We start from the raw sequence: 57,671 nt of genomic DNA, 5'->3' as shown, positions 1-57,671 counted from the left end.
TCCTCATCCGCACCAGAAGCGGTGGTGCTTTCAGACCGCATCGTTCATAGAAATCCAGGTCGTTGGCGGCGTCTCCCTGTATCGCGGCCATCAGATCCTTCAGCAGGCCTGTGCGTCCGTCGAGCCATTTGCTGTCCAGGCCCGACACGGGCAACTGGCGGGGGTAGAGACCGGAGTTCGGGTGGCTTGCGATCCAGGCCAGCATGTCCGCCATGCGCCGAAAATCGGCGTCGCCGTAGTCGGCGAGAACATCGAAGTATTTCCGCAACGGCCGAGCCAGCAGCGGCCAACGTGCAATGAGTGTCTGATAACGCGATTGAGCCTGCTCCCAGCGAGTGCCTTCACCGATCCACTGAGCCACCTCATCGGGGCCGTTCAGTATCAGCGTGTCGGGCACTCGTTGAACGCCAAGCGTCTTCCAACGCCGCTCGCACCAGGACAGCGCGCCCGGTCCATGCCAGTGATGCCATGCGCTCACCCAGACGCGAACGCCTTCGACTTGCCGCAGAGCAGCCTGCTCCGTGGGTACACCGAGCGCGATTTTCAGTGGCCATTGGTTTTCGCCGGCCTCACCGGCCAGCCACGAGCGGTGTTTGCTCTGAAAGCGGCGGGCGAGAAGCTGCCGGACATCTTCAGGAAGCTTCAACGTCGGCCTCCTCTTGGGCGTGCTCAGGCAGTCTCAACCGCTGACGATCATTGTCGTATTCAATCATCAGGACACCCGATACGCGCCGGTCGCTGATATCGATGAAGCACGCGCCGCCGATGAACGGTTCCAGAGTCATGACGGACTTCAGCGGCGTGGCGACGATCATCTGAAATCCGAAATTGGCAAAGATATGCATCGCCAAGGCGGTGAATTCGTTGTCTGCCTTGTCGAACGCCTCGTCGAGCACGACCGGTGCGTACATCGGCACGCCATGATCGTTTCCGCCCAATTGGTAACGCAGGGCGGCGGCCAGACAGGTGGTGGCCAGCTTCTGGCGCTGGCCTCCCGATTTGCCCGCACCGCTGCGGTAGATCTCGACCTCGACGCCGCACTCATCGATTTCCCGCCCGATGAACTCGACATGCTGCCGGACGTCCAGCACGGACTCGCGCCAGCGTCTGTGCTCGGGCTCCTGACTGGCGAGCTGTTCGACAAGTTGGCGCAAGACCGAGAACCGTGCCTCGGCAAACTCGCGGTCCTCACTCCAGGCGTGGCTGAGTGCCCGCTGAATGTTCTGCTGGAATTCCTTGACGTCGGCAAGTTGCCGGTCGCTGGTGTCGATGTGGAGATAGGTGCGTTGGTTGGCGCTCTGATTGAACGGCACTTGGCTGAGACTGTCGTTCACCAGGTCCATTCGTTCAAGGATGGCCTTTCGCTCATCGCGCAAGTAGGAGGCGAGTGCGGCCAGATTCTGGTGGCTCTGGTTCTGCAGCAACTCGAAGAAGCGGTGTTCATGCGCCGGCAGACCATCCGTCTCCAGCCGAACCAGCCGGGCAAAAAAGTCCGGCGCGCTGGAGAGACTCGTATCCATGTCGCCGGCATCCATGGGCCACTGCCGTTTGAAATCGGTAAAGCGCGCTTCGATGATCTTCTCGCAATCGCGGATCGCGTGGTCGATGTCCGTGATCTCTGTGTTGAGCGCTCGCTCGACAGTGGTCGCTACCTTGCCGAGGTTGTTCAGGCTGAGTACATCCGCCTGTTTGTCGAAGCGTTCGTCGAGTCCGGTAATCTGATGCGGAGTCAGTGGAACCCTGGAGGCGTCCTGGAGGAGAGACTCCAGCTCTTGAGTGCTTTCCCGAATTTTTTTCAGAACCGACTCGTGCGTCACCCTGGCGTCTTGGAGGCCTTGTTCGGCTTCCGCAACCCGCTTCTGTTGCTGCTCAATCCGCTCACTAAGGTGCAGCAGGGCTGTATTGCCTTCACGCGCTTCGCGGATCTGCCGCTCGATGGCGGCAATACGGTCCAGCAACGGAACGACGTCGATTTCCTGCCACTGGAGACTCACCAGAGTCTGGCACTGCATGGCTCGGTCCGCACGGTCCTTGTCCTGGGAGGCCAGGGCGTCGATCTCTCTTGCGAGGCGGCTGATCGTGGCTGCCAGTTCCTGAGCCTGTGCCTGAAAGAGCGCGAGCTTCTCGCGGTTGTCGAACCCGAGCACCCAGCTTCGTCGATCACCGACATTTCGACGGTCGTCTTTCTCATGTCGGGTCTTGCTATGCTTGACCTGACCCTCCCGCGTGATGGCCCGATCAGCGGTCCTGAAAGACGTCATTCCGTCGACGCACACATAATCGAAACGCTGTCGCAGCTCAGCCTGTAACCAATCGGAATAGGCCCCTTCCTTGACGTTCAGTTTGAGGACCAGCGAGTTGGGCCCGATGGGTCTGACCTGCCAGGTCTCAGGGCGGCCGGTTCGGTAGTACACCAGGCGCTGCCCAAGATGGGTGTCGTTGATGTGATTGGCCAGCGCGGAATAATGACGCTCGTCCACTAGAAGAGAGAGTGCAAATCCATGCAATACGCGCTCGATGGCGCCGCGCCACTCGGCCTCATCGGCCTTCACCTCGATGAGTTCGCCGACGAAGGGCAGGGCCGACTCGGAGATCCCAATAGCAGCCGCAATGTCGCGGCGCATTTCGAGCATATCGGCAGGCACATTCGACGGCTGGCGCTGGAGTGCCTGCACCTCTTTCACCGCTTGCGAAAATGCCGTCTCGGCGTCCTTCTTCCGACCGGCGAGACGAAATTGTTCTTCGCGATTTTCGTTGCTGAACTGCTCCCGATTTTCGATCTCCTGCCGCGCGTTACCCAATGATTCGGCAAAGGCTTGGGGCGAGTCGGGGAGGCTCCAGCCAAGCTTTTTGCAAGCCCCTTCTGCCTGACTGCGTTTGCGAAGGCGGTCCGCACGTTGGGTTTCCAAGCCCGATTTCTCGGACTCCCACTGCTCGATCCGGTCGCCACCAGCCTCGCGGTGCTGCCTCTCCAGGTCTCGCAACGTCGTTTTATGGTTGTCTAGTGTACTTTTGCACTGGCTGATCTCACCCTCTGTGCCGCCGGCTTGCACCTCCAGAGATGCCACCTGCTGCTTCAGTAGTTCAATGCGGCGGGTTTCCCGGTAGCCATCCACCCCCAGCCGAAGTTCCTCCAGTCCATTGCGCCGTGATAACAACGACTCGCGATGTTGATCCTGCTCTCGCGCAGGCAGCAGGGTTTCCACCTGCTCGCGCGCCGTCACGACCGCTTGGTGCGCCGCGTTGAGTTCGTCGAATTCGCTGACTAAGCGATTCGCCACCTCAAAGGTTTCGGGCTTGTCGAGCATGAAGTCGCGCAGGAAGGTATTGAGGTCGCCCAGATTCTTGGCCGACTGGGTCTTGTGCAGCAAGCGCAGCGCCATCTCGCTCTCGATGCCGAGCAAGCGACTGAATCGCTCGCAATACGGGCGGAACTCGTCGCGGACGAAGGCATTCGGGAACGATTGCTTGAGCTTGCGAACGTCAAAGTTGGATTGTCCGAAGTCCTCCAGTTCGCGCAGATCGAAAGGCCGCTCCAGGATGAGGTAGTGGCGTTTGACATCGGCACTGCCATTGGCGCTGCCTCGCAGCCAGAACACCCGGACCAGCACCACTGTCTGACCCAATGTGTTCTGGTATGTCAGCGCCAAGGCTGACCATGTGGTCCCAGGGCGCAGATAACGGGTGGCGATTTCACCCGATTCGCCATCCTTCTGCTCGGCCCATGCGCCACGCACGTAGGTGACGAGATTCCGATCGCGGCCGCTGCGATCGGCCTCGCGAGCGGCGGCATTGAAGTCGATCCACTGAGGCGGCACCAGCAGGGCCGAAATGGCATCGAGCAGAGTCGATTTACCCGCTCCGGATCGGCCTACGAACAGAAAGCCGCGCTCGCTGATCGCAATGTCATGCAGGCCGGAGAATGTTCCCCAGTTGTAAACCTGCAAGCGAGCCATCCGGAATTGTTCCCGGGCGAACAAGGAGGCGGTTTGTGGTTCCAGGATCATGGGTCGGCCTCTTCATCATCAGATTCGGTCCGAGTCACAGGCGCTGGCGGCTCACCGGCGGCCATGCGTTGATACAAGTGCGTCAGGGCTTGTATTTCCTCGGCCGAGAAGAGGAGCTTCAGTGTCGGCGAGATCTCGAATCGATCCTCACTGGAACGAATTTTCTGGAGGATGCTGTGCTTCTTGATCTTCTCGATGGAGGCATGGATCCGTTTCACGAACCCGGCGCGGTCGGTGTTGGACGCTCGCTCATAGAGGTTGAGGAACTCCATGATCTCATCCGTCGACACCACGGCGCGGTCGCCCCGCGAATCTGCCTGGGTCAAGCGTTGGCGAAGATGGAGCAGCAGAATAGAGTCGATGAAGGTCAACTGGGCGCGACGCAGCAGGGTCGGAACCTCCAGTTCACCGGTATCCGCCTGACGGGTGAAGGCGACTTGCATGTCCCGGTCGATGACCAACTCCAGGAACAGTTCGGCGAGGCGGCGACGTATCGGCACTTCGTCTCTGATCAGGATCGGCCAGAGTTTGGGGTGTCGGTGTCCATCGAGTGACGGCCCCGCCAGGAGCTGTACCAGGGCGCGCCGGGTGTCCAGGGGCAATTCGCCGCTATCGCCTATGAACAGCGTGTTGGCGGAGGCCGGCACTGCATCCGGCGCTCGTTCTTCGTCCGGCAACGCCGCTTCGTCAATCTCAGACCAGCTCATTGGCCCGCTCCCTCAAAAACAAGATCTTTGGAATTCGGGCGCTACGACTCTGGTCGTCGCCTCCAATCCAGCCCACGGTTTCGCTGTGATCGGACCGGAAACCATGCCGACTGCCTAACGCCAGAAGGCCGACCACGCTGCCGAGTCCCTGTGCGGCGGGGAACCGCTCCAGAACGTCGGCAATGGAAGCCTGGGATCGGTGTTCCAGGACGGCCAGCACGTTGGCCTTCAGCGTGCGGAAATCGATCTCGGATTGAGCGATCAGTTCGCCGACAGACTCCAGGTCGATGGGCAGCGCGTCCCCTTCGGCCATCTGACCAGGCAAGGCTTGTAGGGAGGGATCGTACAGCACCCACTGGGATAGGGAGCGCAAACGGCTGCTTGAGAGTTCGAGCGTGTACTGGAGGGTTTCCGTGGCCCTGACCTCATCCTTCAGGGCGAGGGCGGCACGCTGGGCATCCTTCAAAAGGTGATTGAGTCGGCGCTGCTCAAGGTACTCACGACTCTGAACGAAATGCTTCAGGCTGCGAGCGAAAGTCTGGAGCACCTCATGAACCATTCCGCCTTGCTCAAGAAGGGTTCGCGTCAGCCGGAGAAGGAAGCGTCGCTCCTTGGCGTCGAGTTGAGTCACGAATTCCCGCGACAGCACGTTATCAAGGGCCTGGTCGAGGGTGGCCGCCTGTTCCGGGTCCGTTAGCAAGCGCCAGAAAGCGGAAAAGGTGCGCCCCGCTTCGCTCTCTGAAATCAGGTCGATTCCGGCAAACAGCGAATCCAGCACCTCGCCCCGATTGCCATCATTGTCCATGAGGCGCTCACGGAGATCTCGATTCAGTTGCTCGAACTGATTACGCACGCGCCGGAAGTCGCCCGCAAGATCGTCGGCCAGCGTGATGATCTCCCGCGTGCGTTCCAGCGCCGCTGCATGAGGAAGCACGCGCATCTGCCCCTTCTGGATGGCGTCTATCTCCTTGTCGATACGCGCCTGCTCGGCCATGAGCCGATCGATGCGGCGGAACTTGTCGGTGTCGGTGTCCTCGGCAAGCCGGGTCAGCGCTTCGATGACGAGTGTCAGACGGCTCTCGGTCGCAGCGGAGTGGGGCTGCGTCAGCCCAGAGACAAAGCGAATAGCCTCGATGGCTGCCGTGGAGAGTTCATATTCCTCCTCGGAAGCGCCGGCCGGAAAGCGGCGCTCCAGATAGCCATCGGCGAGCCAGTTGGCGACATAGGCTTGGGCGGTTTGGGGGAAATCCTCACCTTGAGCGCGAAGCACTTCCAAACTCCTCCCGATCCGCTCATGAAAAGTGGAGGCGGGAAGGCTTTGCTCGCTCTCATAGAGATGGATTTGAAGCAGGCCAATGACAGTGGGGCCGTTGTCCGAGGCCAGCAGACGCCACAGGGGCTGAGTCCGCATGCGTCGGTAGGTCGCGATAGCCTTGTCTGCTTTCATCGTGCCTCGATCCCCAAAAACTCACTTTCCATGGTCTGTGCTGGGGCACGGGGTAACTCCATGTAGTAGCGGATCGCTTGCCGCCAATGTCGCCCCAGTTTGGATGATGTCAATGGACGGACATGCCTGCATGAGGAGCGTACAGGCATGAAAAACCCGCACTTAAGCGGGTTTGTGAGCGTCCGTGGACGAGTATTTGGTGGAGGCGGCGGGAATCGAACCCGCGTCCGCAAGCCCTCTGCCATTGGTCCTACATGCTTAGCCCGCTTTATTGTTTTTAGCCTTCCGCCGCCCAAGGGGCAGGGCGATCAGTCGGCGATTCCGTTAGGTTTTAGCGGATCAGGTCCGGACGCCCGTCACCGCGATCCTATGTGTTTTTACCCCAGGAATCCGCCGTCCATAGGCAGGCAGCGGTCTGAGGCCCGCTGGGATTAAGCAGCGAGAGCGTAGTTGTCGTCGTTGGCAACTATTGGTTTGCGGATGGTTTTACGAGGTTTCCCGCACCTCGGCATGCACCTCAGGTTTTGCGACCCACGTCGAAGCCATGTCGCCCCCAAGTGAGAGGTTGGTCAATATAGGGAAGCTTTGGTTCCAGGGCAACCGAAAAAGTCGCCGCCTGACCTCAGCCGGTCTTGAAGATGCGCTCCTTTTCGCGCTGCCAGTCGCGGTCGCGCTCGGTGGCGCGCTTGTCGTGCTGCTTCTTGCCCTTGGCCAGACCGATCTCGAGCTTGGCGCGTCCGCGCTTCCAGTACATCGCCGTCGGGATCAGGGTATAACCGGCACGTTCGGTGAGACCGATCAGCCGGTTGAGCTCCGAGCGCTTGAGCAGCAGCTTGCGGCTACGGGTCGGATCTGGATGGATATGGGTCGAGGCGGTCGCCAGCGCCGAGATGTGCGCACCGATGAGGAACGCCTCGGCATGGAGGATCTTGACATAGCTCTCCTTGAGCTGAACGCGCCCGGCGCGCAGGCTCTTGACTTCCCAGCCTTCGAGCACGAGTCCGCACTCGAGACGCTGCTCGATGAAATAGTCGTGCCCGGCCTTCTTGTTGAGGGCGATGGTCGAGCTGCCGTCGGATGTTTTTTTGTTACCTTTTGCCATGCTCGCGAGTGTAGCCGAAAGCGCGTTCCGGATTAAGCATCGTAATTTCGCGTTCACAAGGGGCTTGCGGAACGCGCGAAAGTGTCTATAATCGCCGGCTCGCTTCGAGTGCTAGCCCGAGTCTCTGAGCAACGAAACATGGAGCCGTATCGCCATGCGCCAGCCCCTGATCGCCGGTAACTGGAAGATGAATGGCACCCGCGCCAGCGCCGAGTCGCTGATTCAAGGTGTCCTCGCGGGTTCGAGCGGAATGAGCAAGGCCGAGATTGCGGTCTGCGTGCCCTTCGTGTTTCTGGAGGCTGGTCAGCGCCTGCTGGCTGGCAGCGCGGTCCGGATCGGAGCGCAGAATGTCAGCGTCGAAGCGAGTGGCGCCTACACGGGCGAAATCTCGGCTGGGATGCTGAACGAGTTCGGATGCCGCTATGTGATCTGCGGGCACTCCGAGCGTCGTGAATACTATGGCGAGACCGACGCTATCGTGGCCAAAAAGCTGGCGATGGTCGTGTCCGCCGGCATGACGCCCATCCTCTGCGTTGGCGAGACGCTCGAACAGCGCGAGCAAGGCTTTATGGAGCCCGTGATTGCGGGGCAGATCGACGCGATCATCGAAGCCAATGGCATCGAATCCTTCGGTCGGATCGAAATTGCGTATGAGCCGGTCTGGGCGATCGGAACCGGCAAAACAGCTACGCCCGAGCAGGCGCAAGAAGTCCATGCCTTCATTCGTCGTCGTATCGCCGCACATGATGCCGCGATCGCCGAGAAGGTCCGGATTCTCTACGGCGGCAGCATGAAGCCGTCGAACGCCGCCGAGCTGCTGGCAATGAGCGATATCGATGGCGGTCTAATCGGCGGTGCTTCGCTGGTGGTCGAGGATTTTCTGGCGATCTGCCAGGCTGGAGAGACGGCGGCTTGAGACGCCCATTGTTGAGTAACGCATGCAAACGATTCTGACAGTCTTCCAAGTCTTTCTGTCGCTGGGTCTGATCGGTCTGGTGCTGATCCAGCACGGAAAGGGTGCGGATGCGGGTGCGGCCTTCGGTAGCGGCGCCTCGGCGACCGTCTTCGGTGCCCAAGGGTCGGGTTCGTTTCTGACGCGGCTCACGGCGATCCTGGCGGCGCTGTTTTTCCTGACGAGCATGGCGCTGGCTTATTATGCGACTCAGGCTAGCGGACCGGCTGGATTGATGGATAAAATGGGCGACACGGTCGTCGTCCCGAATGCCCCGATCGAATCCGCGCCGAGTCCGGAAAATTCGGATGTACCCGCGATTCCAGGTGCAACCGTGATGACCAATGAATCAGCCGCTTCCGATGTGCCGGTTGCTCCAGCCGCGCAGGGGGCGTCTGAACCAGAAACCTCGTCCGGCGGCGAGCAAGCTGCCGATGAGCAATGAGTACAGTTTTAGCCGACGTGGTGAAATTGGTAGACACGCTATCTTGAGGGGGTAGTGGCGCAAGCCGTGCCAGTTCGAGTCTGGCCGTCGGCACCAACAATAAACGGCATATCGCCCACGCGGTATGCCGTTTTTCTTTGTGTCATTGATAATTATCTAATGCCTTGAAAAATCAAATAATTTGGATTGATGGCAGGGTTGACAGCGCGCCAACCCCTGCACTAGACTCCCGGTTCCGCCGCGAATATTAGAAAAATGTCAGAGAGGGGACAGAGTGCTCGACAACTATCTGCCGATCCTGATCTTCATCCTGGTCGGGATTCTGGTTGGCGTGGGTCCGCTGGTCATGGGCTATCTGCTTGGCCCCCGGCGTCCCGATAGCGAAAAGGATTCCCCTTACGAATGCGGCTTCGAGGCGTTCGAGAGCGCCCGCATGAAATTCGACGTCCGGTACTATCTGGTCGCCATCCTGTTCATCATCTTCGATCTGGAGATCGCGTTCCTCTTCCCCTGGGCCGTTGCGCTCGGTGAGCTGGGCCTCTTCGCCTTCTGGGCCATGGTCGTGTTTCTCGGGATCCTGGTCGTTGGCTTCATCTATGAGTGGAAGAAGGGGGCCCTGGAATGGGAATAGAAGGCTTGCTTGAGGAGGGCGTCGTCACCACGACCGCCGACAAGCTGATCAACTGGGCACGTACCGGCTCGCTCTGGCCCATGACCTTCGGGCTGGCCTGCTGCGCCATCGAGATGATGCATGCCGGCGCCGCGCGCTATGACCTCGACCGCTTCGGCATCATCTTCCGCCCGAGTCCGCGTCAGTCCGATGTGATGATCGTGGCTGGCACATTGGTCAACAAAATGGCGCCGGCGCTGCGCAAGGTGTATGACCAGATGGCCGAACCGCGCTGGGTCATCTCCATGGGTTCCTGCGCCAATGGCGGCGGCTACTATCACTATTCCTATTCGGTGGTGCGCGGCTGTGACCGCATCGTGCCGGTCGATGTCTATGTCCCCGGCTGTCCACCAACGGCGGAAGCGCTGCTCTACGGCATCCTGCAATTGCAGGAGAAGATCCGCCGCACCAATACCATCGCCCGCTGAGTTCCTTCAGAGATCATGGTGACACACATCCTGACCCGCACCGCCAGGGTGGACGCGCTTGCTGCGGCCATTCGCGCGCATTTCGCTGAGTCGGACTTCGAGCTGATCGACGCATTCGACGAGCTGACTCTGGACGTGCCCGCTGAACGGCTGCTCGACGTGGCCCGGACCCTGCGCGATCACGACGACTTCCGCTTCGAGCAGTTGATCGATCTCTGCGGCGTCGACTATGCCGCCTATGGTCGTTCGGAGTGGGAAACCGATGAGGCGTCAGCGACGGGCTTCGGGCGCGGTGTCGACCGCGACCTTCGGATCGAAGCCGATGATCCCAGACGTTTCGGCGTAGTGGTCCATCTGCTCTCGCTTGCCCACAATCATCGGTTGCGGCTGCGCGTGCATGTCGGTGCGGCTGCGCCCATCGTCGATTCGCTGATCCCGGTCTGGGACTCGGCCAACTGGTTCGAGCGTGAAGCCTTCGATCTCTACGGCATTCTCTTCCGGGGGCATCCGGATCTGCGCCGCATCCTCACCGACTATGGTTTCGTCGGCCATCCGTTCCGCAAGGACTTCCCGCTCAGCGGTCAGGTCGAGATGCGTTACGACCCCGAGCTCAAGCGCGTCGTCTACGAGCCGGTCTCCATCGAACCGCGCGTGCTGGTGCCCCGCGTGATCCGCGAGGACAGCCGTTACGTCGGTCCCGGCGAGGAAGCCCGTCATGCCTGAGATCCGCAATTACACCCTGAACTTCGGCCCCCAGCATCCGTCCGCGCACGGCGTGCTGCGTCTGGTGCTGGAGATGGACGGCGAGGTCATCGAACGCGCCGATCCGCATATCGGGTTGCTGCATCGCGGCACCGAAAAGCTGGCCGAATACAAGCCGTACAATCAGTCCATCGGCTACATGGACCGTCTGGACTATGTGTCCATGATGTGCAACGAGCACGGCTATGTGCGCGCCATCGAGAAGCTGCTCGGCGTCGAGGCGCCGGAGCGCGCGCAGTACATCCGCACGCTGTTCGACGAGATCACGCGCATCCTGAACCACTTGATGTGGCTCGCCGCCCATGCGATCGACATCGGCGCCATGAGCGTCTTCCTCTACTGCTTCCGCGAGCGCGAGGATCTGCTCGACTGCTATGAGGCGGTCTCGGGCGCGCGTATGCACGCGACCTATTATCGTCCGGGCGGTGTGCATCGCGATCTGCCCGACACCATGCCGCGTTACGAGGGCAAGTCCAAGTGGCACAGCGCGCGCGAGATCGCCCAGCGCAACAGTGCCCGCGACGGCTCGCTGCTCGATTTCATCCAGGACTTTGCCGACCGCTTCCCCGGTCATGTCGATGAGTACGAGACCCTGCTCACCGACAACCGGATCTGGAAGCAGCGCACCGTGGGCATCGGTGTGGTCTCGCCGGAGCGGGCATTGCAACTCGGCTTCACCGGTCCCATGTTGCGCGGCTCCGGCATCGAATGGGATCTGCGCAAGAAGCAGCCCTATGCGGCCTATCATCAGGTCGATTTCGATATTCCGGTCGGCGTGAATGGCGACTGCTACGATCGCTATCTGGTGCGCATGGAGGAGATGCGCCAGTCCAACCGCATCATCCGCCAGTGCGTCGACTGGCTGCGCGCCAATCCGGGGCCGGTCGCCATCGACGATCACAAGGTGGTGCCGCCCAAGCGCGCCGAGGTCAAGGAGAACATGGAAGCCTTGATCCATCACTTCAAACTCTTCACCGAGGGCTATTGTCCGCCGCCCGGCGAGGTCTATGCCGCCGTCGAGGCGCCCAAGGGCGAGTTCGGCTGCTACATCGTCTCGGATGGCGCCAACAAACCCTATCGGTTGAAGGTGCGCGCGCCCGGTTTTCCGCATCTGGCCGCGCTGGATGAGATGTCCAGGGGCCACATGCTGGCCGACGTGGTGGCCATCATCGGCACACTGGATATCGTGTTCGGGGAGATCGACCGCTGATGAGCTTTCGCAACGCACCCTTGGCCGTCGAACATGACGTCGACAAATCCGAGCTGTTCAAGCCCGAGATCCGCGAGGCCATCGACGCGCACATCGCCAAGTATCCGCCCGAGTGGAAACAGTCGGCGGTGATGCCGGCGCTGTCCATCGTCCAGGACGCCAACGGCGGCTGGCTGACGACCGAGCTGATGGACGACGTGGCGGCCTATCTCGATATGCCGGCGGTCTCGGTCTATGAGGTCGCGACCTTCTATGGCATGTACGATCTGGAGCCGCAGGGGCGGCACAAGGTCTGTGTCTGCAACAGCATCTCGTGCATGCTCAATGGGTCGGAGGAACTCATCGAACACGTCGAGCACAAGTACGGCGTCAAGGTGGGCGAGACCACGGCCGATGGGCGCTTCACGCTCAAGGAAGTCGAGTGTCTGGGGGCCTGTCGCGATGCGCCGGCGGTGCTGCTCGACAAGGTCTATCACGAGAAGCTGACGCCTGAAGCGCTCGATAAGCTGATTGATGGGTTGGAGTAAGGGCATGGTCGAACGTCAGAACACCGTTTGCTTCCGCAATCAGCATCTCGATCTCGCTATTCGGCACACGCTGGCAGCGTATCGCGATCTCGGCGGCTATGCGCAGTGGGAGCGCATTCTGCGTGAGCGTCCCGATCCGGCCGATCTGATCGAGGAGGTCAAGCGCTCGGCCCTGCGCGGGCGCGGCGGTGCGGGCTTTCCGACCGGGTTGAAGTGGGGCTTCATGCCGCGCACGGCGCCGGGGCAGAAATATATCGTCTGCAACTCCGACGAGGGTGAGCCGGGCACCTGCAAGGATCGCGACATTCTGCGCTACAACCCGCATCAGTTGATCGAAGGCATGGCGATCGCCGGGTACTGCATCGGCGCGACCGTGGGTTACAACTATATTCGCGGTGAGTTCTACGAGCCGATCGCGCGGTTCGAGGAAGCCGTGCGCGAAGCCTATGCCGCCGGGCTGCTCGGGCGCGATATTCAGGGGTCGGGGGTGAACTTCGATCTCTATGCGCACCTGGGCGCGGGCGCCTATATCTGCGGCGAGGAGACGGCGCTGCTCGAATCCATCGAGGGCAAGAAGGGCCAGCCGCGTTACAAGCCGCCGTTTCCGGCTCAGGCCGGTCTCTATGGGCGGCCGACGACGATCAACAATACCGAGTCGCTGGCGTCGATTCCGGTGATCCTGGAGAAAGGCGGGCAGTGGTTCCTGGAGCAGGGGCGGCCGAACAATGGCGGGCCGAAGCTGTTCTCGGTGTCGGGGCACGTCAATGATCCGAACAATTTCGAGGTGCCGCTGGGGACGCCGTTCCGGGCGTTGCTGGAGATGGCGGGAGGCGTCAAGGACGGGCGCAAGCTCAAAGCCGTGATTCCGGGTGGTTCCTCGGTGCCCGTGGTGCCGGGCGAGATCATGATGGATGTTGATATGGATTATGACTCCATCGCTAAGGCCGGGTCGATGCTCGGCTCGGGCGCGGTCATCGTGATCGCCGAGGGAACCTGCATGGTCAAGGTGCTCTACAACCTGTCGCACTTTTACATGCATGAGTCCTGCGGTCAGTGCACGCCCTGCCGCGAGGGCACCGGCTGGCTGGCGCGGGTCATCAAGCGCATCCTCGACGGCCAGGGCCGTCCCGAGGACTTGGAGTTGCTCGATAGCGTCGCCGGACGCATCGGCGGCAAGACCATCTGCGCGCTGGGTGATGCAGCGGCGATGCCGGTGCAGAGTTTCCTCAAGCACTACCGGCACGAATTTGCGTACATGATCGAGCACGGGCGCCGTCTCGCGGCCTGAAACCGGCTCGACAGTCGATCCAATGTGGACGCCTGCTGGTCTGGCGTCCGCCGACTTGGTTTGTAATCCGATAGTTCGCCACGGCTGACACCGGGCGTGCGTTCTGCGCGTCTGTCCGAAGAAAGCCGATCGAGAGACCTACATGACGGACAAGATCAACATCGAGATCGATGGCCGCGTCTGCGAGGCGGCGCCGGGCGAGATGATCATCGCGGTCGCCGATCGCGAGGGCATTTCGATCCCCCGGTTCTGCTATCACAAAAAGCTGTCCATCGCGGCGAACTGCCGGATGTGCCTGGTCGAGGCCGAGCAGGGGGGGCGTCCCTTCCCCAAGCCGGTGCCGGCCTGCGCGACCCCGGTCGGGGAGGGCCTGAAGGTCTGGACCCGCTCGCCCAAGGCGATCGAGGCCCAGCGCGCCACCATGGAGTTCCTGCTCATCAACCATCCGCTCGACTGCCCGATCTGCGATCAGGGCGGCGAGTGCGAGTTGCAGGACGTGGCCATGGGCTATGGCGGTGATGTCTCGCGCTTCAGCGAGCGCAAGCGCGTGGTGCTGGACGAGGATCTCGGGCCGCTGATCGCCACCGACATGACACGCTGCATCCATTGCACCCGCTGCGTGCGTTTCTGTGCCGAGATCGCCGGTGTGCGTGAGCTGGGCGCGACCGGACGCGGCGAGGACATGCGCATCGGCACCTATATCGCCCACGCGGTCACGCACGAGCTGGCGGGCAACGTCATCGACCTCTGTCCGGTCGGGGCGCTGACCTCCAAGCCCTATCGCTTCACCGCGCGGCCCTGGGAGCTGACCGGACGCGACAGCATCGCGCCGCACGACGGACTCGGCTCCAACCTGCGGCTGCATGTGCGGCGCGGTCAGGTGATGCGCGTGCATCCCAACGACAACGAGGCCGTCAACGAGACTTGGATCTCGGATCGCGACCGCTTCAGCTATGCCGGTCTCAATGGCGCGGATCGTCTGAAGGCGCCGATGGTCAAGCGCGACGGTGAGTGGCATCAGGTCGAGTGGACCGAAGCCCTGACTTATGTCGCCGAGCGGCTCAAGGCGGCGGACAGCGCCGATATGGGCTGGCTGATGGCGCCCAATGCGACGCTGGAAGAACTCTATCTGGCGGCACGGATCGCGCGCGGTCTGGGTTGCGACAACATCGACCATCGTCTGCGTCAACAGGATTTCCGCGCCGATGCCGCCGATCCGCTGTTCCCCTGGCTGGGGCGGCCGGTCGCCGAACTGCCGCGACAGAAGGCGATCCTGCTGATCGGCTCGCACATCCGCCAGGAACAGCCGCTACTCGCGCACCGTATCCGTCAGGCCGCGCTGGACGGGGCTGAGGTGCTGTGCGTCAATCCGCTGGAGCTGGAGCTCAATCATCGCTCGACCCAGATCCTCAGCGCTCCGGCGCGGATGGTTTCAGATCTCGCCGCCATCGCCAAGGCGCTCGAAGCGCGCGGTTCGGGCGTGATGGCTGACCTGATCGGCGCAAGCGAGCCGACCGCCGAGCATGAAGCCTTCGCCCAAGCGCTGAAACAGGCGGACGGGCAGGGCGTGGTGCTGCTCGGTGCGCTGGCCGAAGCCCATCCCGATTACAGTCTGTTCAAAGCACTGGCGGGCGTGATCGCTGAGGCGGCTGGTATTCATCTCGGCTATCTGCCGGCCGCCGCCAACAGCGTCGGCGCGCATCTGGCCGGCGCCCATCCGGCGATCCTGCCCGGCGCACATCCAGCCGAGACGCCCGGACTGGCCGTCGCCGCCATGCTCGACAAGCCGCTCAGTACCCTGGTGCTCTGGGGCTTGGAGCCGGATCGCGACCTGATCGATTCGACTCGCGCCATGTCCGCTTGCGAACAGGCCAAGTTCGTCGTCGCCAGCTCGGCCTTCGATTCGCCGTCACTGCGCGCGTCGGCTGACGTGCTGCTGCCGATCGGCGCCTTCGCCGAGACATCCGGCACCTTCGTCAACGCGAGCGGCACCTGGCAGTCGTTCCAGGGCGCGGTGGCCCCGCCGGGCGAGGCGCGTCCGGGCTGGAAGGTGCTGCGTGTGCTGGGCAACCTGCTGGATCTGTCAGGCTTCGAGTACCGCGACACCGCCGAGGTGCGCGAGGAACTGGCCGCGCTCTGCGCCGAGGCCGCGCCCGACAATACGCCGCGCGCAACCCAGGCCGTCGTCGGTCCGACGCTCACCGCCGAGTCCGGCTTGACGCGCGTCGGCGCCGTGCCCTGTTACTCGCTCGACCCGCTGGTGCGTCGCGCCCCGGCACTCGCCCGGATGCCCGGCGCCGAGTTCGCCGTCCGGCTGCATCCGGATCAGGCCGCCGAACTGGGTCTGGCCGATGGCGACTGTGTGCGCCTCATTCAGGGCGAAGCCCAGGCCGAGACCCATCTGTTCCTGGATGCCCGAGTCGCGGTCGGCGCGGCGCTCATCCCCGCCGCCGTCCCCGGCAGCGAAGGGCTGGGAGCCATGATGGGTCCGGTTGGACTCGAACGTCTCAGCGGCCGCTCGGCCCACGGCGAGAGAGGATGAGGCAGTCATGATCGAAGTGTGGAACAGCCTGCCGGTCTTGATCCAGATCCTGCTCAAGATCGCCGCCATCGTCCTGCCGCTGCTCGGACTGGTGGCCTACTACACCTATGCCGAGCGCAAGGTCATCGGCTACATGCAGGTGCGCATCGGACCCAACCGGGTCGGCTGGCGGGGACTCCTCCAGCCGATCGCCGACGCGGTCAAGCTGCTGATGAAGGAGATCGTCATTCCCACCAAGGCGGACAAGACGCTCTTCCTGCTCGCGCCCATGATCGCCATCGCCCCGGCGCTCGCGGTCTGGGCGGTCTTCCCCTTCGACGAGGGGCTGGTGCTGGCCGACATCAACGCCGGACTGCTCTACATCCTGGCGCTCAGCTCGCTCGGGGTCTACGGCATCATCATCGCCGGCTGGGCCTCGAACTCGAAATATGCCCTGCTCGGCGCCATGCGCTCAGCAGCGCAGATGGTCGCCTATGAAATCGCGATGGGCTTCGCGCTGGTCGGGGTGCTGGTCGCCGCCGGAAGTCTCAATCTGGGTGACATCGTTGCGGCTCAAAAGGGGAGCCTCTTCACCTGGTTCTGGCTGCCGTTGCTGCCGCTGTTCGGGGTCTATCTGATCTCGGGCGTGGCCGAGACCAACCGCGCCCCCTTCGACGTCGCCGAGGGCGAGTCCGAGATCGTTGCCGGTTTCCATGTCGAGTATTCGGGCATGGCGTTCGCGGTCTTCTTCCTCGCCGAATACGCCAACATGGTGCTGATCTCGGCCCTGACCGCGCTCATGTTCCTGGGCGGCTGGCTCTCGCCGCTGCCGGCGGACTGGACGGCGGGCAACTGGCTCCTGGGCGACGGCTTCCACTGGCTGCTCGCCAAGACCTTCGTCTTCATGTTCCTGTTCCTGTGGCTGCGGGCGACCTTCCCGCGCTACCGCTACGACCAGATCATGCGCCTGGGCTGGAAGGTCTTCATTCCGATCACGATCGTCTGGATCCTGGTCGTGGCGCTCGCGGTGGTCTATCGGCTGCCGCCCTGGTGGTCGGCATGATCTGGAGGCCCGAGATGTTGAAAGCCGCGCGCGACTATTTGCATAGCCTGACCCTGTCCGAGCTCTTCAAGGGGCTGTCGGTGACGGGCCGGTACTTCTTCAAGCGCAAGTTCACTGTCCAGTATCCGGAAGAAAAGGCACCGATCTCGCCGCGCTTCCGCGGACTCCATGCCCTGCGCCGCTACCCAAACGGCGAGGAACGCTGCATCGCCTGCAAGCTGTGCGAGGCGGTCTGTCCGGCGCTGGCCATCACCATCGAATGCGAACCGCGCGAAGACGGCTCGCGCCGCACCACGCGCTACGAGATCGATCTGTTCAAGTGCATCTACTGCGGCTTCTGCGAGGAGTCCTGTCCGGTCGATTCGATCGTGGAGACCGGCATCTATGAATACCACTTCGAGACGCGCGGCGAGCACATCCTGACCAAGGACAAGCTGCTCGAGATCGGCGACAAGTACGAAGCCGAGATCGCCGCTGCACGCGCGGCCGACGCGCCCTATCGCTGAGCGGGATGACACCTCATGGCTGAAAAATTCCTCTTCTATGTCTTCGCGCTCATCACGGTCTGGGCGGCGGTGATGGTCATCACGCGCAAGAATCCGGTGCACTCGGTGCTGTTCCTGGTGCTGGCCTTCGTCAGCAGTGCGGCGCTCTGGGTGCTGCTGGAAGCCGAATTCCTCGGCATCGTGCTGATCCTGGTCTATGTCGGCGCGGTGATGGTGCTGTTCCTGTTCGTCGTCATGATGCTCGACATCGATCTGGCGACCATCCGTGCCGGGTTCGTGCAGAACCTGCCGCTGGCGGGGCTGATCGCGGCCGTGATGGCGATCGAGATCCTGCTCATCGTCGGGCCGGGCAATTTCGGACTGGACGCCTTCCCCAAGCCCGAGCCGCTGGGGGCCGAGGTCAGCAATACCCGTGAACTGGGCCTGCTGCTCTATTCGGTCTACATCTATCCGGTCGAGATCGCCGCCGTGATCCTGCTGCTGGCCATCGTCGCCGCCATCCGGCTCACGCTGCGCCGGCGTCCCGACAACAAATATGTCGATCCGGCCAGGCAGGTGCGGGTGCGCAAGGGACCGGACCGGGTGCGGCTGGTCAAGATGGCTGCCGAGGACGTCGCTCCGGTCGCTGCCGCCGAGAATGGAGAGAGCCAATGATCGCGCTGTCGGACTATCTGATCCTCGGCGGGCTGCTGTTCGCCATCGCCGTGGCCGGGATCTTCCTCAACCGCAAGAACCTGATCCTGCTGTTGATGTGCGTCGAGCTGATGCTGCTCGCGGTGAACATGAACTTCGTCGCCTTCTCGCACTTCCTGGGCGACATGACGGGGCAGGTCTTCGTCTTCTTCATCCTCACCGTCGCCGCCGCCGAAGCGGCCATCGGGCTGGCCATCCTGGTGGTGCTGTTCCGCAACCGCCGCACCATCAACGTCGAGGATCTCGACGCGCTCAAGGGTTAAACGATGGAAAACGTCTATCTGACCATTGTGCTCGCGCCGCTGCTCGGCGCTATCGTCGCCGGGTTCTTCGGCGGACGCATCGGACGCAAGGGCGCGCATCGCGCCACCATCGCGGGCGTGGCCGTCTCGGCGGCGCTGTCGCTGTGGGTGCTGGCGCGCTTCATCTGGGGTGAGGCGACGGTCTTCAACGGCCCGGTCTACACCTGGCTGGTCTCGGACGGGATGCATTTCGAGGTCGGCTTCCTGGTCGACAAGCTGACGGCGGTGATGATGGCCACCGTCACCTTCGTCTCGCTCATGGTGCATCTCTACACCATCGGCTACATGGCCGACGACGAACACAACTGGCCGCACGGGGCGCTGTCGGGCAAGAACAGCTATCAGCGCTTCTTCAGCTATATCTCGCTGTTCACCTTCTCGATGCTGATGCTGGTGATGTCGAACAACTTCATGCAGTTGTTCTTCGGCTGGGAGGCGGTGGGTCTGGTGTCGTACCTGCTGATCGGCTTCTGGTCGACGCGCGAGAGTGCGGTGTTCGCCAACCTCAAGGCGTTCCTGGTCAACCGCGTCGGCGACTTCGGCTTCATTCTCGGCATCGCCGCGATCGGCATGTATTTCGGCTCGATGGACTATGCCGAGGTCTTCGCCAAGGCGCCCGAACTGGCCGATACGCAGGTCGCGATCCTCGGCGGCGTGTCGCTGATGACGCTGATCGGCATCCTGCTGTTCATCGGCGCCATGGGCAAATCGGCGCAGGTGCCGCTGCACGTCTGGCTGCCGGACTCGATGGAAGGCCCGACTCCGATCTCGGCGCTGATCCATGCCGCGACCATGGTCACGGCGGGCGTGTTCATGGTGGCGCGCATGTCGCCGCTTTACGAACTCTCCGAGACGGCGCTGAGCTTCATCCTCATCGTCGGCGCGAGCACGGCGTTCTTCATGGGCCTGATCGGTCTGGTGCAGAACGACATCAAGCGCGTGGTCGCCTATTCGACCCTGTCTCAGCTCGGCTACATGGTGACGGCGCTCGGCGCCTCGGCCTATGCGGCGGGCATCTTCCATCTGATGACCCATGCCTTCTTCAAGGCGTTGCTGTTCCTGGCCGCCGGTTCGGTCATCATCGCCATGCACCACAAGCAGGACATCAGCCACATGGGCGGTCTGCGCAAGTACATGCCGATCACCTGGCTGACCGCCCTGATCGGCTCGCTGGCGCTGATCGGCTTCCCCGGCTTCTCGGGCTTCTTCTCCAAGGACGCCATCATCGAGGCGGTCGGGCATTCCGAGCTCTTCGGTTCGGGCTATGCCTCGCTGCTGCTGACGGCGGGCGTCTTCGTCACGGCGCTCTACAGCTTCCGAATGTACTTCTTGGTCTTCCACGGCCGTGAGCGGATGGATGAGCACACCAAGCATCATCTGCACGAGTCGCCCTGGGTGGTGACGGCGCCGCTGGTGCTGCTGGCGATTCCGTCGGTGTTCATCGGCTGGTTTGCCATTGAGCCGATGCTGATCGGTGACTGGTGGACGACCGGCGACTGGAGTCCGATCGTCGTCGCCGCGTCGCATGACACGCTCCAGCCGTTGCGCGAGCACTGGCACGGTCAGGCGGCCTTCGTCGAGCATGGGACGCACGCTTTGCCCTTCTATCTGGCGATGGCGGGTCTGGCGCTGGCGGCGCTCATCTGGTGGGTGCTGCATGCCTGGAATCCGCGTATCGACGAGCTGCTCCAGGTGTTCGGCGGGCCGGTGACGCGCGTGCTCCAGGACAAGTACGGCTTCGACGACTTCAACCAGCGTTTCTTTGCAGGCGGCAGTCGCGATCTGGGGCGCAAGCTCTGGATCACGGGCGACCGTACCGTCATCGACGGCGCCATGGTCAACGGCTCGGCGCGTACCGTCGGGCGGCTGGCGCTGCGCTTCCGGCATCTCCAGACCGGATATCTCTATCACTACGCCATTGCGATGATCGTCGGGCTGGTTGGCCTGTTGACGGTCTTCGTGACGCTCTGACGCCGATTAAGGGAGAAGACTGTAGTCATGAACGCTTTACCCTTACTCACGCTGACCATCTGGCTGCCGATCATCGGCGGTCTGGTGGTGCTGGCGAGCGGCGATCAGGAGAAGACGCTGTCGAAATGGACGGCGCTGGCCTTCGCGGTGCTGACCTTCGTGGTCAGTCTGGGACTGTGGATCGGCTTCGACCCGACCACCGCCGAGATGCAGTTCGTCGAACGCGCGCCCTGGATTCCGACCTTCAACGTCGAATACTTCCTCGGCGTCGATGGGCTGTCGATGCCGCTGATCGTGCTGACGACCTTTATCTCGATCTTCGTCATCATCGCCGGCTGGGAGGTCATCCGCTACAAGCCGAGCCAGTACATGGCCGCCTTCCTGATCATGGAAGGCATCATGGTCGGCGTGTTCTCGGCGCTCGACGCGGTGCTGTTCTATGTGTTCTGGGAGGCGATGCTGATTCCGATGTTCATCATCATCGGGGTCTGGGGCGGGCCGAACCGGGTCTATGCGACCATCAAGTTCTTCATTTACACCTTCCTTGGGTCGGTGTTCATGCTGGTCGCGCTGATCTATATGTACTTCCAGTCGGGCAGTTTCAGCATTCTGGATTTCCATGCGCTGGAACTGGGCATGACGGCGCAGACGCTGATCTTCATCGCCTTCTTCCTGGCGTTTGCGGTCAAGGTGCCGATGTTTCCGGTGCATACCTGGTTGCCGGATGCGCATGTCGAGGCGCCGACCGGCGGTTCGGTGATCCTGGCGGCGATCATGCTCAAGATCGGAGGGTATGGTTTCCTGCGGTTCTCGCTGCCGATCACGCCGGATGCGAGTGCGGATCTGGCTTGGGTCATCATTGCGCTGTCGTTGATCGCGATCGTTTATATCGGTTTCGTGGCGTTGGTGCAGCAGGATATGAAGAAGCTGATTGCTTATTCGTCGATTGCGCACATGGGGTTTGTGACGCTGGGCTTTTTCATCGTCTTTACGATTGCGCTCAATCCGAGCGTGACGGGTGGGGCGGTGATGGGCATCGAGGGCGGCATGGTGCAGATGATCTCGCACGGGTTCATCTCGGGGGCGCTCTTCCTGTGTGTCGGCGTGCTCTATGATCGGGTTCATTCGCGTGAAATCGCCGATTATGGTGGTGTGATCAATACGATGCCCTGGTTTGGGGCGTTCATGGTCTATTTCGCGATGGCGAATGCCGGATTGCCGGGGACCTCGGGGTTTGTCGGCGAGTTCATGGTGATTCTGGCGACCTTCAAGGCGAGTTTCTGGTGGGCGCTGTTGGCGGCGACGACGCTGATTCTGGCGGCGGCTTTTACGCTGTGGATGGTCAAGCGGGTCGTCTTCGGTGAGGTCAAGAACGAGAAGGTCGCGGCTTTGGCCGATTTGGATTTGCGTGAGCGGATCAATCTGGGGGCGCTGGCGGCGGTGGTGCTGCTGTTCGGACTGTGGCCCGCGCCGCTGGTCAATGTCATGCATGTGACGATCGAGAATCTGGTCGAACAGGTTGGCGTCTGCAAGCTGCCTGAGGCGGAGCGCGGGGAGTGTGTTCTAGCCCGGCCCGAGACCGTCGCCAGCGTTGCGCGCTGATCCATCCTGAATAACCGAACAACGGATTTGGAATGCCCATGACATTCGACGCCGCTAATCTGCTCCCCATCCTGCCCGAGATCGCCATCCTCGTGACCGCGAGCGTGGTGCTGATACTGGATCTCTACCTCAAGGACCAGGACAAGGGCCTCAACCACAGCCTGACCCTGCTCGGTCTGGTGATCGCCATCGCGCTGACCGGCCTCGTCGGCGGCGGCGAGGCTCAGGTGTTCTTCGACGGCAACCTGATCCGCGACGCCATGACCGATCTGCTGCGGGGCGCGATCCTCATCGTCAGTATCCTGACCTTCGTCTACGCGCGCCCCTGGCTCCAGGATCGCGGGATGCTGGTCGGCGAGTTCTATGTGCTCGGACTGCTGGCCGTGCTCGGAATGCTGATCATGGTCTCGGCCAATGGCTTCCTGACCCTCTATCTGGGCCTCGAACTCCAGGCGCTCGCCCTCTATGCCCTGGTCGCCTTCGACCGCGATTCCAGCAAGGGCGCCGAGGCCGCGATGAAATACTTCGTGCTCGGCGCACTCGGCTCGGGTCTGCTGCTCTATGGCGTCTCGATGATCTATGGCGCGACCGGCTCGATCGAGTTCGCTCCGGTCGCGGCGGCGGTCGCCGAGCAGGGCATGTCGAACAAAGTGCTGGTATTCGGCATCGCCTTCCTGGTGATCGGCATCGGCTTCAAGTTCGGCGCCGTGCCCTTCCACATGTGGGTGCCTGACGTCTATGAGGGCGGGCCGACCCCGGCCGTGCTGATCCTGAGCAGCGCGCCCAAGATCGCCGCCTTTGCACTGGCGGTGCGGATGCTGGTCGATGGTCTGCACACCTTGCACCCGGACTGGCAGGGGATGCTGATCATCCTGGCCGTACTCTCTATGGGGCTGGGCAATCTGGTCGCCATCGCCCAGTCCAACATCAAGCGGATGCTGGCCTATTCGACCATCTCGCATGTCGGCTTCATCTTCCTCGGGCTGCTGGCCGGCTCCGCGCAGGGCTATGCCGCCGCCATGTTCTACACCATCGTCTATGCCGTGATGTCGGCGGGCGCCTTCGGTATCCTGCTGATCCTGAGCCGTCAGGGCTTCGACGCCGAGCGGCTGGAGGATCTCAAGGGGCTGAACGACCGCGATTCCTGGTACGCGGCCATGATGGCGCTGATCATGTTCTCCATGGCCGGCGTGCCGCCGACGGTCGGCTTCATGGCCAAGCTGCTGGTGCTGGAAGCCGTGGTCCGGATCGATATGGTGTGGCTGGCGCTGGTCGCCGTGTTCTTCTCCATCATCGGCGCCTTCTACTATCTGCGGGTGATCAAGTTCATCTACTTCGACAAGCCCGCCGAGGATACGCCGGCGCTGGTCACGAGCAGCGGAGTGCGCTTCGCCATGTCGCTCAACGGGCTGGCACTGCTGGCGCTGGGACTCTTCCCCGCCGCGCTGCTCTCGGTCTGCCAGGCCGCGTTCTAGCGTTCGGTGGCGGCGGTTGTATCCGACAAGCCGCGCAAGCTACTATGTCGCCTTATTTTTAGGCATTGCTTGAGTGGAGTTGGAGCATGTTTCGCGGCAGCATCGTGGCACTCGTCACGCCCATGCACGCCGATGGGGAGATCGATGACGCGAGCCTGCAACGACTCGTCGATTTCCATGTCGCGCAGGGCACCTCGGCCATCGTCTCGGTCGGCACCACGGGCGAGTCGGCCACGCTCGACGAGGATGAACATTGCGCCGTCATCCGGCGCACGGTCGAACTGGCCGCCGGGCGCCTTCCGGTCATCGCCGGCACAGGCGCCAATTCGACCCGCGAGGCGATCACGCTCACGCGCTGCGCCCGCGAGGCCGGGGCCGATGCCGCGTTACTGGTGACGCCCTACTACAACAAGCCCACCCAGCAGGGACTCTATCTGCACCACAAGGCTGTCGCCGAAGCGGTCGACATCCCGCAGATCCTCTACAACGTCCCCGGCCGCACCGCCTGCGACATGCTCCCCGAGACCGTCGCCCGGCTCGCCGAGATCGACAATATCATCGGAGTCAAAGAGGCCACCGGCGATCTGGCGCGCGTCGAGCGTCTGCGCGCCGACTGCGGCCCGGACTTCGCGCTCTACAGCGGCGACGACGCCACCGCGCGCGAGTTCATGCTGCACGGCGGCGACGGCGTCATCTCGGTGACGGCCAATGTCGCGCCGCGCCTGATGCAGGCCATGTGCGAGGCCGCGCTCGCCGGCGATCGCGAACGCGCCGAGTCGATCGATGCCCAGCTCGCGGCCCTCCATCGCGACCTCTTCGTCCAGTCCAATCCGATTCCGGTCAAGTGGGCCGTCGCCGAGATGGGACTCTGCCATCCCGGTATCCGCCTGCCGCTGACCTGGCTGACCGAGGAGTGCGAGCCGCGCGTGCGTCAGGCCATGGTCCAGGCCGGACTGCTGTGACGCCTGTAACCCGACCAAACGATTTCCAGGTTGAGAGGTTCTTGACTGTGAGACCAGGTTTCAAGCGCGTCTTGGCGCTCGTTCTCTTCATGCCGCTGCTGACGCTGGCGGGTTGCAGTATGAGCAAGATCCAGGACAACCTGCCCGATCAGCGTCTCGTCTACAAAAAACAGCGCGAGGCGTCCGAGAATCTCGAGATCCCGCCGGATCTGACCTCCGGCAGCTTCGACGACGCGCTCGACATTCCGGGCGGCGTCGAACAGCCGACGACCTTCTCTGAATATGCCGGCAGCCGCGAGCAACGCCAGCGGGTCGCCAGTCGTGGCGACGTCCTGCCCGAGGTCCAAAACGTCGAACTCAAGCGGCGCGGCAATGAGCGCTGGCTCGAGGTCCAGGCGACGCCTCAGGCCGTCTGGCCGCGACTCATCGCCTTCTGGCGCGAGCAGGGCATCCTGCTGACCGAGCAGAATCCGACGCTCGGCGTGATGCGCACCGACTGGCTCGACAACCGCGCCGAGATCCGCAAGGACTTCGTCACGCGCATGGTGAGCAAGGTCGCCGAGGGTATCTATTCGACCTCGACGCGCGATCAGTACAGTCTGCGCATCGAGGACGGCGTCAGGTCGGGCACCACCGACATCCGCCTGTCCCATCGCGGCATGGCCGAGCGTCTGGTCACGGACGGCATCGGCGACAACAGCCGCACCATCTGGGAGCCGAGCGGCTCCGACAGCGAGAAGGAAGCTGAGATGCTGCGGCGTCTCATGGTCTATCTGGGCGCCTCTCAGTCCAGGGCGGCGGGGTCGGGGACCGAGGTCGCCGCCACCGCCGGTCAGCCCGTCGGCGCCAACACGCGCCTGGCCGTCGCGGGCGGCGTGCCCGTCATCCTGATTCCGCAGGAGTTCCGTTCTGCGTGGCGGCTGACCGGAACCGCGCTCGACCGCGCCGGTTTCGCCGTCGAGGATCGCGACCAGACTCAGGGCGTCTACTATGTCCGCTATGCCGGTCGCAGCGGTCCGGATGGCGGTCCGCCACCCGACGGCAAGAAGCCCGGCTTCATGTCGCGCATGGCCTTCTGGCGCAAGGACGAGGTCGACAGCGTCAAGCAGTATCAAATCAAGGTCAGCGGCAACGAGACCGAATCGCGCGTGACCGTGCTCGCCGCTGACGGCACGCCTGACCCCAGTCCGAACAGTCAGCGTATCCTGGGTCTGCTCCAGGAACAGATGCGCTGAGTCGAGGCCCGCTGTGCCGACGGCCCGCGCGTGCAGGCGGGCTGTCGAGTCTCTCGAATGGCGGAGGCAATCGATTGGTCTACCTCGATAGATGCCATCAATTCACGAGATCCGACTAAACGATTGGCCTCCGGCCCTGTCTATCCTTATCCTCATCCCAGGCTCGACGATGCGTCGAGACCAACGTACTTCACGTCAACGAAGGCACGAATGGAGAGAGCGATGGACAAGAACACAACGACGACGGCGGGCCAATGCCCGGTGATGCACGGCGGTAACACGGCGGCCGGATCCTCGAACATGGACTGGTGGCCGAAGGCGCTCAATCTCGACATCCTGCATCAGCACGACACCAAGACCAATCCGCTTGACCCGGACTTCGACTATCGCGAGGCGGTCAAGACGCTCGACTTCGACGCCGTCAAGCAAGACCTGCACGCCCTGATGACGGACAGCCAGGACTGGTGGCCGGCCGACTGGGGGCATTACGGCGGTCTCATGATCCGCATGGCCTGGCACGCCGCCGGCACCTATCGCATCGCCGATGGGCGCGGCGGCGCGAGCACCGGCAATCAACGCTTCGCCCCGATCAACTCCTGGCCCGACAACGTCAACCTGGACAAGGCGCGCCGGTTGCTGTGGCCGATCAAGCGCAAATACGGCAACGCGCTCAGTTGGGCCGATCTCATCGTGCTGGCCGGCACCGTGGCCTATGAGTCGATGGGGCTCAAGACCTTTGGGTTCGCCTTCGGACGCGAGGACATCTGGCATCCGGAGAAAGACACCTATTGGGGGTCGGAGAAGGAGTGGCTCGCCCCGAGCGACAACCCCAACAGCCGCTATTCCGGCGAGCGCGATCTCGACAATCCGCTGGCGGCGGTGATGATGGGCCTGATCTACGTCAACCCCGAGGGCGTCGACGGCCAGCCCGATCCGCTCAAGACCGCCCGTGACGTGCGTGTGACCTTTGCGCGCATGGCGATGAACGACGAGGAGACCGTCGCCCTGACCGCCGGCGGCCACACGGTCGGCAAGTGTCACGGCAATGGTGACGCCAAGTTGCTGGGACCGGACCCGGAGGGCGCCGATGTCGAGGATCAGGGGCTGGGCTGGCTCAACAAGACCACGCGCGGCATCGGTCGCGACGCTGTTACCAGCGGCATCGAGGGTGCCTGGACCACGCATCCGACGCGCTGGGACAACGGCTATTTCCATCTGCTGCTCAACTATGAGTGGGAGCTGAAGAAGAGTCCGGCCGGGGCCTGGCAGTGGGAGCCGATCGACATCAAGGAGGAGGACAAGCCGGTCGATGTCGAGGATCCGTCGATCCGTCTCAATCCGATCATGACCGACGCCGATATGGCGATGAAGATGGATCCGGCGTATCGCAAGATCTCGGAGCGGTTCTATCAGGATCCCGAGTATTTTGCTGAGACCTTCGCGCGGGCCTGGTTCAAGCTGACGCATCGCGATCTGGGGCCGAAGACGCGCTATATCGGTCCGGATGCGCCGCAGGAGGATCTGATCTGGCAGGATCCGGTGCCGGCTGGCCGGGCGGATTATGATGTGGCGGCGGTCAAGGCGCGGATCGCGGCCAGTGGGCTGAGTGTCGCCGACATGGTGGCGACGGCCTGGGACAGCGCGCGAACCTTCCGGGGGTCGGACAAGCGGGGTGGGGCCAATGGGGCGCGTCTCCGGCTGGCGCCGCAGAAGGACTGGGAGGGTAATGAGCCGGCGCGGTTGGCGCGGGTGCTGAGCGTGCTCGAACCCATCGCGGCTGAGACCGGGGCCAGTGTGGCCGATGTGATCGTGCTGGCGGGGAGCGTCGGGATCGAGCAGGCGGCCAAGGCGGCTGGGTTCGACGTTGAGGTGCCTTTTGCGCCAGGGCGCGGCGATGCCACGGACGAGATGACGGATGTGGAGTCGTTCGAGGTGCTGGAGCCGCTGCACGATGGCTATCGCAACTGGCTCAAGCGTGACTATGTCGTCAGTGCCGAGGAGCTGTTGCTCGACCGCACGCAGTTGATGGGGTTGACGGCGCCTGAGATGACGGTGCTGGTGGGTGGAATGCGTGTTTTGGGCGCCAATCATGGCGGCAGCAAGCATGGTGTCTTCACCGACCGTGAGGGGGCGTTGACGAATGACTTCTTCGTCAATCTGACCGACATGGCCTATCGCTGGGCGCCGACCGCCGGAAACCTCTATGAGATCCGTGATCGCAAGAGCGGGGCGGTTCGGTGGACGGCGACGCGGGTGGATCTGGTGTTCGGCTCCAACTCGATCCTGCGTGCCTATGCCGAGGTCTATGCTCAGGACGACAATAAGGAGAAGTTCGTGCGCGACTTCGTGGCGGCCTGGGTCAAGGTGATGAACGCCGATCGGTTCGATCTGGGTTGAGTGTTGCCAGACGTCCCGGATGGAGCCGGGCGTGGGCTGAAACGTGACAGGGTCGCTGTTGGGCGGCCCTGTTTGCGTTGGTCTGAGGGTTTGAGACGGCTCGCGACTGGAGCCGCTCAGGTGGGCTTAGCTCCGGCGGCGATAGCCGATGCCGGCGAGTCCGATCAGGGCCGAACCAAAGAGGTAGGCGGCGGCTGGGAGAGGAACGGATGGCGCTTTGTCGCTAAAATCACCTTGGCCATTTATTTGAATGGCTTTGAATCGGATGACTAGATTAGTAAAGTCTTCCGAAACGTATGTGTCCATGCCGCTCAAATTAAATGTAAAGGTTTGAGAATGCCCAATAGCAATTCCGCTATTTGGGTTGCCGCCACCTAGCCAGTCAGCGTTTAAAGCCGCGCCGAAATCGTAGCCGGTATAAGGCGCAGTGTTCAGCTCTGCATCGCCAAACCCTCCTTCTGGCACATACTCCCATGGAGCACCAGGGGAAACCAAGCTGGCGCCGCTTACGTCCTCGGGCGCATCAATAGCGATACCTGTAATGAAGCCGGAAGTGATGTTGCCGCCCATGGTATTTTTAACCGTGACTGTCAGCACTCCACCCAAATAATCCACAGTTCCTTCTGCTTTGCCATAACCCTCTTGGCCAACAGCCATAAATGTTGCTGCCTGAACAACTGCAGCTCCAAGTAACAGTGCTACGCCGCTAAAGAGGCGCAGCGAGTTTGTGATTGACGTCTTCATGGTATCCTCCTAGCTCTTTTGCTGGATTCAAAAGACTCAATCCTGTTCATTCGTCATCCTTCACGCATAATTTTGGCCATCGTTGCGGTTTACACAATTGTTTATATTTCAGGCACAATACGTGAGAAGATGTTGTTTGATCGTTGGCAGGGGGTTTATCTTTATGGAAAACAAAGGGTTGCGATCGAGATAGATCTCAAGGTAATGCAGATGGACAGGGGAAGCATGAGCTTTGAGCTAAAAATCTATAAAAATCAAATGCTTGGCGCAAAAGCGCAAGGCAACACATCGCTGCTTGTATTGAGAGGCGCGTCACACAATAAGAAAAGGGCGTGTTCTAAAATGTCACGTAAAAGTGACATACAACCTGTGTTATGTCTACACTTCTGTATCAGGGCAGTCGCATCGGCGTTGGGGTAGCGGTGAAGCATAGCAGCGGCTGGGTGTCACAAAACCTGAAGCTGGGCGGCGCTCAGATGATCTGTTGGATTTTGGTGCGAAATATGCTTTAAACTCTGTACCTTGATCTCCCCTAAATAACTGACGACATTGTCAGGAGACCCGCAATGAAGACGAAAAATTTGGCTCATTTTGTAACTCGCCGTAGCTTAGTCCTTGCCGGTACGCTTCTAGCTGTAATGACAAGCGGGGCTTCTTATAGTGCAACGCTAACCACCACCAGTGGGAATCCAGATGCTTCGGGTAAAGTTTTTATTGACGCAGCAAAGGTTGATGCAAATATAAATCTAATAGGCTCTATTGGCTCTCAAAATGGTTCTCCTAAGGTTTATTGGGTGACTAGTGAGAGTCATGGTCTTGATGGGAAGAATGGTTTTGCCGAGATCGATTCTAAATCCGGAGGCAATATTAAAGATATTACGTTCGGCATCACGGGTCATTACTTTAGTGCCGTGCAATTTAGCCTGCAGGGGGTTGGCTCGAGATCTAATAGAAATTTCAGTGTTAAAACTGTTTTTGCAGATGGAACATTTGAAACTCTTAGTTATAAAGCGCCTAATAATGGAAATCAAGCATACTTGTTACAAATCGCAGATGGGGATCCTCTTATTAAATCAATTAATATTTCAGCAGGAACATCGGGATTTGATCAAACTAAACACTGGGGTGTGTCCGGTGTACAGGCCGATGTGCCAGCGGTACCTCTCCCAGCCGCTGCCTACCTCTTTGGCTCGGCCCTGCTCGGCATGGTCGGCATCGGCTATCGCCGCAACAAGAAGCAAGCCTGAATCGCTATGACATGGACGACAGGGGTCGCCAAAAGGCGACCCAACTAGAAAAGCAGGCTCGGAGCCTGCTTTTTTGTGCCTCCGGAGTCAGCGCAGATCCATCGTCCTTTCAGCCCGAACCAGCCAAACCATCCTCCAGCCCGCTCAACGCCTGCCCGATCCGACCGGCCAGCTCCGCCATCTCAGGCTCTTCCCCACTTGCAACAGCGCCCGACCGAATCATCCCCTCCAACTCAGCCGCCGCTCGCTGCAACTCGACCGCCCCCAGCGTCCCGGACGCCCCCTTGAGCGTATGCACCAGCCGCTGCGCCTCGTCACGCTCGCCCGCCGCCAGATGCTCCCTGAGCCTGACCATGTCATCGCGATGCCCCTCGACGAGCTTGTGCAGCAGACGCACATAGAGTTGGCGCTTGCCGCCGACGCAGCGCAGCCCAAACTCCGCGTCCAGCCCAGGAATCTCAAGCAGCCAGTCCCGCTCCTCCGACGGCGCCGACCGCCTCTCGTCTGGTCCCGTTTGAGACCCAGCCAGCCCAGCCGCTCCAGCCCCCAACCCCGCTCCCTCCTCAACCGCCCGCGATCCCGGCGACGACAGCCAGCGCAGCAGACACTCATAGAAGACCACCGGCTCGACCGGCTTGGCGATGTGGTCGTTCATCCCCGCCTCCAGACACGCCTGACGCTCCTGCCCGAGCACATTGGCCGTCATGGCCAGGATCGGCGCCTCGCCCCAGCCCGGCAGCCGCCGGATGCGACGCGTCGCCTCCAACCCATCCATCTCGGGCATCTGCACATCCATCAGCACCAGCCGATAGCGCCGCTGACCGGCCAGCTCGACCGCCCGCCGCCCGTTATCGGCCAGATCCGCCACCAGATTCGCCTGACCGAGCAACTCCAGCAGCACTTCCTGATTGATCGGGTTGTCCTCGGCGGCCAGCAGACGGCAGCCACGGAATTCTCGCGCCAGGGTCTCCTGCGCATCGATGACGCTCGGCTGGCCTTCCAGCGGCGCCAGCTCCCGATCGGCCCGCTTGAGCAGCCGCGCCGTGAACCAGAAGCGGCTGCCCTGACCAGGCGCACTCTCCACTCCGGCGCTCCCCCCCATGAGTTCAGCGATGCGCCGCGTGATGGCCAGACCCAGCCCGGTGCCGCCATACCGGCGGATCGGCGAGCCGTCGCCCTGCTCGAAGAGCGTGAACAGCCGTCCCTGCATCTCCTCCGGAATCCCGATGCCGGTATCGACCACCTCGAACGAGATCAGCACGTCCTCGTCGCTGTCTTCCAGGAGGCGTGCCTGGAGCCGAATGCGCCCGCGTTCGGTGAACTTGAGCGCATTGCCCAGATAGTTGAGCAGCGCCTGACGCAGCCGGGTCGCATCGCCATGCAGCACGGCCGGCAGCGATCCCGTGTCGACCCTGTAGTCCAGCCCCTTGCTCTGGATCTGCTCGGCGATCAGGGCGCTGACCTGATCGATCAGCACGCGCGGTGAGAAGTCGCTCGTCTGCAACTCCAGCTTGCCGGCCTCGATCTTGGAGATGTCGAGGATGTCGTTGATGACCGAGAGCAGATGCTTGGCCGCACCGTCGATCTTGAGCAGACGATCGCGTTGCGCGGGAACACTGATCTCGCGTCCGAGCAGATGCGTCAGTCCGAGGATGGCGTTCATCGGAGTGCGGATCTCGTGGCTCATGTTGGCCAGGAACAGGCTCTTGGCCTGACTGGCGCGCTCGGCCTCCTGCTTGGCCAGCGCCAGCTCGGCGGTACGGCTCTCGACCAGTGTCTCCAGATGTTCGCGGTATTCGAAGAGTTCGCGCTCGGCCCGGCGGCGCTCGGTCACGTCCGAGAAGATCACGGCGAAGGCGCCTACGCGCGGGCTGTAGGCGTGGATCTGGAAGTAACGTCCGAACGCACTGTCGAACTGCTCGAAACGGACGGCCTGACCATGGAGCGCCACCTCGCCATAGCGCTTGATCCAATGGCCCTCGATGCCGGGGATGACCTCGCGCACGCGCCGCCCGATCAGGTCGGCGCGTTGCAGGCCAGTCAGGGTCTCGAACGCCCGGTTGACGTCGAGGAAGCGATAGTCGATGGGATGCCCCTGATCGTCGAGGATGATCTCGTGCAGGGCGAACCCCTCGCTCATGGATTCGAACAATGAACGATAGCGCGCCTCGCTCTGACTGAGCAGTTGGATCGACTGGGCGCGCTGCACCGCCATGGCGCAGAGTCCCGCCATCTGGAGCGCGAGGTTCTGATATTTGCGCAGGTGCTGGCTCAGGGCCAGACCATCAATCAGGAAGACGCCCAGAGTCTCGTTCTCGTGCTGGAGACGCAGCAGGAAGCCCTTGCCCGAGGCCGTCACCCGGCTCGTGCCGTGCTCGCGAGCGAAGTCGCGCGCCTCGGCGAGCGACTCGGGCGTGGCCGGATCACCGAGGGTCTCGGGATGAGTCGCCTGTCTCTCGGTGCAGGGCAGATAGAAACACAGGGTCGGTGCGAAGAGTGCGGTGAAGATCTCCAGGATCTGACCGATGACGCCGCGTTCGCCCTCGGCGACCGAGAGGCGCCCGACCAGATCCATCGCCATGGCGGTCTCGGCCAGCTGCTGCCGGGCCGTCGCGAGTCGCGCGTCGTTCAGGCGGCATTCGGCCCGATGGAGCGCCCGTTCACCGATCTGGAGCAGGCTGAGCCGCAGATAGCTCAGACCGATGCGCTCGTGTCGGGCCGGCAGCCCGAGATAGGCGGCCAGATCCGCCAGATGACCAGGCGCGCCGGGGTCGTGCTCAGTGTCGAGCAGCAGCAGATAGCGCGTGCTCTCACCGAAGACCGCGCGCGCCAGCTCGCGGTCCTGCAAGCCCAATCGCTCGATCTGCCGCCGCCATTGAGCGAGCCAGCTCGGCGTGCAGAGATAGGCGCCCTCGGTCAGCCAGGCATCGACATGGGCCGGCTCGGTCAGCAGATGGAAGCACTGGTCGAGACGCTGGAATCCGAGCGCGTCCAGCGACTTGGCCTTGGTCGGCTGGTGGCGCTCGCGCTCGCGCATCAGGGGCGCGAGGCAACAGCCGCCGATCCAGATCACGGGTTCGTGGCTCGGTACCCTGGCGATGCGCCGGTCCAGTTCGACAGCGCTCACTGGCGGCGAACCACAGTGGGCGCTGAAGGGATGCAAGCGCAGATGGGTGGCGTCCAGTGCTCCAGCCAGCGCCGCGCGGGTCTCGGTGAAGAGGTTCGCGCAGACGAAGAGATGGACCGCGAGTCCGCGCCCGCCGGTCATTTGAGTGAGTGATGAGTCGTGCGGATTGGCCAAGATGGGGTATGCGCTCGGGCGCCCGGTGTGTCAGTCGTCTTGGTCGTCGGCGAGCGGGTAGCGGCCCCAGCGCGCGACAGCCTGGGCGATGGCCATCAAGACCGTGTCCGGAACCTGCCAGGGGATCTCGCCGTGGTTGTCGGCGAGGATGAAGCCGCCGCCACGGCCCGCCTTGCGGATCGCCGTCCTGACGGCGACATCGGCCTGCTCCGGCGTCCAGTGACGCATGGCGATGCCGTTGAGATTGCCCAGCAGCGACAGTCGCCCCTGGGCGGCGCGTTTCAGTTCGCCCAGATCCTCGTGCGAACTCACGCCGATCACGGCCGTGCCCGTGTCGAACAGATCCGCCACGCGCGGCAGGATGCGCCCCGAGGCGAAGTGCATGGCTGCCGGGGCCTTGAACTGGGCGATGGTGCGACGGGCGACCTCGCGCCCGGTGGCCAGAAAGAGTTCGCGCGAGGTGATGGTCGCCGACGAGACCGGATCGAAGTAGCAGATCGCATGGGCGCCGGCCTCGACCTGGGCATTGGCCCAGTCGACGCAGAAGCGCTCGTTGAGCTGCATCAGGTGTTCGAACAGATCGCGCCGCTCGTGCATCAGGATCAGATAGCGCTCGAAGCCGAGCTGCATCACCGGCAGCGAGAAGGGCGACATCACCACGGCCACGATCGGCGCCTCGCCGCGCGCCTGCCCGGCCATCAGGCGCGTGGCCTCGAGCACGCGCTGAAGGCTGGGTGAATCCTCGATGCGCGGTACGCTCAGCCGCTGGATGTCCTCGGGATCGCGCACGATCGGGGCGCCGGCGTTGGGTGGGCCATCGGCGCGAAACAGCGTCGTGCCGCCCCAGGCCTCGATCTCGATGGCGGCATAGTGGAAGTTGTAGAGACAGTCGTGACCGAACTTGGCGCGCAGCCGCCATTGCCCCTCGGCGACATGCTCGGGCCGGGCGAAATACTCCTCGATCGAGAGACCGAGTTCGCGCGCACCCTGCATGACCGGGAACAGGAAGAGCGGCACCCGGTCAGGTTCGCGCTGACCGAGCGCGGTCAGGACGCGCTCCATGGAGGTCATGGGGGCGACGGGCGGATCCATGGGCAGGCTGGTCGGACTCTGGTGCGTCATGGCTTCACCTCCAGACGTTCGAGGATGGCCAGGATCTCGCCCGCGCTCAGTCCTACCGCATCGGCGCCGACCTCGCGCCAGAGCTGGTCGTCGAAGCGATAGGGCGCACCGCCCACCACGATCCGCACATCGGGCGCGACCGCGCGCAGCCGCTCGACCAGGGCGCGCACCCGCAGGGCCGCCGGCAGCATCAGGGTCGAGACGAGCAAGACCTCGATGCCGTCGGAACGCACCAGCTCGACCAGCGTCTCCACGTCCTGGCGGCCATAGTCGCGCACCCGGTAGCCGGCGGCGCGCAGCACGGTCCGCACGATCTGCTTGCCGAGCAGGTGATAGTCCTCCAGCACCGCGATGGCCAGTCGCGGCTCGGCGGCTTCGGATTCCGATGGATCGGTCTCCGAGATTTCGCCGAAGAGTTCTTCGAGCAGCTCCTCGCAGATGCGTCCGCTCATATAGATCTGCGAGAGCGCGCAGTCGCCGCCCTCCCAGAGCTGACCGAGCTGTTCCAGGGCCGGGCGGATCAGCAGCTCGATGACTTCGAGTGCCGAATGCTCGGCGCGAGCCGCCGCCAGCAGTTCCTGGGCCTGGACCCGATTGAGTGTCAGCAGGGCTTGTAGCAGCGCATCGGAGGATGACATGCGTGACCGTCCGCAGTGAGTTGAGCACGAGGGCATCCGCTGCCGGATGACCGAGGCTGTCACCACGGACATCATGTGGGGTATCTGGTCGAGGGACGAGCGACTCTACCCAAGCCCAGCGCCGATCAGTATACTGCTTCGACTCCCGTCATGCCTTGCCCGGGTGGCGAAATTGGTAGACGCAAGGGACTTAAAATCCCTCGACTTCGGTCATGCCGGTTCGAGCCCGGCCCCGGGCACCATTGATCCTCGAAGGCTCGGGTCGTCGTCGACCGGCGTGCTGTGGTCCTGACGCGGCCGAGCGCCGCCGAAGACAGATAGCCGCAGAACCCGACATGAGCGTCCCCGAGCTGAAAGTCCAGATCCCATCTCCCACGCGCTGGCGCGATCGCCTCTACCACTATTATCTGCTGGTGCGTCTGCATCGGCCGATCGGCATCTTCCTGCTGATGTGGCCGGCGCTCTGGGCGCTGTGGCTGGCCGGCGCGGGACAGCCGCACTGGTCGGTGGTGCTGATCTTCGTGCTGGGTGTGGTGCTCATGCGTTCGGCCGGCTGCGCCATCAACGATTACGCCGATCGCGACTTCGATGGCCATGTGGCGCGCACCAATCAGCGGCCGCTGGCCACGGGGCAGGTGACGCCGCGCGAGGCGATCGGGGTGTTCATGGTCCTGAGCCTGATCGCCTTCGCCTTGGTGCTGCAACTGAACTGGCAGACCATCGCCCTGTCCGTCGTCGCCCTGGCGCTGACCTTCGTCTATCCCTTCATGAAGCGCTTCACTCATGTGCCGCAGCTCTTTCTGGGCGCGGCCTTCGGCTGGGCGATCCCGATGGCCTTCGCCGCCATCACAGGCGCCATTCCGTTCTATGCCTGGGTGCTGTTCGTCGCCACCCTGATCTGGGCGCTCGTCTACGACACCCAGTACGCCATGGTCGATCGCGAGGACGATCTCAAGGTCGGCATCAAATCGACCGCCATCCTCTTCGGACGCTGGGATCGGCTGACGATCGGACTCTTGCAGCTCCTGATGCTCGGGCTGCTGGTCTGGATCGGCGAGGAGACGGGGCGGGGTGTCTTCTATCTGCTCGGGTTGCTGGTAGCGGCCGCGCTGGCGGTCTATCAACAATATCTGATCCGCCGGCGCGATCCGTCGCTCTGTTTCCAGGCCTTTCTCAACAACAACTACTTCGGCATGGCTGTTTTCATCGGCCTGGCGCTCGACTACGCCATTGCCTGATCAGAAATCCTCGTCGGCCACGGCATAGATGCCGGGAGCGTTGCGGAAATAATTCTTGTAGTCGAGCCCATATCCATAGAGATAGCGATCCGGCACCCGGATGCCGACCACATCGGCCTCGCAGGCATGATCGCGCTCCTTCTCGACCAGCACCGCCGAGGTCACGCTCGCCGCACCATCCTCCCGGCACGCCCGCACGATGTGCTCCAGGGTGATGCCCTCGTCGAGGATGTCGTCGAGTATCAGCACATGCTCGCCGCGAATGGCCTCGGACGGACGATGTCGCCAGCCGATCTCGCCGCCGCGCGTGGCGCCCTGATAACGACTGGCGTGGATGTAGTCGAGCCGGAGCTGGAAATCGAGCCGGGGCAGCAGCCGCCCGGTGACGACGGCCGCGCCGGTCATGACGCAGAGCACCAGCGGATCCTTGTCCGCCAGACGCGCGGTCAGATCGGCCGCCATGCGATCGAGCGCGGCCTCCATCTCCTCGGCCGTGGCCAGGCATTCGGCGCGGCTGGCAACGGCGGCGTAAGTCTGTGGGTCGAGCTTCATGGTTTCGTTCTTGGCTCCGGAGTCGTGGGGTCGTCGAGCGGCAGCTCGAGCGAGTCATGGGATTCGAGTTCGGCGATCTGGCGCAGGGCGCGATGCCATTCAGGGCTTTCGTGCAGGCGGACGCGATCGAGCGGTTTGCGACCATGCATCCGCAACAGCCGCAGACTGGTCGCCGGGTCGCGATGGTCTTTGAATGCCGCGAGAATGGTCACCGCCGCCGGGCGATTGTTGCAGATCAGGAGCATATCGCAACCGGCCGCCACCGCTGCCTGCGCGCGCTCGACATGATCGCCGCCCGCACCGGCCGCCTCCATGTTGAGGTCATCGCTGAAGATGACGCCCTGGAATCCGAGCTGCTGGCGCAGGATCTGGCGCAACCAGACCGGCGAGAACCCCGCCGGGCGCGGATCGATGCGCGGATAGATCACATGCGCCGGCATCATGGCCTCCAGTCCCTGGTCGATGAGACGGCGGAAGGGCGCCAGATCCTCCAGATCCAGATCGACGAAGGGGCGTTCGTCGCGCGGCAGCTCGGTGTGCGAATCGGCCTCGACCCCGCCATGCCCCGGAAAATGCTTGCCGACGCTGGCCATGCCGGCCTGACGCGCACCGCGCATCCAGCTCGACGCCAGTTCGCCGACCGCCTGCGGGTCGGGGCTGAAACCGCGATCACCGATCACCCGGCTGACGCCCCGGTCCAGATCCAGCACCGGCGCGAAGCTGAAATCCACGCCCACAGCGCGCAATTCGGCCGCCATCAGCCAGGCGATGGACTCGCAGACGGCGCGGGCATGGGCCGGGCGTTCGCGATGGAGCCGGCCCAGGTGACCAGCGGGCGGAAGGCGTGTGAAACCGTCGCGGAAACGCTGCACCCGTCCGCCTTCCTGGTCGACGCCGATCAGCAGCGCCGGTTCGCGCACCGCATGGATGGCCGCCGTCAGCGCCGCGAGCTGCTCGGGCGATTCGTAGTTGCGCGCAAAGAGGATGACGCCACCGACGGCCGGATGGCGCAGCAGTTCGCGGTCTTCGGCTGTGAGCGCCGTTCCCGCGAGATCGAGCATGATGGGGCCGAGTGGCATGGACAAACCCGTCGCTGAGGCATTCGGCGCCAGCTTAGCGAGCCGACAGACGGGCGGCAACCCGAAACACGGAACCCATCACAGTTTCCGAACTCCAATCCGCGTCCAAACCCTGATAAGCTCCGGTCGACAGGGAGTCATCGCGAACCACCCCCATTGGATTTACAGCCCCAGACCCGATCTAACCCGTCAAGACAGGCGAGGTCCAGACACCGCGCCCCGACTCCAGATCCGGTCAACGAGGACAGCTCCGAACCATGAATGCCAAGATCCTGAACATCCTACTCTGGATTGCCGTCACCTTCTGGCTGGTGATGATGCTCAACAGCTTCACCACCTCAGACCAGATCGAGGCGCGCACGCTCAGTTACAGCCAGTTCCTGCAGGAGCTCTCCAGCGGCGCCGTCAAGGAAGTCACAATTCAGGACGAGACCATCAAGGGGGTGCGCAGCGATGGCTCGCGCTTCGAGACCTTTGATCCGGGCGATCCGGGGTTGGTGGGCGATCTGCTCAAGAACAATGTGGTCATCCGCGCCAAGCCGCCGGAGCAGCCGAGCGTCTTCATGCAGCTGGTCGCCGCCTGGCTGCCGTTCATCGTGCTGGCCGCGATCTGGATCTGGTTCATGCGTCGCAGTGCCGGCGGCGGTTCGGGCGGTCTGTTCAACTTCGGCAAGAGCCGCGCCCGTCAGCACGCCGAGGGCGAGGTGCGAGTGACCCTGCGCGACGTGGCCGGCGTCGAGGAGGCCAAGGAAGAAGTCGGCGAACTGGTCGACTTCCTGCGCAATCCGCAGAAGTTCTCCAACCTGGGCGGGCGCATCCCGCGCGGCGTACTCATGGTCGGCCCGCCCGGTACGGGTAAGACGCTGCTGGCGCGCGCCATCGCCGGCGAGGCCAAGGTGCCCTTCTTCAGCATCTCCGGCTCGGACTTCGTCGAGATGTTCGTCGGTGTCGGCGCCTCGCGCGTGCGCGATCTGTTCGAGCAGGCCAAGAAGAGTGCGCCCTGCATCATCTTCATCGACGAGATCGACGCGGTCGGGCGCAAGCGTGGCGCGGGTCTCGGCGGCGGTCACGACGAGCGCGAGCAGACCCTGAACCAGCTCCTGGTCGAGATGGACGGCTTCACCGGCAACGAGGGCGTGATCGTGATCGCCGCGACCAACCGCTCCGACGTGCTCGACCCGGCGCTGCTGCGTCCGGGGCGATTCGACCGTCAGGTCGTCGTGGGCCTGCCCGATCTGGCCGGACGTGCGGCCATCCTGGAAGTCCACATGCGCAAGGTGCCGATCGCCGAGGACGTCGACGCGCGCACCATCGCGCGCGGCACGCCGGGCTTCTCGGGCGCGGATCTGGCCAATCTGGTCAACGAGGCGGCGCTGTTCGCCGCGCGCGCCGGCAAGGAAGACGTCGACATGGACATGTTCGAGAAGGCCAAGGACAAGATCATGATGGGCGCCGAGCGGCGCAGCATCGTGATGTCCGAGTCCGAGAAGAAGCTGACCGCCTATCACGAGGCCGGGCACGCCATCGTCGGGCGGGTGGTGCCCGAGCACGACCCGGTGCACAAAGTCAGCATCATTCCGCGCGGCCGGGCGCTGGGCGTGACCCTGTTCCTGCCCGAGCGCGACCGTTACAGCATGAGCAAGCGCCAGTTGGAGAGCCAGATCTCCAGCCTGTTCGGCGGACGGCTGGCCGAGGAGATGATCTTCGGGCCCGAGCAGGTGACGACCGGCGCCTCGAACGACATCGAACGCGCCACCGACATCGCGCGCAACATGGTCACGCGCTTCGGCCTGTCCGACACCATGGGACCGCTGGCCTATGCCGAGGACGAGGGCGAGGTGTTCCTGGGCCGCTCGGTGACGCAGCAGCGTCAGGTCTCGCCCGAGACGGCGCTGGCGATCGATCAGGCGGTGCGCGACATCATCGATCGCAACTATCAGCGTACCAAGCAGATTCTGGAGGAGCAGCTCGACAAGCTCCACACCATGGCCGAGGCGCTCCTGACCTACGAGACCATCGGCAAGGATCAGATCGATGACATCATGGCCGGCCGCCCGATGCGCATACCCGACGAGCATGGCGGTGGGCGCCCGACGACCAAGACCGATGGCGGTAGCGGAGCGACCCAGGGCAAGGGCGCTCCCGGTCAGCCGCCCATTGCTATCGGCGGGGTCTGAGCGTCCCGCGCCTCATCGGGCGGCTTTGGGGTCGCCCAAACACGAAAGCCCCGCTTCGGCGGGGCTTTTTAGTTCTCTCTTTCAGGGCGACGGGCGAACCGTCAGCGACGGCTAACGATAAGCATGATGGGCCGATTCGTCGCGATAGTGCACGTCGGTCCAGCAGCGTGGCAGGGCTTCATCTGAAGTGAAGGCCAGATCGGCTTTCTCGAACCGCTCCGGATCCTGCAACTCCTCGCCCGCGTGATAGCGGCCGATGACGACCGCGTGCATGGGATTGAGCAGATCCCGCTGACTCAGAACCTCGACCAGCTTGCCGGTCGCGCGATGTTTGAGAAACATGGCACTCCCTCCTGCAATGGCTTGGATGGGACGGACGCCGCCCGGCTCCGCCTGCCTTCAGTATGGCACCTGAGCGGGGTCCGACAAGCGGTTCAGCCTTGCGCGGCCTGCTGAGCCGGCGTGCGGGCCTTGATGGAGAGCGCGTGCAGCTCGCCGCTGGCGACCTGCTCCCTGACCGTCTCCATGACGAGACGCTCACGCTTGATGAGCGACAGCCCTTCGAAGGCGTCACTGACGACGACGGCCTCGAAATGCTCGCCATCTCCCGTGACCTGGACCTCGGCTCCAGGCAAGCCCGCGCGAATGAGTTGTGCGACAGCTTCGGTTTCCAAATTCTGACTCTCCTACGGTTTGAACGCTTGATTTACAGCTCGCGGGTGGCCAGGAATCGCACCTCGGGCCAGCGCTCTTCGGCCAGGCTCAGGTTGACCATCGTCGGGGCCAGATAGACGAGCTGATCGTCGCCATCGAGCGCCAGGTGCTCGTAACACTTTTCCTTGAAGCGCTCCAGCATCCTGGGGTCGTCGCACTGGATCCAGCGCGCGGTCTTGACGCTGACCGCCTCGACCACGGCATCGACGCCGTACTCGGCCTTCAGCCGATAGGCCGCGACATCGAACTGGAGCACGCCGACCGCGCCCAGGATCAGATCGTTGTTCTTCAGCGGCCGGAACGACTGAGTGGCGCCTTCCTCCGAGAGTTGCAAGACGCCCTTCTGCAACGCTTTCATCCGCAACGGATCTCTGAGCACCACGCGCCGGAAGAGTTCGGGCGCAAAGTAGGGGATGCCCTCGTACTTGAGATCCTCGCCCTCGGTGAAGGTATCGCCGATCTGGATGGTGCCGTGGTTGTGCAGACCGATGATGTCGCCCGGCCAGGCTTCCTCGACATGGCGGCGCTCGTCGGCCTGGAAGGTGATGGCGTTGGCGACCTGGATGCTCTTGCCGATGCGCGCGTGACGCATCTTCATCCCCTTCTTGTAGCTGCCCGAGCACACGCGCATGAAGGCCACACGGTCGCGGTGCGCCGGGTCCATGTTCGCCTGGATCTTGAACACGAAGCCGGTGAAGGCCGACTCGCCCGGATCGACGGTGCGCTGGCGGGTCTCGCGCGCACGCGGCGGCGGGGCGTAACTGACGAACGCATCGAGCAGTTCGCGCACGCCGAAGTTGTTGATCGCCGAACCGAAGAACACCGGCGTCTGCCTGCCGGCCAGATAGGCGTCGAGATCGAGCGGGTGGCTGGCGCCCTCGACCAGTTCCAGTTCCTCGCGCAGTTCCTGGGCCTGATCGCCGAGCACTTCGTCCATGCGCGGATTGTCGAGTCCCTCGATGATCTCACCCTCGACGACCTTGCCGCCGTGCTGGGCCGTGAACAGATGGGTGCGTCCGGTGCGCAGGTCATAGACGCCCTTGAAACGTTTGCCCATGCCGATCGGCCAGGTCACGGGCGCGCACTGGATCTTGAGCACGCTCTCGATCTCGTCGAGGATCTCGATGGTGTCGCGTCCCTCACGGTCGAGCTTGTTGACGAAGGTCAGGATCGGGGTGTCGCGCAGTCGGCACACGTCCATCAGCTTGATGGTGCGCTCCTCGACGCCCTTGGCCACGTCGATCACCATCAGTGCCGAGTCGACCGCCGTCAGGGTGCGGTAGGTGTCTTCCGAGAAGTCCTCGTGACCGGGCGTGTCGAGCAGGTTGACGATGGCCTCGCCATAGGGGAACTGCATCACTGAGGACGTGACCGAGATGCCGCGCTCCTTCTCCAGCTCCATCCAGTCCGAGGTGGCGTGACGTGCCGCCTTGCGTCCCTTGACCGTGCCGGCGAGCTGGATGGCGCCGCCGAACAGCAACAGCTTTTCGGTCAGCGTGGTCTTACCGGCGTCGGGGTGCGAGATGATGGCGAAGGTTCGCCGCTTGGAGAGCTGTTCCAGGAGTTCGGTCATGATATCGGGATCGATTCGGATGGATGGCGCGCTGAAAGACGATCGATTATAGCGGTTTGCGCTCAGGACTCACCGGCGCCGTTCAGCCGCCGGCGTCCGCGTTCGATGGCGGCGCGCACCTGGGCCGGTGCGGTGCCGCCGATGTGATCGCGGGCGGCGACCGAGCCTTCGAGCGTCAGCACAGCGAAGACGTCCTCGCCGATGGCATCCGAGAACTGGCGCAGTTCGTCGAGCGTCAGCTCGGCCAGATCGCGCCCCTCGCGCACGCCGAGTGCGACTGCCTTGCCGACGATCTCATGGGCGTCGCGGAAGGGGATGCCCCGGCGCACCAGATAATCGGCCAGATCGGTCGCGGTGCTGAAGCCCTGTTTGGCCGCCGCGCGCATCCGGTCACGGTTGCAGGTGACATGCGCCATCATGTCGGCATAGACCTTGAGCGATCCCTTGAGGTTGTCGACGGTGTCGAACAGCGGCTCCTTGTCTTCCTGGTTGTCCTTGTTGTAGGCCAGCGGCTGGGACTTCATCAGTGTCAGCAGCCCCATCAGATGGCCGAAGATGCGTCCGCTCTTGCCGCGCACCAGCTCGGGCACGTCGGGGTTCTTCTTCTGCGGCATGATCGAGGAGCCGGTGCAGAAGCTGTCCGAGAGTTCGACGAAGCCGAACTGCGCCGAGGACCACAGGATCAGCTCTTCCGAGAACCGCGACAGATGCATCATCAGGATGGCCGCGTCCGCCGTGAACTCGATGGCAAAGTCGCGATCCGAGACGGCGTCGAGCGAGTTCTCGGCCGGGCGGTCGAAGCCGAGCAGCTCGGCCGTGTAGTGACGGTCGATGGGGTAGGTGGTCCCGGCGAGCGCGGCGGCGCCCAGCGGCAGGACATTCATCCGGCGCCGGCAGTCGGCCAGACGTTCGCGATCGCGCTCCAGCATCTCGAACCAGGCCAGCATGTGATGACCGAAGGTGATCGGCTGGGCGACCTGGAGATGGGTGAAGCCGGGCAGGATGGTGTCGGCCTCGCGCTCGGCCAGATCCAGGAGCGCGGTTTGCAGACGGACGATCTCGGCGCGGATGGTGTCGATCTCGTCGCGCAGCCACAGACGCACGTCGGTGGCGACCTGATCGTTGCGCGAGCGCCCGGTGTGGAGCTTCTTGCCCGCGTCGCCGATGTCGGCGGTCAGCGCCGATTCGACGTTCATGTGCACGTCTTCGAGCGGGATCGACCAGACGAACTCGCCGGCGTCGATGCGCGCGCGCACCCGCTCCAGCCCAGTGACGATGGCGTCGCGCTCGGCTTCGGTCAGGATGCCCTGACGCGCGAGCATGGAGGCATGGGCGATCGAGCCCTGGATGTCGTAGCGATAGAGCCGGCGGTCGAAGTCGACCGAGGCGGTGAAGGCTTCGACGAAGGCGTCGGTCGGGGCATTGAAGCGTCCGGCCCAGGGTTTGGCGGATGAGTTCGAGTCTGACATGAAGGGGTCCAACGGCTGAAAAGGGAATGATTTTACACTGAGGCCGGCTGCGTCCTAACATGCGTGCCATGTTTCGCATCGAGCCTATGCCCATGACCGACGACGACCTGCTGCGCTACAGCCGCCAGATCCTGCTGCCCCAGTTCGGCATCGAAGGTCAGGAACGTCTGCGCGAGTCCAGCGTGCTCGTGGTCGGACTCGGCGGACTCGGCTCGCCAGTGGCGCTCTATCTGGCGGCGGCCGGAGTCGGGCGGCTACTCCTGGCCGATTTCGACCGCGTCGACTTGTCCAATCTGCAACGCCAGATCCTGCACACCACGGATCGTATCGGTCTGACCAAGACCGAATCGGCCCGTCAGACGCTTCGGGCGCTCAATCCGGGCGTCGAACTCGTCACGGTCGAAACTTCACTCACACCTGAAAACCTGGCTGAGCAGGTCGCCAAGGTGGATCTGGTCGTCGAATGCAGCGACAACTTCGCCACCCGCTTCGCCGTCAACGCCGCCTGCCAAACCGCGCACGTCCCGCTGGTTTCGGGTGCAGCCATCCGGCTGGAAGGGCAGGTGACGGCCTTCAGCGGCCAGCCGGGCGGTCCCTGCTACCGCTGTCTCTATCCGGACGAAGGCTCCATCGACGAGACCTGCACCGCCAACGGCGTGCTGGCGCCGCTGGTCGGGATCATCGGCAGCATCCAGGCCGCCGAGGCGATCAAGATCCTGACCGGACTCGGCGCGCCGCTGTTCGGGCGGCTGCTCCTGCTCGATGCGGCGCGGATGGAATGGCGTGAGGTCCGGTTGCGCCCGGATCCCGCCTGTCCAGTCTGTGCCGAAGCTGCCAACACCAGTGCTTCCATTGCCTCCTGAGGAGCCGACCGTGTCCATCCAATGCGACGTCAGCCCGACCGAGATCAAACAGGCCAACATCCCGCACGAGCTGTTCCTTACCAATCTGGTCGGCAACCATATCCTGATGGCGGTGGCGCTCGGCGGGATCTTCGGCAGTGCTCCCTGGGCCATGTTGATCGTGCCGCTCGTTTCCTTCGTCATCCTCGGCTATACGCTCCAGCGCGCTCGCCAATCACGGCGGCGCGATTCCTGGTATGTGATGTGCCACTGGCAAGTATGCGCGCGCCGCAGCCGGATCTTCATGGCGATGCTCGGCCTGCTGCTGGTCGTGGCGGGTCTGGGCTGGCTGGGTTACGCCAATGGCTTGATGATCAAGGAAGCCGCCATCGCGCTGGTGATCGGCATCGGCATCCTGCCGATGATGGTCACGCTTCTGGTGCTGGTCATGATCGAGTCCGACGCGCTCTATCACGCCAACCAAGCCAAACTGCCGGCCTGGGTCGTCGCGCGTTTTCCACGTCCGTCCGACAACCTTTGATCTTTGATGCCGTTTGGTTTCGAGCGCGCTCTCCGGTAAACTCCTGAGCTTTATCAGCAAGGTGGGCGCATGGGTCTTCTCGCGATCATCGGCGGCTCGGGGTTCACGAGCCTGCCATCTCTGACAGTGCTCGAATCCAAGCCGGTCGAGACGCCCTATGGCGCGACCTCGGCCCCAGTGACGCGCGGCCGGCTCGCCGAGCGCGAAGTGCTGTTCCTGCCGCGTCATGGTCCGTCGCACCATCTGCCGCCGCATCGCATCAACTATCGAGCCAATCTCTGGGCGTTGCGCGCCTCGGGCGCCGATCGCGTCATCGGACTGGCGGCCGTCGGCGGGATCACGCCGAGCTTCGGCCCCTGCGTGCTGGCGGTGCCGGATCAGATCGTCGACTACACGCACGGTCGCGAGCACACGATCCACGACGGCATCACGGGCGGTGTCGATCACATCGACTTCACCGAACCCTACTGCGAGTCGCTGCGTCAGGCGCTGATCTCGGCCTGCGCGCGCGTGGGTGAGGCCGTGGTTCCGCGTGGAACCTATGCCGCGACTCAGGGACCGCGCCTGGAGTCGTCTGCCGAGATCCGGCGTCACGAACGGGATGGATGCGACATGGTCGGCATGACCGGCATGCCCGAGGCGGGTCTCGCGCGCGAACTCGACCTCTGCTATGCCAGTCTGGCTTTCGTCGTCAATTGGGCCGCCGGTAAGAGTGGCAACGTCATTACCATGAAGGAGATCGAGGACAATCTGGCCCTGTGCGTCGAGCGGGTGTTGACGGTCCTGGAGGCCGTGGCGGTCGCTGATTGAGGTCTTCAGGGTCTGGACTCGATGGACATTTGGTCCAATCACTGATCGAACATCCACAATGATTCGCCTATTCGCGGGAGTAACGCAGAATGTCTGACTCTGAAGAAAAAAAACCGGCTCGTTCCGGTCTCGGCTGGTTTCCCAAGCTCATCCTCTGGGCGGCGGTCATCGGCTTTGGCTACGTCTATCTCAGTTCGGTCGATCGCGAGGGCGGCGGCACCACGGCGGCGTCCATGCTCGATTCGATCGCCAAGCTGAGCCCGGTCTCGCTGTCGTCGCTGCCGGGCTTCTCCGACAAGGACGAGTCCGCCGCCGAGTCGACCGAAACGGCTCAGGCGGACGCCGCGCCCAAGACCGAAGCTCCAGCCAAGCCGGTCGCCCAGACCGAGTCGGCGGCCTACGCGCGCGCGCTGGCGAGCGACAAGCCGGCGGAATCGGCTGAGGCGCCCAAGCCCGCGTCACAGCCGCCGGTCAGCTATGCCTCTGCCGCTCTGAAGGCGCCGGCTGAGTCCGCACCAGCTCCGACTCCGGCTCCAGCCGAGAAGCCCGCGTCGGCGCCGGCGGCCCCTACGGTTTCGGCACCCGTCGAGCCGCCGTCTTCGGCACCCGTCGAGCCGCCGTCTTCGGCCCCGGTCGCCGCTGCACCTTCGGCGCCGGCACCGATGGCGGCCCAGTCGGCGCCGATGTCGCCGCCGCCCGCCATGTCTGCTCCGAGCGAGCGTGCCCCCATGGCGCGGATGCCGGCCAACGAATGGGCCGCTCAGCGTGAGCAGCAGCGTGCCGAGATGATGGCTCAGTACGAAGCCATGCGTCGCGAGGCCGACGAGCGGATGCGCCAGTACTGGGGCCAGATGCGTGAGGCCATGCCCATGCCGGCGATGCCTTACGGCCAGCCGGGTTATGCCCCAGGCTACGCGCCCGGTTATGCACCGGGCTATGCGCCCGGCGTCTATGGTCCTCCGATGCGCTGAGTCGACCGCTTCACCGTGGCGCCCGCCCTGGGCGCCCGGTGACGTTGGCAGGCCGCAACGGCCGATCGAGGCATGGCACGATCCCCGGCTTCGAGCCTGGGTGAACGTGCCGTTTCCTCGATGTGCGCCTTGAAATCGCCTGAATTGGGGCGTATAGTTCTGCTTCTTAAGGAACAGGCGGATCCGGTAACACAGAATCGTCGTCATGAGACCCCGTTACGGGGTTTTTTTATCGCTCGCGAAAAACGGCGCCGATCAGCCGTCCGGACGCTTGGGCATGGTTATGAAGTTGGGCCTATGGCCCAATTTTTGTTTCTACGGGGCGCACAGTATGCAACCGGCCGACAGCCAACTCACACTCCTGGCACGACGTGTCGTCGAGCCCTTGGGCTACGAACTGGTTGGCGTCGAGTATTTCCAGAAGGGCGGCGGAGCGACGCTGCGGGTCTACATCGACCACGAGCGCGGCATCACCCTGGACGACTGCACGGCGGTCAGCCATCAGTTGAGCGGCGTACTGGATGTCGAGGATCCGATCTCGGATCAGTACGACCTGGAAGTCTCCTCGCCCGGCCTGGATCGCCCCCTGGTGTTCCCCGAGCATTTCGAGCGCTTCGCCGGAAGCCGGGTTCGCGTGCGTCTGAGCGAGAAGGTCGAGGGACGGCGCAAGCTGGAAGGCGTCCTCCTGGGACTGGCGCCGAGCGGCATCGCACTGCGCGCCGAGGAGCGCGACTGGGAGATCCCCCTGACGAGCATCGACTCGGCCCGTCTGATCCCCGACTTCCGGGCGCGCCCGGATTCGCACTGACACCCGTCGTTTTTCACTCTGGCCGCGGTTCAAGCTGGATATTGGTGGAATGAGCAAAGAGATCCTGAATGTCGTTGAAGCCGTCTCCAACGAGAAGGACGTCCCCGAAGGCGTGATCTTCGAGGCGATCGAGGCGGCGCTCGCCTCGGCGACCCGCAAGAAGCATGGCGGCGAAATCGACGTGCGCGTGTCCATCGATCGCAAGACCGGCAACTATCGCTCCTTCCGGCGCTGGGAGATCGTCCCCGATCCCGAGGACAACCGGCTGGAGGCGCCGTCGCGCCAGATCACCGCCTCGGCGGCGGCCATCCTGGAGCCGCATCTGAACATCGGCGATTTCATGGAAGAGGAGATCGAGTCCGAACTCTTCGGCCGCATCGCCGCCCAGACCGCCAAGCAGGTCATCGTGCAGAAGGTGCGCGACGCCGAGCGCGCCAAGATCGTCGACGCCTTCGCCTCGCGCCAGGGTCAGCTCGTCACCGGCATCGTCAAGAAGGCCGAACGTGGCACCATCCTGCTCGATCTGGGCAACAACGCCGAGGCGCTGGTGCCGCGCGATCACGTCATCCCGCGCGAATCCGTGCGTCCGGGCGATCGTCTGCGCGGCTATCTCTATGACGTGCGCTCCGAACAGAAGGGGCCGCAGCTCTTCGTCAGCCGTACCGCGCCCGAGCTCCTGATCGAACTCTTCAAACTCGAAGTGCCCGAGGTCGGCGAGGGCCTGATCGAGATCCTGGGCGCCGCGCGCGATCCGGGCGTGCGCGCCAAGATCGCGGTACGCACCCGCGACCCGCGCATCGATCCGGTCGGCGCCTGTGTCGGTATGCGCGGTTCGCGCGTGCAGGCCGTCTCCAACGAACTCAACGGCGAACGGGTCGACATCATCCTCTGGGACGAGAACCCGGCGCAGTTCGTCATCAATGCCATGTCGCCGGCGGACGTCGTCTCCATCGTCATCGACGAGGAGGCGCGCAGCATGGACGTCGCCGTCAAGGAAGAGAATCTGGCCCAGGCCATCGGCCGTTTCGGTCAGAACGTCCGGCTCGCGACCCAGTTGAGCGGCTGGGAGCTGAACGTCATGAACGAGAAGGACGCCGCCGCCAAGAGCGAGCAGGAAGCCCGGCGCTCGGCGCAGGTGTTCATGGATCAGTTGGGCATCGACGAGGGGCTGGCCACGCTCCTGGTCGAGGAAGGTTTTTCGAGCGTCGACGAGGTGGCCTATGTGCCGCTGGAGGAGATGCGCGCCATCGATGAACTCGATGACGAGACCATCGAATTGTTGCGCGAGCGCGCCAATGACGTTCTGGTCACGCGCGCCATCGCCACCGAAGAAGTCGACGAAGTGGGTGGGCTGAGTCTGTCGGCGCTGGAGGGCATGGACGAGACACTCGTCGAGCGGCTCGCCGAGCGCGGTATCGAGACCCTGGACGATCTCGCCGACCTGGCGGTCGACGACCTCATGGAGATCGAGGGCATGGACGAAGAGCGGGCCGCCCGTTTGATCATGCAGGCGCGCGAGCCGATGTTCGCGAATGCCCCAGAGGAATAGAGGTACAAAGGTCAGTCCATGAGTGAAGTCACGGTCAAGCAACTCGCCTCAACGGTCGGCATTCCGGTCGAGCGACTCCTAACCCAGTTGAAGGACGCCGGTATCAGCGCCGGTGATGCGGACTCCAAGCTGACGGAGCAGGAGAAGGTCCAACTGCTCGCCTATCTGCGCCGCAGTCACGGCAAGGACGAGGGCGAGGCCGACGGCGGCCCGGGTCAGGTCACGATCAAGCGCAAGTCGGTCAGCGAACTGCGTGTTCCGCCGGCGGCCGCTCCGCGTAGCAATACGCCGAATTCGCGTCCGGCTCCGGCGGGGCGCGGTAGTGGCAAGACGGTGAGCGTCGAAGTCCGACGCAAGCGCACCTATGTCAAGCGCGCCGACGAGCCGGGTACCGGCAGCACGCCTGCACCGAAGCGGCAATCCAATGATCGCAGCCGCGCCGGACGCGAGCGCGCGGCCGCCACCAGTGCCGTGATCGACGAGTCGCGGCGGCGCGCGGCTCTGGAAGCGATGCGCGCCGAACAGGAAGCGCGTCGTCTCGCCGATCAGGAAGAGCAGGAGCGCCGCGCCCGCGAGGAAGAAGCGCGCCTGGAGGAAGAGCGCCGTCAGGCCGCCGAGGCGCGCCGTCGTGCCGAGGAAGAAGCCCGCTTGCAGGCTGAGCGTGAGGCCGCCGAGCGTCAGGCGCGTGGGGTGGCCGAGGAGCCCAGCGCCGAGGCGACGGCCGAAGCCGACGAAGCCGGGACCGAGACGCCCGCGCGTCGCGCCGAAGCGGCCAAGCCGAAGAAGGCCGCGAAGAAGGCCGTCGAGCCGGTCGAGAAGGAGAAGGAAAAAGACCGCCCGGCCAAGAAGGTCGTCCGCAAAGAGACCGCTCCGGTGCGTGTCCGCGATATCGCGGTCGCCGGACGCGGCGAGTACGAAGACATCGATGGTCCCGGCGGTGGTCGCGGTCCGCGTCGGCGCAAGAAGTCCTCCAAGCCGCAGCTCCAGGACAAGCATGCCTTCCAGAAGCCCACGGCTCCGGTCGTGCGTGAGGTCGAGATCCCCGAGGCCATCACGGTCGCCGAGCTGGCCAATCGCATGTCGGTCAAGGCGTCCGTGGTCGTCAAGGAGCTGTTCAAGCAGGGCATGATGGTCACGATCAACCAGAACCTCGATCGCGACACCGCGATCCTGGTGGTCGAAGAGATGGGCCACAAGGCCGTCGTCGCCGACGAGCGCGACGCCGAGGGCACGCTGCTCGACGAGATGCAGGAGCAGGAGGGTCAGTTCGAGGCGCTGCCGCGTCCGCCCGTCGTCACCATCATGGGTCACGTCGACCACGGCAAGACCTCGCTGCTCGACTACATCCGCCGCACCCGTGTCGCCTCCGGCGAGGCCGGCGGCATCACTCAGCACATCGGCGCCTATCACGTCGAGACCGACAAGGGCACGGTGTCCTTCCTCGACACCCCCGGTCACGCGGCCTTCTCGGCCATGCGTGCGCGTGGCGCCAAGGTGACGGACATCGTCATCCTGGTCGTCGCGGCGGACGACGGCGTCATGCCGCAGACGGTCGAGGCCATCCACCATGCCCGTGCTGCCGGTGTGCCGCTGATCGTCGCCATCAACAAGATGGACAAGCCCGAGGCCAACCCCGACAAGGTGATGCAGGAGCTGACCCAGTACGAGGTGCTGACCGAGGAATGGGGCGGCGACACCATGATGGTCAAGGTCTCGGCCAAGGCCGGTCTCGGTATCGACGAGCTGCTCGACGCCATCCTGCTCCAGGCCGAAGTGCTCGAACTCAAGGCTCCGGTCGAGGGTCCGGCGCGCGGCGCCATCGTCGAGTCGAGTCTCGACAAGGGACGCGGTCCGGTGGCGACGGTGCTGGTGCAGTCCGGTACGCTCCGTCGCGGCGACATCATCGTCTCGGGTGGTGAATATGGCCGCGTGCGCGCCATGTTCGACGAGTCCGGTTCGCCGGTCGAATCAGCCGGTCCCTCGATCCCGGTGCAGGTGCTGGGTCTGTCGGGCACGCCGAACGCGGGTGACGATGTCATCACGGTCAGCGACGAGCGCCGTGCCCGCGAGGTGGCTGAGTTCCGCGCCGCCCGCTCGCGTCAGAACCGCTTCGACGAGCAGCGCGGTGTGAGTCTCGATCAGCTCTTCACCCAGCTCAAGGACGGCGAGCAGAAGGCGGTCAACCTCATCCTCAAGGCCGACGTGCAGGGCAGTCTGGAAGCGCTCCGCGAGAGCCTGCTCAAGCTCACCAACGACGAGGTCAAGGTCGCCATCGTCGCCTCGGGTGTGGGCGGACTCACCGAGTCCGACGCCAACCTGGCCGTCACCTCGAATGCGATCCTGCTCGGCTTCAACGTCCGCGCCGACGCCGCCGCGCGTCGCGTGGTCGAAGAGAAGGGCCTGGATCTGCGTTACTACAGCATCATCTACGAGCTGATCGACGAGGTGAAGCAGGCGATCTCGGGTCTCTTGAGTCCGATCGTCACCGAGGAGATCATCGGTCTCGCGGAAGTGCGCGACGTGTTCCGCTCGTCCAAGTTCGGTGCCGTGGCCGGCTGTATGGTGGTCGAGGGCGTCATCAAGCGCAACAACCCGATCCGCGTGCTGCGCAACAACGTCGTGGTCTACGAGGGCGCGCTCGAATCGCTGCGTCGCTTCAAGGACGACGTGGCCGAAGTCAAGCACGGCATGGAGTGCGGTATCGGCGTGAAGAACTACAACGATGTGCAGCCCGGCGACCAGATCGAAGTCTTCGAGCGCACCGAGAAGGCTCGCGTCCTGTGAACGAACGTGAATTCGACCGCACCGAGCGTATCGGCGCCGAGATGAAGCGCGCCTTGGCAGTGCTGGTGCGCGATCAGGTCAAGGATCCGCGTCTGGCCAACATCACGGTGCACGAGGTGCGGGTGACGCGCGATCTGGCCCATGCCAAGGTCTATTTCACCTGCTTCCCCAGCGACGAGGACACGCAGGCGCAGGAGAGGCTGCTCAACAAGCAGCTCGCCGGTTTCCTGCGCCATGCGCTGGCGCAGGAGGTGCGGCTGAGGGCCATGCCGCAACTGCACTTCGTCCACGATGAATCGATCGCGAAGGGCGAGCATCTGTCGAGCCTGATCGAACAGGCCGTCGCTCAGGAGCGGCCCGCGACCGAAGAGGAGCACTGAGATCATGGGACGCCGCCGTAATTCGGGACGCCCTGTGACCGGGATCCTGCTGCTGGACAAGCCGCTGGGCCTGTCTTCGAACGAGGCCCTGCAAAGGGTCAAGCGTTATTATCGCGCCGCCAAGGCGGGGCATACCGGGAGTCTGGACCCCTTGGCGACCGGGCTGCTGCCCTGTTGTCTGGGCGACTCGACCAAGTTCTCGGCCTTTTTGCTGGATGCCGACAAGCGGTATCGAGTGCGCGTCAAGCTCGGGGAGACGACCGCGACCGGAGACGCCGAGGGCGAGGTGCTGGAGCGGGCGCCGATCGATGGCGTGACCGAAGCGCGTCTGCGCGAGGTGCTGACTGGTTTCCTTGGTCCTATCGATCAGTTGCCGCCCATGTATTCAGCGGTCAAACATCAGGGTCAGCGACTCTATGAGCTGGCGCGTCAGGGTCTGGAAGTCGAGCGCCAGACGCGCCGCATCGAGATCCATGCGCTCGAACTGCTGTCGATGGAGCTGCCCGAGATCGAACTCGACGTGCATTGTTCCAAAGGCACCTATGTTCGCACCCTGGCCGAAGACATCGGGCGTGCGTTGGGCTGTGGAGCCTATGTGAGCGCGCTGCGTCGCACCGGCGTCGGCCCCTATGCCGAGCCGGATGTGACCTTCGTCACCGGCGAACAGATCGCCGCGCTCGCCGAAGCCGAGGATTTCGCCGCGCTCGACGCCCTGCTGCTGCCGCTCGACAGCGCGCTCGGACACTGTCCGGCGCTGAAGCTCTCGGCCGACACCGCGTTTTATCTCGGGCAGGGACAAGCGGTGCTGGTGCCCCAGGCGCCGACCGAGGGTCTGGTCCGGCTCTATGATCCTTCGGCACATTTCCTGGGCGTCGGCGAGATCCGCGACGACGGAAAGGTTCAGCCGAAGCGGTTGATCTGATGTTCGACCGGCTTCCGGTTTTCAGTTCGTAGGATGGGCAGAGCGAATGCGATGCCCATCTTTACGGCATGGTTCGATGATGGGCGTCGCGATGCTCTGCCCATCCTACGAGCCCAACGTTCGACCTCATGGCCGTCCCTGAAGTCATTGTTGGGGATCCGGCCTTCACAACAGGTCGATATTTTTTTCTTGCTTTCACTTATTTCGAGGATATTCCAATGACAATGACCGCTGCCGACAAGAAGCAGGTCGTCGACGAATACGCGCGCGGCGAGCGCGACACCGGCTCACCCGAGGTGCAGGTTGCGCTGCTGACTGCGCGCATCCAGCAGTTGACCGGCCACTTCAAGGAGCACACCCACGACCATCACTCGCGTCGTGGCCTGGTGCGCATGGTCAATTCGCGGCGTAAACTGCTCGACTATCTCAAGCGCAAGGATCTGGACCGCTATCGCGATCTGATCGCGCGCCTGGGTCTGCGTCGCTGATCGAGCGTCGCGCCCCGGCGAACGGGTGGTCGGCCGCCGGTCGCTCGTTCGTCCGCTCCCGGTGCGTCCAGCGCGACGCACCGGGAGCCGACAACACCCCGCGCTGCCATCTCCGTTCGCACCGGCCCGAGCCGCAGGTTTGGAGTGCACAGGGTCCGTCGCGCCGGCGGCCCAAACAGCCCGAGCCAAACACCCCGAGGATTTATCTGTGATTCCCACCCCCATCGTTAAAGAGTTCCAATTCGGCAATCAGACCGTCAGGCTGGAAACCGGCGAGATCGCGCGCCAGGCCGATGGTGCTGTCCTGGTCAACATGGACGACACCGTGGTCCTCGTGACGGTCGTGGTCGACAAGCGGCCGGGCGCGGAGCGCGACTTCCTGCCCCTGACGGTCGAGTATCAGGAAAAGACCTACGCCGCCGGACGCATCCCCGGCGGCTTTTTTCGGCGCGAGGGCCGTCCGAGCGAGGGCGAGATCCTCACCGCGCGTCTGATCGACCGTCCGATCCGCCCGCTGTTCGCCGAGGGTTTCTGCAACGAGGTGCAGATCATCGCGACCGTCAAGTCGCTGAACCCGGCGGTCAATCCCGAGGTTCCGGCGCTGATCGGCGCGTCCGCCGCGCTTGCGCTCTCGGGTGCGCCCTTCAACGGCCCGATCGCGGCGGCGCGCGTCGGCTACAAGAACGGTGAATACATCCTCAACCCGGCCATGACCGGTCTGAATCCTGATTCGGATCTGGATCTGGTGGTGGCCGGTACCGACAAGGCCGTGCTCATGGTCGAGTCCGAGGCACGCGGTCTGTCCGAAGAGGTCATGCTCGGCGCGGTGCTGTTCGGGCACGAGCAGATGCAGGTGGCGATCGAAGCCATCCGCGAGCTGGCCGCCGAGGTCGGCAAGCCGGCGATGGAGTGGAAGCCCCACGCCACAGATCCGGCATTGACCGAACAGGTGCGCGCGGCCGGTGGCGAGGCGATCGCGGCGGCCTACCGCATCAAGGAGAAGCAGGCACGCTATGCCGCACTCGGTACGGCACGCACGGCCATCGTCGAGCAGCTGTGCGCCGGCGAAGCTCCGGCCTGGACCGAAGCTCAGGTCAAGGCCGCCATCGAGGCGCTGGAGTCGACCACGGTGCGCGAGTCGATCCTGGCCGGCGAGCCGCGCATCGACGGGCGCGACACCAAGACCGTGCGTCCGATCACCATCCGCACCGGCGTGCTGCCGCGCACCCACGGTTCGTCGCTGTTCACGCGCGGCGAGACCCAGGCGATGGTCATCACCACGCTTGGCACCGAGCGCGATTCGCAGATCATCGACGCCCTGGAAGGCGAGCGGCGCGAGCACTTCATGCTGCACTACAACTTCCCGCCCTTCTGCGTCGGCGAGATCGGTCGCGTCGGCAGCCCCAAGCGGCGCGAGATCGGTCACGGCCGTCTGGCCAAGCGCGGCGTGCTGGCGGTGATGCCGAGCATTGAGGAGTTCCCCTATTCGGTGCGCGTGGTCTCCGAGATCACCGAGTCCAACGGCTCCAGCTCGATGGCCAGCGTCTGCGGCACCAGTCTGGCGCTGATGGATGCGGGCGTGCCGATCAAGGCGCCGGTCGCGGGTGTCGCCATGGGTCTGATCAAGGAAGGCGAGCGTTTCGCCGTCCTCACCGACATCATGGGTGACGAAGACCACCTGGGCGACATGGACTTCAAGGTCGCGGGCACCGCTGACGGCATCAATGCGCTCCAGATGGACATCAAGATCGAGGGCATCACCCGCGAGATCATGGAGATCGCGCTGGCGCAGGCCAAAGAAGGACGCCTGCACATCCTCGGCGAGATGAACAAGGTCATCGACTCGCATCGCGTCGAGATGTCCGAACATGCCCCGCGCATCATCGAGATCAAGATCCATCCCGAGAAGATCCGTGACGTCATCGGCAAGGGCGGCTCGGTCATCCGCGCCATCACCGAGGAGACGGGCGCGACCATCGACATCAACGACGATGGCGTGGTCAAGATCTTCTCCGTGGTCAAGGCCGCCGGCGAGGAAGCCAAGCGCCGCATCCGTCTGATCACCGCCGATGTCGAGGTGGGCAAGGTCTACGAGGGCAAGGTCGCGCGTCTGATGGACTTCGGCGCCTTCGTCACCATCCTGCCCGGACGTGATGGCCTGGTGCACATCTCGCAGATCTGCGAGGAGCGTGTGCAGTCGGTCAGCGACAAGCTCAAGGAAGGCGACGTGGTGCGTGTGAAGGTGCTGGAAGTCGACAAGCAGGGCCGTATCCGTCTGAGCATGAAGGCGGTCGAACCGGGCGAATAAGACTGCTCGTACCAGTCCAGCGCGTCGGCCCGTCGGGTCGACGCCAAACGATCCGAACCGCGTATCGAAGTCTTGATGCGCGGTTTGTTTTTGTGTGGGGTATCCTTGTTCCGATCCGTTGTGATGGGAACCGGGCGCGATCCCGCACGCTTCCGAATACTCTGTCGAACAGCGAACATGAGCAGTCAACCCAAGATCATCCTCTCGTCGCTCGATGCCGAGCGGTTGGAAAACCTGATCGCGTCCCTGCCGCGCAATGCCTTTCCGGGCATGGACGAACTGGAGGCCGAGCTGGCGCGCGCCGAGGTCGTCGACCCGCACGCGATGCCGCCGAATGTCGTGACCATGAACTCGACCGTGCGCTTCCGGGTGATGTCCACGAACGAAGCCTTCACCCTGACCCTGGTCTATCCGAAGGACATGGACGCGAGCGGCGGCAAGATCTCGATCCTGGCCCCGGTCGGCAGCGCCCTGCTCGGTCTGTCGCAGGGCGACGAGATCGAATGGCCCAAGCCGGGCGGCGGGGTGCTGCGCGTGCGGATCGAGGAAGTCACCTATCAGCCCGAGCGCGCCGGCGAATACTTCCGCTGACCGGATCGCTCGCTGTGCGGCGGTTCGTTTCTTGCTTGGTGACTTGACGCAACAGGCCATGTCGTGGGAGCCGGGACACCATGCTGAGACAATTCCAAGCCGTTGGCGCCAGTGGGTCGGACGCTCGCGCGGAGGGTCCGGCCACGGCCTATCACGAGTTCTATCGCGACGACTTCCAGCCGCGCGAGCACTATGTCCCGCTGTGGGAGCACATCCAGCGCGCCGGCCAGCGCGGACTGGCGCTCAAGGCACGCGAGGCCCATCTGGCGCTCCACAACGAAGGCGTCACGTTCACCCTGTATTCGGATCAGGAGCCGGGGATCGAACGGGTCTGGCCCTTCGATATCCTGCCGCGTCTGGTGACGGCCGGGGAATGGGCGCCGATCGAGGCCGGTCTCAAGCAGCGTATCCGCGCGCTCGACCGCTTCATCCACGACGTCTATCACGAGCAGTGCATCCTCAAGGATGGCGTGGTGCCGCCCGAGCTCATCTATCGCGGCCGTGATCTCTGTCGCGACATCCTCGATGTCGATCCGCCGGGCGGTGTCTAC

The 57,671-nt window shown here is 63.6% G+C and carries 50 protein-coding genes, 2 tRNA genes and 1 other RNA gene (2 of these 53 cut by a window edge); 37 read left to right on the top strand and 16 right to left on the bottom strand.

Annotated features, from left to right (window positions below):
* The 6 genes from HW932_RS05465 to smpB form a co-directional block, all read right to left on the bottom strand.
* Positions 1–646, bottom strand: the 5' portion of a protein-coding gene (locus tag HW932_RS05465) for a DUF3322 domain-containing protein (RefSeq protein ID WP_176975480.1). The gene continues 524 nt to the left of window position 1, outside the view; the window shows 646 of its 1,170 coding nt (coding positions 1–646); the start codon lies at positions 644–646; its stop codon lies off the left edge, out of view.
* Positions 633–4,007: an ATP-binding protein gene (locus tag HW932_RS05460; RefSeq protein WP_176975479.1), complete on the bottom strand. Its 3,375-nt coding sequence runs from the start codon at positions 4,005–4,007 to the stop codon at positions 633–635. The genes HW932_RS05465 and HW932_RS05460 overlap by 14 nt, the downstream gene beginning before the upstream one ends.
* Entirely contained in the window at positions 4,004–4,714 is a 711-nt protein-coding gene (locus HW932_RS05455; protein ID WP_176975478.1) for a DUF4194 domain-containing protein, read from the bottom strand. The genes HW932_RS05460 and HW932_RS05455 overlap by 4 nt, the downstream gene beginning before the upstream one ends.
* Entirely contained in the window at positions 4,701–6,161 is a 1,461-nt protein-coding gene (locus HW932_RS05450) for a DUF3375 domain-containing protein (RefSeq protein WP_176975477.1), read from the bottom strand. Before HW932_RS05450 ends, HW932_RS05455 begins: the two co-directional genes overlap by 14 nt.
* Positions 6,162–6,358: 197 nt before the next feature.
* Positions 6,359–6,716, bottom strand: a transfer-messenger RNA (tmRNA) gene (ssrA, locus tag HW932_RS05445).
* A gap of 67 nt (positions 6,717–6,783) precedes the next feature.
* A complete protein-coding gene (gene smpB, locus HW932_RS05440; RefSeq protein WP_176975476.1) occupies positions 6,784–7,263 on the bottom strand; it encodes an SsrA-binding protein SmpB in 480 nt (159 codons plus the stop codon).
* Between the two features lie 154 nt (positions 7,264–7,417).
* Here smpB and tpiA point away from each other — a divergent pair, with 154 nt between their 5' ends.
* The 20 genes from tpiA to katG all read left to right on the top strand — a co-directional run bounded on the left by tpiA (position 7,418) and on the right by katG (position 28,272).
* Positions 7,418–8,179: a triose-phosphate isomerase gene (gene tpiA, locus HW932_RS05435; RefSeq protein ID WP_176975475.1), complete on the top strand. Its 762-nt coding sequence runs from the start codon at positions 7,418–7,420 to the stop codon at positions 8,177–8,179.
* A gap of 22 nt (positions 8,180–8,201) precedes the next feature.
* Positions 8,202–8,660 carry a preprotein translocase subunit SecG gene (secG, locus tag HW932_RS05430; RefSeq protein ID WP_176975474.1) on the top strand — a complete coding sequence of 153 codons (459 nt, stop codon included), beginning with the start codon at positions 8,202–8,204 and terminating at the stop codon, positions 8,658–8,660.
* Between the two features lie 11 nt (positions 8,661–8,671).
* Positions 8,672–8,756: transfer RNA gene (locus HW932_RS05425), tRNA-Leu, on the top strand.
* Positions 8,757–8,934: 178 nt separating this feature from the next.
* A complete protein-coding gene (locus tag HW932_RS05420; RefSeq protein ID WP_012971612.1) occupies positions 8,935–9,291 on the top strand; it encodes an NADH-quinone oxidoreductase subunit A in 357 nt (118 codons plus the stop codon).
* The gene (locus HW932_RS05415; RefSeq protein ID WP_012971611.1) at positions 9,282–9,758 is read left to right on the top strand and encodes a NuoB/complex I 20 kDa subunit family protein; all 477 of its coding nucleotides are present in this window, start codon (positions 9,282–9,284) and stop codon (positions 9,756–9,758) included. The genes HW932_RS05420 and HW932_RS05415 overlap by 10 nt, the downstream gene beginning before the upstream one ends.
* A gap of 15 nt (positions 9,759–9,773) precedes the next feature.
* A complete protein-coding gene (locus HW932_RS05410; RefSeq protein ID WP_176975473.1) occupies positions 9,774–10,481 on the top strand; it encodes an NADH-quinone oxidoreductase subunit C in 708 nt (235 codons plus the stop codon).
* A complete protein-coding gene (locus tag HW932_RS05405) occupies positions 10,474–11,730 on the top strand; it encodes an NADH-quinone oxidoreductase subunit D (protein ID WP_176975472.1) in 1,257 nt (418 codons plus the stop codon). Before HW932_RS05410 ends, HW932_RS05405 begins: the two co-directional genes overlap by 8 nt.
* Positions 11,730–12,257: an NADH-quinone oxidoreductase subunit NuoE gene (gene nuoE, locus HW932_RS05400; protein ID WP_176975471.1), complete on the top strand. Its 528-nt coding sequence runs from the start codon at positions 11,730–11,732 to the stop codon at positions 12,255–12,257. The genes HW932_RS05405 and nuoE overlap by 1 nt, the downstream gene beginning before the upstream one ends.
* A gap of 4 nt (positions 12,258–12,261) precedes the next feature.
* Entirely contained in the window at positions 12,262–13,545 is a 1,284-nt protein-coding gene (gene nuoF / locus HW932_RS05395) for an NADH-quinone oxidoreductase subunit NuoF (RefSeq protein ID WP_176975470.1), read from the top strand.
* Positions 13,546–13,687: 142 nt separating this feature from the next.
* On the top strand, positions 13,688–16,087 hold the full coding sequence (gene nuoG / locus HW932_RS05390) for an NADH-quinone oxidoreductase subunit NuoG (protein ID WP_176975469.1): 2,400 nt from the start codon (positions 13,688–13,690) through the stop codon (positions 16,085–16,087).
* Positions 16,088–16,094: 7 nt separating this feature from the next.
* Complete coding sequence (gene nuoH / locus HW932_RS05385) at positions 16,095–17,129, top strand: NADH-quinone oxidoreductase subunit NuoH (RefSeq protein WP_176975468.1); 1,035 nt, start codon at positions 16,095–16,097, stop codon at positions 17,127–17,129.
* Between the two features lie 14 nt (positions 17,130–17,143).
* Entirely contained in the window at positions 17,144–17,635 is a 492-nt protein-coding gene (gene nuoI / locus HW932_RS05380; protein ID WP_012971604.1) for an NADH-quinone oxidoreductase subunit NuoI, read from the top strand.
* Positions 17,636–17,650: 15 nt separating this feature from the next.
* On the top strand, positions 17,651–18,289 hold the full coding sequence (locus HW932_RS05375; RefSeq protein ID WP_176975467.1) for an NADH-quinone oxidoreductase subunit J: 639 nt from the start codon (positions 17,651–17,653) through the stop codon (positions 18,287–18,289).
* The gene (gene nuoK / locus HW932_RS05370; RefSeq protein ID WP_012971602.1) at positions 18,286–18,591 is read left to right on the top strand and encodes an NADH-quinone oxidoreductase subunit NuoK; all 306 of its coding nucleotides are present in this window, start codon (positions 18,286–18,288) and stop codon (positions 18,589–18,591) included. The genes HW932_RS05375 and nuoK overlap by 4 nt, the downstream gene beginning before the upstream one ends.
* Before the next feature lie 3 nt (positions 18,592–18,594).
* Positions 18,595–20,601: an NADH-quinone oxidoreductase subunit L gene (nuoL, locus tag HW932_RS05365; protein ID WP_176975466.1), complete on the top strand. Its 2,007-nt coding sequence runs from the start codon at positions 18,595–18,597 to the stop codon at positions 20,599–20,601.
* Between the two features lie 27 nt (positions 20,602–20,628).
* Entirely contained in the window at positions 20,629–22,203 is a 1,575-nt protein-coding gene (locus tag HW932_RS05360; protein WP_176975465.1) for an NADH-quinone oxidoreductase subunit M, read from the top strand.
* 38 nt (positions 22,204–22,241) lie between these two features.
* The gene (gene nuoN / locus HW932_RS05355) at positions 22,242–23,678 is read left to right on the top strand and encodes an NADH-quinone oxidoreductase subunit NuoN (protein ID WP_176975464.1); all 1,437 of its coding nucleotides are present in this window, start codon (positions 22,242–22,244) and stop codon (positions 23,676–23,678) included.
* A gap of 86 nt (positions 23,679–23,764) precedes the next feature.
* The gene (gene dapA, locus HW932_RS05350; RefSeq protein WP_176975463.1) at positions 23,765–24,640 is read left to right on the top strand and encodes a 4-hydroxy-tetrahydrodipicolinate synthase; all 876 of its coding nucleotides are present in this window, start codon (positions 23,765–23,767) and stop codon (positions 24,638–24,640) included.
* Between the two features lie 47 nt (positions 24,641–24,687).
* Entirely contained in the window at positions 24,688–25,875 is a 1,188-nt protein-coding gene (gene bamC, locus HW932_RS05345; protein ID WP_176975713.1) for an outer membrane protein assembly factor BamC, read from the top strand.
* Positions 25,876–26,097: 222 nt separating this feature from the next.
* Entirely contained in the window at positions 26,098–28,272 is a 2,175-nt protein-coding gene (gene katG, locus HW932_RS05340) for a catalase/peroxidase HPI (protein WP_176975462.1), read from the top strand.
* A gap of 126 nt (positions 28,273–28,398) precedes the next feature.
* On the opposite strand, the gene HW932_RS05335 is transcribed toward katG, so the two are convergent.
* Entirely contained in the window at positions 28,399–29,016 is a 618-nt protein-coding gene (locus tag HW932_RS05335; protein ID WP_176975461.1) for a VPLPA-CTERM sorting domain-containing protein, read from the bottom strand.
* A 566-nt stretch (positions 29,017–29,582) separates the two neighbouring features.
* Here HW932_RS05335 and HW932_RS05330 point away from each other — a divergent pair.
* The gene (locus HW932_RS05330; protein WP_176975460.1) at positions 29,583–30,263 is read left to right on the top strand and encodes a hypothetical protein; all 681 of its coding nucleotides are present in this window, start codon (positions 29,583–29,585) and stop codon (positions 30,261–30,263) included.
* A gap of 109 nt (positions 30,264–30,372) precedes the next feature.
* Here HW932_RS05330 and HW932_RS05325 read toward each other — a convergent pair whose 3' ends face one another.
* The 3 genes from HW932_RS05325 to HW932_RS05315 are packed head-to-tail and all read right to left on the bottom strand — an operon-like array spanning position 30,373 to position 35,324.
* Positions 30,373–33,564, bottom strand: coding sequence for an ATP-binding protein (locus tag HW932_RS05325; RefSeq protein WP_176975459.1), 3,192 nt, complete (start codon positions 33,562–33,564; stop codon positions 30,373–30,375).
* 30 nt (positions 33,565–33,594) lie between these two features.
* Positions 33,595–34,686, bottom strand: coding sequence for a uroporphyrinogen decarboxylase family protein (locus HW932_RS05320; protein ID WP_222932232.1), 1,092 nt, complete (start codon positions 34,684–34,686; stop codon positions 33,595–33,597).
* Entirely contained in the window at positions 34,683–35,324 is a 642-nt protein-coding gene (locus HW932_RS05315; protein WP_246296671.1) for a cobalamin B12-binding domain-containing protein, read from the bottom strand. The genes HW932_RS05320 and HW932_RS05315 overlap by 4 nt, the downstream gene beginning before the upstream one ends.
* Positions 35,325–35,481: 157 nt before the next feature.
* Here HW932_RS05315 and HW932_RS05310 point away from each other — a divergent pair.
* Positions 35,482–35,566: transfer RNA gene (locus HW932_RS05310), tRNA-Leu, on the top strand.
* A 93-nt stretch (positions 35,567–35,659) separates the two neighbouring features.
* A complete protein-coding gene (gene ubiA / locus HW932_RS05305; RefSeq protein ID WP_176975458.1) occupies positions 35,660–36,562 on the top strand; it encodes a 4-hydroxybenzoate octaprenyltransferase in 903 nt (300 codons plus the stop codon).
* On the opposite strand, the gene HW932_RS05300 is transcribed toward ubiA, so the two are convergent.
* Together HW932_RS05300 and nagZ are read right to left on the bottom strand one after the other, a co-directional pair.
* Entirely contained in the window at positions 36,563–37,114 is a 552-nt protein-coding gene (locus HW932_RS05300; RefSeq protein WP_176975457.1) for a hypoxanthine-guanine phosphoribosyltransferase, read from the bottom strand. It abuts the gene before it with no gap.
* On the bottom strand, positions 37,111–38,193 hold the full coding sequence (nagZ, locus tag HW932_RS05295; RefSeq protein WP_176975456.1) for a beta-N-acetylhexosaminidase: 1,083 nt from the start codon (positions 38,191–38,193) through the stop codon (positions 37,111–37,113). Before nagZ ends, HW932_RS05300 begins: the two co-directional genes overlap by 4 nt.
* A gap of 257 nt (positions 38,194–38,450) precedes the next feature.
* On the opposite strand from nagZ, the gene ftsH reads away from it, so the two are divergent.
* On the top strand, positions 38,451–40,370 hold the full coding sequence (gene ftsH, locus HW932_RS05290) for an ATP-dependent zinc metalloprotease FtsH (protein ID WP_176975455.1): 1,920 nt from the start codon (positions 38,451–38,453) through the stop codon (positions 40,368–40,370).
* Positions 40,371–40,481: 111 nt separating this feature from the next.
* Here ftsH and HW932_RS05285 read toward each other — a convergent pair whose 3' ends face one another.
* The 4 genes from HW932_RS05285 to argH form a co-directional block, all read right to left on the bottom strand.
* Entirely contained in the window at positions 40,482–40,712 is a 231-nt protein-coding gene (locus tag HW932_RS05285) for a hypothetical protein (RefSeq protein ID WP_012969725.1), read from the bottom strand.
* A gap of 92 nt (positions 40,713–40,804) precedes the next feature.
* On the bottom strand, positions 40,805–41,044 hold the full coding sequence (locus HW932_RS05280) for a BolA family protein (RefSeq protein WP_176975454.1): 240 nt from the start codon (positions 41,042–41,044) through the stop codon (positions 40,805–40,807).
* Between the two features lie 32 nt (positions 41,045–41,076).
* Positions 41,077–42,657, bottom strand: coding sequence for a peptide chain release factor 3 (locus HW932_RS05275; protein WP_176975453.1), 1,581 nt, complete (start codon positions 42,655–42,657; stop codon positions 41,077–41,079).
* A 62-nt stretch (positions 42,658–42,719) separates the two neighbouring features.
* On the bottom strand, positions 42,720–44,126 hold the full coding sequence (gene argH / locus HW932_RS05270; protein ID WP_176975452.1) for an argininosuccinate lyase: 1,407 nt from the start codon (positions 44,124–44,126) through the stop codon (positions 42,720–42,722).
* A 92-nt stretch (positions 44,127–44,218) separates the two neighbouring features.
* On the opposite strand from argH, the gene HW932_RS05265 reads away from it, so the two are divergent.
* The 13 genes from HW932_RS05265 to HW932_RS05205 all read left to right on the top strand — a co-directional run.
* A complete protein-coding gene (locus HW932_RS05265; RefSeq protein WP_176975451.1) occupies positions 44,219–44,989 on the top strand; it encodes a HesA/MoeB/ThiF family protein in 771 nt (256 codons plus the stop codon).
* A 10-nt stretch (positions 44,990–44,999) separates the two neighbouring features.
* Positions 45,000–45,509, top strand: a complete 510-nt coding sequence (locus tag HW932_RS05260) for a hypothetical protein (protein ID WP_343046960.1) — start codon at positions 45,000–45,002, stop codon at positions 45,507–45,509.
* 69 nt (positions 45,510–45,578) lie between these two features.
* The gene (locus HW932_RS05255; RefSeq protein WP_176975450.1) at positions 45,579–46,319 is read left to right on the top strand and encodes an S-methyl-5'-thioinosine phosphorylase; all 741 of its coding nucleotides are present in this window, start codon (positions 45,579–45,581) and stop codon (positions 46,317–46,319) included.
* An 89-nt stretch (positions 46,320–46,408) separates the two neighbouring features.
* A complete protein-coding gene (locus HW932_RS05250; protein WP_176975449.1) occupies positions 46,409–47,290 on the top strand; it encodes a hypothetical protein in 882 nt (293 codons plus the stop codon).
* A 331-nt stretch (positions 47,291–47,621) separates the two neighbouring features.
* Positions 47,622–48,098, top strand: coding sequence for a ribosome maturation factor RimP (gene rimP / locus HW932_RS05245; RefSeq protein ID WP_176975448.1), 477 nt, complete (start codon positions 47,622–47,624; stop codon positions 48,096–48,098).
* A gap of 49 nt (positions 48,099–48,147) precedes the next feature.
* Positions 48,148–49,647, top strand: coding sequence for a transcription termination factor NusA (gene nusA / locus HW932_RS05240; protein WP_176975447.1), 1,500 nt, complete (start codon positions 48,148–48,150; stop codon positions 49,645–49,647).
* An 18-nt stretch (positions 49,648–49,665) separates the two neighbouring features.
* Positions 49,666–52,431, top strand: coding sequence for a translation initiation factor IF-2 (infB, locus tag HW932_RS05235; protein WP_176975446.1), 2,766 nt, complete (start codon positions 49,666–49,668; stop codon positions 52,429–52,431).
* On the top strand, positions 52,428–52,811 hold the full coding sequence (gene rbfA, locus HW932_RS05230; RefSeq protein WP_176975445.1) for a 30S ribosome-binding factor RbfA: 384 nt from the start codon (positions 52,428–52,430) through the stop codon (positions 52,809–52,811). The genes infB and rbfA overlap by 4 nt, the downstream gene beginning before the upstream one ends.
* A gap of 4 nt (positions 52,812–52,815) precedes the next feature.
* Positions 52,816–53,733, top strand: coding sequence for a tRNA pseudouridine(55) synthase TruB (gene truB, locus HW932_RS05225; RefSeq protein WP_176975444.1), 918 nt, complete (start codon positions 52,816–52,818; stop codon positions 53,731–53,733).
* Positions 53,734–53,951: 218 nt separating this feature from the next.
* Complete coding sequence (gene rpsO / locus HW932_RS05220) at positions 53,952–54,221, top strand: 30S ribosomal protein S15 (RefSeq protein WP_176975443.1); 270 nt, start codon at positions 53,952–53,954, stop codon at positions 54,219–54,221.
* A 208-nt stretch (positions 54,222–54,429) separates the two neighbouring features.
* Entirely contained in the window at positions 54,430–56,529 is a 2,100-nt protein-coding gene (gene pnp, locus HW932_RS05215; RefSeq protein ID WP_176975442.1) for a polyribonucleotide nucleotidyltransferase, read from the top strand.
* A gap of 177 nt (positions 56,530–56,706) precedes the next feature.
* A complete protein-coding gene (gene rnk / locus HW932_RS05210) occupies positions 56,707–57,120 on the top strand; it encodes a nucleoside diphosphate kinase regulator (RefSeq protein ID WP_176975441.1) in 414 nt (137 codons plus the stop codon).
* An 80-nt stretch (positions 57,121–57,200) separates the two neighbouring features.
* Positions 57,201–57,671, top strand: partial view of a circularly permuted type 2 ATP-grasp protein gene (locus HW932_RS05205; RefSeq protein WP_176975440.1) — the beginning only. 1,005 nt of this gene lie beyond the right edge of the window; 471 of the gene's 1,476 nt are visible here — the first part of the coding sequence; it begins with the start codon at positions 57,201–57,203; the stop codon falls past the right edge of the window.

Source organism: Allochromatium humboldtianum (genome assembly GCF_013385175.1).
Taxonomy (GTDB): Bacteria; Pseudomonadota; Gammaproteobacteria; order Chromatiales; family Chromatiaceae; genus Thermochromatium; species Thermochromatium humboldtianum.
This window is presented reverse-complemented; position numbering and strand designations above follow the sequence as displayed.

Bases quoted from the DNA above. Each gene is read 5' to 3' on its own strand.
- HW932_RS05460 (WP_176975479.1), bottom strand. From the start codon at position 4,007: ATGATCCTGGAACCACAAACCGCCTCCTTGTTCGCCCGGGAACAATTC.
- HW932_RS05455 (WP_176975478.1), bottom strand. From the start codon at position 4,714: ATGAGCTGGTCTGAGATTGACGAAGCGGCGTTGCCGGACGAAGAACGA.
- HW932_RS05450 (WP_176975477.1), bottom strand. From the start codon at position 6,161: ATGAAAGCAGACAAGGCTATCGCGACCTACCGACGCATGCGGACTCAG.
- smpB (WP_176975476.1), bottom strand. From the start codon at position 7,263: ATGGCAAAAGGTAACAAAAAAACATCCGACGGCAGCTCGACCATCGCC.
- tpiA (WP_176975475.1), top strand. From the start codon at position 7,418: ATGCGCCAGCCCCTGATCGCCGGTAACTGGAAGATGAATGGCACCCGC.
- secG (WP_176975474.1), top strand. From the start codon at position 8,202: ATGCAAACGATTCTGACAGTCTTCCAAGTCTTTCTGTCGCTGGGTCTG.
- HW932_RS05415 (WP_012971611.1), top strand. From the start codon at position 9,282: ATGGGAATAGAAGGCTTGCTTGAGGAGGGCGTCGTCACCACGACCGCC.
- HW932_RS05410 (WP_176975473.1), top strand. From the start codon at position 9,774: ATGGTGACACACATCCTGACCCGCACCGCCAGGGTGGACGCGCTTGCT.
- HW932_RS05405 (WP_176975472.1), top strand. From the start codon at position 10,474: ATGCCTGAGATCCGCAATTACACCCTGAACTTCGGCCCCCAGCATCCG.
- nuoE (WP_176975471.1), top strand. From the start codon at position 11,730: ATGAGCTTTCGCAACGCACCCTTGGCCGTCGAACATGACGTCGACAAA.
- nuoF (WP_176975470.1), top strand. From the start codon at position 12,262: ATGGTCGAACGTCAGAACACCGTTTGCTTCCGCAATCAGCATCTCGAT.
- nuoG (WP_176975469.1), top strand. From the start codon at position 13,688: ATGACGGACAAGATCAACATCGAGATCGATGGCCGCGTCTGCGAGGCG.
- nuoH (WP_176975468.1), top strand. From the start codon at position 16,095: ATGATCGAAGTGTGGAACAGCCTGCCGGTCTTGATCCAGATCCTGCTC.
- nuoI (WP_012971604.1), top strand. From the start codon at position 17,144: ATGTTGAAAGCCGCGCGCGACTATTTGCATAGCCTGACCCTGTCCGAG.
- HW932_RS05375 (WP_176975467.1), top strand. From the start codon at position 17,651: ATGGCTGAAAAATTCCTCTTCTATGTCTTCGCGCTCATCACGGTCTGG.
- nuoK (WP_012971602.1), top strand. From the start codon at position 18,286: ATGATCGCGCTGTCGGACTATCTGATCCTCGGCGGGCTGCTGTTCGCC.
- nuoL (WP_176975466.1), top strand. From the start codon at position 18,595: ATGGAAAACGTCTATCTGACCATTGTGCTCGCGCCGCTGCTCGGCGCT.
- HW932_RS05360 (WP_176975465.1), top strand. From the start codon at position 20,629: ATGAACGCTTTACCCTTACTCACGCTGACCATCTGGCTGCCGATCATC.
- nuoN (WP_176975464.1), top strand. From the start codon at position 22,242: ATGACATTCGACGCCGCTAATCTGCTCCCCATCCTGCCCGAGATCGCC.
- dapA (WP_176975463.1), top strand. From the start codon at position 23,765: ATGTTTCGCGGCAGCATCGTGGCACTCGTCACGCCCATGCACGCCGAT.
- katG (WP_176975462.1), top strand. From the start codon at position 26,098: ATGGACAAGAACACAACGACGACGGCGGGCCAATGCCCGGTGATGCAC.
- HW932_RS05335 (WP_176975461.1), bottom strand. From the start codon at position 29,016: ATGAAGACGTCAATCACAAACTCGCTGCGCCTCTTTAGCGGCGTAGCA.
- HW932_RS05330 (WP_176975460.1), top strand. From the start codon at position 29,583: ATGAAGACGAAAAATTTGGCTCATTTTGTAACTCGCCGTAGCTTAGTC.
- HW932_RS05320 (WP_222932232.1), bottom strand. From the start codon at position 34,686: ATGACGCACCAGAGTCCGACCAGCCTGCCCATGGATCCGCCCGTCGCC.
- HW932_RS05315 (WP_246296671.1), bottom strand. From the start codon at position 35,324: ATGTCATCCTCCGATGCGCTGCTACAAGCCCTGCTGACACTCAATCGG.
- ubiA (WP_176975458.1), top strand. From the start codon at position 35,660: ATGAGCGTCCCCGAGCTGAAAGTCCAGATCCCATCTCCCACGCGCTGG.
- HW932_RS05300 (WP_176975457.1), bottom strand. From the start codon at position 37,114: ATGAAGCTCGACCCACAGACTTACGCCGCCGTTGCCAGCCGCGCCGAA.
- nagZ (WP_176975456.1), bottom strand. From the start codon at position 38,193: ATGCCACTCGGCCCCATCATGCTCGATCTCGCGGGAACGGCGCTCACA.
- ftsH (WP_176975455.1), top strand. From the start codon at position 38,451: ATGAATGCCAAGATCCTGAACATCCTACTCTGGATTGCCGTCACCTTC.
- HW932_RS05285 (WP_012969725.1), bottom strand. From the start codon at position 40,712: ATGTTTCTCAAACATCGCGCGACCGGCAAGCTGGTCGAGGTTCTGAGT.
- HW932_RS05275 (WP_176975453.1), bottom strand. From the start codon at position 42,657: ATGACCGAACTCCTGGAACAGCTCTCCAAGCGGCGAACCTTCGCCATC.
- argH (WP_176975452.1), bottom strand. From the start codon at position 44,126: ATGTCAGACTCGAACTCATCCGCCAAACCCTGGGCCGGACGCTTCAAT.
- HW932_RS05265 (WP_176975451.1), top strand. From the start codon at position 44,219: ATGACCGACGACGACCTGCTGCGCTACAGCCGCCAGATCCTGCTGCCC.
- HW932_RS05255 (WP_176975450.1), top strand. From the start codon at position 45,579: ATGGGTCTTCTCGCGATCATCGGCGGCTCGGGGTTCACGAGCCTGCCA.
- HW932_RS05250 (WP_176975449.1), top strand. From the start codon at position 46,409: ATGTCTGACTCTGAAGAAAAAAAACCGGCTCGTTCCGGTCTCGGCTGG.
- rimP (WP_176975448.1), top strand. From the start codon at position 47,622: ATGCAACCGGCCGACAGCCAACTCACACTCCTGGCACGACGTGTCGTC.
- nusA (WP_176975447.1), top strand. From the start codon at position 48,148: ATGAGCAAAGAGATCCTGAATGTCGTTGAAGCCGTCTCCAACGAGAAG.
- infB (WP_176975446.1), top strand. From the start codon at position 49,666: ATGAGTGAAGTCACGGTCAAGCAACTCGCCTCAACGGTCGGCATTCCG.
- truB (WP_176975444.1), top strand. From the start codon at position 52,816: ATGGGACGCCGCCGTAATTCGGGACGCCCTGTGACCGGGATCCTGCTG.
- rpsO (WP_176975443.1), top strand. From the start codon at position 53,952: ATGACAATGACCGCTGCCGACAAGAAGCAGGTCGTCGACGAATACGCG.
- rnk (WP_176975441.1), top strand. From the start codon at position 56,707: ATGAGCAGTCAACCCAAGATCATCCTCTCGTCGCTCGATGCCGAGCGG.